Raw genomic sequence first — 57,671 nt, 5'->3', positions numbered from 1 at the left:
TGTTGTACGACCAACAGATAGCTCCGCAAGCGATTTTTGAATCGCAAGTTCCGTCTCTGTATCTAACGCAGAAGTTGCTTCATCCAATATTAAAATTGGCGGGTTTTTCAAGAACATACGAGCAATCGCTAGACGCTGCTTTTGTCCACCTGAAAGTTTCACGCCGCGCTCACCGATAACAGTATCTAAACCGTCCGGCTGTGAGTAAATTAAATCTTCTAACTGCGCACGTTTTACTGCCTGCCAAATTTCAGCTTCTGATGCTTTTAAATTTCCGTAAGCGATATTTTCACGAATTGTTCCTGAGAATAAGAACACATCTTGCTGCACAATTCCAATTTGCTTACGAAGTGAAGATAATGTCATATCTTTCGTATCAATTCCATCAATTTGAATCGATCCAGATGATTGCTCATAAAAACGTGGTAATAGGCTACATAACGTCGTTTTCCCAGCTCCTGATGGTCCAACGAACGCAACTGTTTCACCTGCATGTATTTTCAAACTAATGTCATTTAAAATCGGTTCTTTGTTTTCATATCCAAACGTAATGTTGTTATATTGAATATCACCGTGTACATGCTTCACTTCCATTGCATCTTTAGAGTCTACAATGTCAGGCTCTGTTTCAAGAAGCTCTACATATCTTTTAAAACCGGCGATTCCTTTCGGATAGCTTTCGATTACCGCGTTAATTTTTTCAATTGGGCGGAAGAAAATATTCGTTAATAGAACGAATCCGATAAATCCACCGTACGTTAATTCCCCTTGCAGAACAAACCATGTACCGCATATTAAGACAAAGAGCGTTACGAGACGCATGAGCATATAACTAATCGACGAATTTAACGCCATAATTTTATACGCCATTAATTTCGTTGTACGGAAACGAGCGTTGTTCACAGCAAATTGCTCTTTCTCAAACTTTTCATTTCCGAATGCTTGTACAACGCGAATACCACCAACGTTGTTCTCAATACATGCATTGAAATCAGCAACATCTGAGAATAAACGTCTAAATGTACCTGTCATTTTTTTATTGAAGTACAGCGCTAACCATAATAGGAATGGAATGACGAAGAACGTTAATAACGCTAACTTCCAGTTGATCATCATCATAAATGAGAATGCCCCAACTAAAGTCATTACGGCGATAAATAAATCTTCTGGTCCATGGTGAGCAATTTCTCCAATTTCCATTAAATCGTTTGTAAGGCGTGAAATTAAATGACCTGTTTTATTATTATCAAAAAATCTGAATGATAGCTTTTGAATATGATCAAATAATTTCTGCCTCATATCTGTTTCAATGTTAACACCAAGCATATGTCCCCAATATGTAACGACATATTGTAAGCCTGCATTTAACATATAAACTGCGAGTAAACCGAAACAAGCCCATAAAATAAGCGTCCAGTTTTGCCCTGGCAATAACTTATCAATAAATTGATTTACGATAAGCGGGAAGCCGAGTTCTAATAATCCTGCGACAACCGCACAAGAAAAGTCGAGTATAAATAAACCTTTATACGGTTTATAGTACGAGAAAAATTTACGCAGCATATCTTACCTCCATTTTCCAAAATTAAAAAGACTCCCTAAATGATAACCATTATCAAATAATTATTCAAGTTATCCGTCTATGAAACTGAAAATAAGCTTTGCGATAGTTGTCGTTTTTTGCTGGAAAGTCGATATATTCGAATAATCGCCGATATATTTCGAGTTGCGCTGATATATTTGCAAAATCGCCGATATAAACTTCATTTACTAACTACTCTCCCATCCCCAAAAACAAAAAAGGTACCACCACAAGGTGATACCATTCCTTCTATTACATCGCTTCCGAATCCCACTCATGCTCCTGTTCAACGAATACAATACCTAATTCGTGATGTCCACCAGCATATAATGCAGTTTGTGCAAGACGAAGCTCACCATTTGTATCTAATACTTCTAATTTACAAAATGCTCCTGTCGTCTTCGTTTGAAGCGCATCATAAAATTCCTCGGCGCTTTTTGGAATGACTCCATTTGCTTTCGTAATAATTTCTCCAGGCAGTAATTTCAGCTCTGCTCCAATTGTATTTGGAATTGTATCTAGTACAACGAGCCCATCATTGCGTGCAGCAAAATACGCTGGTCTTGTTTCATCGGCAATTTTTTCTTGCATCGAAATTGTGAAACGCCCAAGCATAGCGACTCCCATCGCGATAATTGCAAGTACGTGCCACCAGTAACTTGCGATTCCTAAAACGAGCACAAGTCCTGCTAACCCATAAACCCGTCTTCCTGTAAATAATAAAGCTTCCGTCGGCTCATAACTTTTAATATTTCTCATAAATCCAATTAAAAATGGAACGAGGAATAGAGAATATGTATTTGAACCTATTGAAACGACAGGCCACCATGAAATAAACTGCGTTACCGCATCACCCGGTACAAGAATAAAAATAGGAACGATCCATAAACGCTTTGATTCGTGTAAACCAATCTTTAATCCACGCTTCCCCTGCCTAATCCTCGGCGTCGAATATCCTACTGCGTTTTTAGAAATCAATAAGCCTTCTACAATAAGCATAACGCCTAGTAAAATAACAAGGGATACAATGGTACTCTCTTCACCTTCTCGAAGCTGTAAAAAGGAAACTGGTAGCTTAGAAGATAATAGAACACATACAATCGCAATGCTAAATGTATAAGCCGCCGATAAATATCGATACATAGCCGTTAATCCAAATAGTAACGTCCAAATTAAAATGGCCCATAAGCTTGCTTTAGAAACAACAAGTCCAAGCCCAATCGTAATAATAGATACTACTAATCCGTATCCAATCCCTGCAAATAGAGAGGTTCGCAGTTCAAACCAAATATCATAAACTTTAAAAGAAAAATCTTTTCGTTCTCTTAACATACGTAAGTATCCAACGAAGATACTACTTATTACAAATATATAGACAGCAGGGTGTAAGAAAAAACGTCCAACTGCCCGCATTATTTCAAAAATCCACGCCTCCACGAACTCATTCACCACCATTTATATCATTCTTTCTTTTTATATTATCATAACTAAACAAACGTTTGTTTAACACAAAAAAATACAGGCAGCAAACTGCCTGTATTTCTTCTTATTTTGCCATTAATTTTAATGCTGACTGTAATTGTAGATCATTTTCTCCAGAACGGATTTTTTCGATAATTTTAGTTTGAATCGCTTCAGCTGTCTTTTTATCAAGCTGTCCTGTCGCTTCCATTTCATTTGCATTTTGGAATGCTTTCAGAGCCGATTCTGTCTCTTTACTAAAGTATCCATCTTCACGACCTGGTACATAACCTAAGCTCTTAAGCATTTCTTGAGCATGTTTTACTTGTACATCATTTGAATTGTATGAAAGTGTTTTTTCAATTTGAATTGGTGTCGCATGATAATAATTTGGTTGCTTCACTTCTACTGTTGGCGCGATTCCTTTTTTATGAATCCAGTTCCCATCCGGTGTTAACCATTTAAACATCGTTAATTTAATGTTGCTGCCGTCTTTAAATGGAACAGCTTGCTGGACAGTACCTTTACCAAATGTCTTTTCACCAATTAAATCGTATCCTTCTCCTTCTTTTAGCGCACCCGCTAAAATCTCTGAAGCAGAAGCACTTCCATTATCAATTAATACTGAAATTGGATATGGTTTTCTCTCTTTCAGTTCCGTAGAGAATTTCTTCTTCTCACCATTTCGCTGCTCTACTTGTAGCATCGGCTTTTTATTCGTCATAATTTCCCCTAGTATATCTTCTACACTATTTAAGTAGCCACCAGGATTACCACGCACGTCAATAACTAAGCCTTTTATATTTTTCTTCTCTAACTCTTTTAACTGATCCTTAAATTCTTTCGCTGTATTTTCAGCAAAAGAAGTGATTTGCATATAACCGATATCTTTTCCGCTCTCTTGCTTCACAGAACTAAACACTGTAAAGATCGGAATCTTTTCACGCTTAATTTTAAATACAATCGGATCAGTTACTCCCGCACGTTTAATTTCAATTGCGACAGTCGTTCCCTTTTTACCACGAATTTTTAATACTGCTTCTTCACGTGATAAGTCTTTCACACTGTTTCCATCTACAGATAAAATTTGGTCATTCGGTTTAATTCCTATCTTTTCTGCTGGTGAACCTTTAATTGGCGATACGATAATAAGCTTACCGTCCGTCTTGTTCACCTCAGCCCCAATCCCCTCTAATTCGGGATCAAGCGATTCACTAAACTGTTTGGCTGTTTCTTTATCCATATACGTGGAATAAGGGTCCTTCAGCGTAGACAACATACCTTGTATTGCACCTTCAACTAACTTTTCATCTTTCACGTCTTCCACATAACGTGAATCAATTAGTGCATACGCCTCATTAATTTTTGCCAAATTCCCTTGCGCAGTGCTAGCATTCCCACTCGAAATTGTTTGCGTTACTTCTGATGGGTTAACCCCAAATACAGACATGCCTGCAAACATTCCGCCAGCACCAATTAAAAATGCAACAACCATTCCAATAATTGCAACTCTACGTTTCAATGCGGAATTCCCCTTTCCAAAACACACAGGTGGTGTAGCAAAAGGCATCACACATTGTGTGATGCCTTTACCTATTTCTACTATATGATAAGCTTGTACGAATTATGTTTGCAACTTTTTATACTTTTAAGAAGCGACGAATTGACATTACACTTCCCCACATACCGATTAAAGCACCGATTAACACTAGTAAACCAGCTAATTGGAATACGAATGGACTGTATGGTAGAAGCTCGAAAATTGTTCCGCCAAGTTTTTCATTAAACACACCTTGCAACGAATTATACGTAATTAGAATTAGGCCAATTGGAATAATTGATCCTAATACTCCTAAGAATAATCCCTCTAGCAAGAATGGCCAACGAATAAACCAGTTTGTTGCACCAACAAGTTTCATAATTTCAATTTCTGTACTACGAGCATAAATTGTAATTTTAATTGTATTAGAGATTAAGAACATCGCTGTGAATAAAAGACCAGCAATTAACGCAATCCCAATGTTACGACCAGTTTTTACAGTATCAAATAATCGTTCAACTTGCCCTTTTCCGTACTGAACATTACTAACAAACTGCATTTTTTCAACCTTCTTCGCGATTGTCGCTGTATCGGTTGGTTCTTTCGCTTTTACAACGAATACGTTTTTAAGTGGGTTATCTTGTTCAAATAACTCAAACGTTTTTCCACTATCACCTAAGCTTTTAATTAAACGTTTTAACTCTTCTTCTTTAGAAGAATATTTAATAGAATCTACTTTTGCAATCTTACTCATATCTTCTTCTAATTTCTTTTGATCCGCTTCTTTTGCAGCTGGATCAATGTGTACACGAATCTCTACATCTTGCTCTACTTTCGTCGCAAAATGGTTCATATTCATAATCGCTGTTAAAAAGACACCTACAAGTAATAATGTAACTGTTACTGCACTAACAGAAGCAAATGTCATCCATCCGTTACGTGATAGATTCTTTACACCTTCTCGCAAATGTCGACTAAGGGTCTTAGCCTTCATATCCGTATCCTCCCTCAATCTCATCTCGAACAATTTTTCCGCCTTCAATCGCGATTACACGATGACGGATTGTATTTACGATATCTGCATTATGCGTCGCCATAACAATCGTTGTGCCGCGCTCATTAATGCGAGTAAAAATATTCATAATATCAAGAGCTGTTTCAATATCTAAGTTACCTGTTGGCTCATCGGCAATTACAACCTTTGGTCTATTTACAATTGCTCTTGCAATAGCCACACGTTGTTGCTCCCCGCCCGAAAGCTCACTTGGAAGTGCGTCTGCACGATCTTCAAGGCCTACAAGACCTAGAACTTCTGTTACACGCTCACGAATTGCATCCGGTTCTTCTTCAATTACTTCTAAAGCAAACGAAACATTCTCATATACCGTTAATTTAGGTAGCAATTTGAAATCTTGGAAAATCACGCCTAATTGACGACGGAAATACGGAACATCTCTTTCTGCCAATGTTTCGATAGTAAGTCCATTTACATTAATAGATCCTGTAGATGGTTTCTCTTCACGATACATCATTTTAATAAATGTAGATTTTCCGGCTCCACTCGGTCCAACTACGTATACGAATTCACCTTGTTTAATGTTAACTGTAAGACCAGCAATGGCTTTCATACCATTCGGGTACTCCTTATAAACATTCGTCATTTTTATCATTATTTATCACCCAATACTTAATGATTTTTTTCGAAATACTTTTCTGTACATCTGAAAACAAAAGACATCCTTCATTTTCATTTAGTCATCCTTGTTGAAGATAGTTTACTTATGCTTTCTCATAAGCAATACCACTCTATGTAATATATTTCAGCAAAATTCTACAAACCCCATTGTAACATCAAACGGTTTCCAATTTGGATACATTTTTGTTACAGTTATGTTACATACCAGAAAAAAGGAAAACGAGTTGACTATATTATCAACTCGTCCATTTCACCTTTTTTATTTATGTTCAGCTAACCATTCAGACACTTTTTTCGCATCTTCACCTTGAATAAGTCCTGGTGACATTGAACCGCGGCCTTTTTTAATAATCTCTTCGATATCTGCAGCGTCGTACTTACCGCCTACTTTTCTTAAATCAGGTCCAGTTGCCCCTGATAAATCTGTTGCGTGACATCCCGCACAACTTCTTTGGAAAATTTGTTCTGCGCTGTCTGTACTTGCAGACTGTTTCGAAGACTTACTCTCTTCTTTATTTCCGCATGCTCCTAAAGCAAAAACAACCGATGTCCCTAGCACAATAGCCAACAATTTCTTTTTCACTTCTATCGCTCCCCATTGTTGATATTCTTTTTATTCCTAACACACTCATTTTCATTATAAGCATTATCTTTATATAGAAAAACTAAGGTGTATTTCATATTCCTCAAAAATACAGTGAGAACCTTGATAAAATAATGCTTTCATAAGTTGTTTCAATTCTGTGAACAACTTAAAAAACTCCTATAAAGCATCCTTTTTAAAAGGAAAATTAGAAAGTTCTATATAAATCTTTACCATATTACCGCTCTATTTTACTATTCTCTACTTTTTACAAAACAATATACAGCATTGTAATCTACATATAATCCCATCAAAAAGAGAAGTTGTCGTTTCCAACTTCTCTTCCTCTTTACTTCATCTATAAAAATAAAATCAAATTCTTTATATCCTCTATTGTCCTCAGCATGCGCCAACAATTTCGTTGGCTTTTTTTCGCTTATTAGATGCGAGAACGTAAGTAAGCATCAATAAATGGATCAATCTCTCCATCCATAACAGCTTGTACGTTACCAACCTCCGTATTTGTACGATGGTCTTTTACAAGAGAATACGGGTGGAATACGTAAGAACGGATTTGGCTACCCCATCCGATTTCTTTTTGCTCTCCGCGAATTTCATCTAATTCTGCTTGTTGCTCTTCTAGTTTCTTTTGATATAATTTCGCTTTTAACATTTTCATCGCATGCTCACGGTTTTTAATTTGAGAACGCTCCGACTGACATGTTACAACCGTATTTGTCGGTGTATGTGTAATACGAACTGCTGAATCTGTCGTATTTACGTGCTGTCCACCAGCTCCACTTGCTCGGTACGTATCAATTTTTAAATCTTCTGTACGTACTTCGATTTCAACTTCATCATTGAACTCTGGTACAACTTCACAAGATACGAATGATGTATGACGACGCCCTGAAGAATCGAATGGTGAAATACGTACAAGACGATGTACACCTTTCTCTGCTTTTAAGTAACCGTAAGCGTTATGACCTTTAATTAATAAAGTTACACTCTTAATACCAGCTTCATCACCTGGTAAATAGTCAACCGTTTCTACTTTGAATCCGCGTTTTTCAGCCCAGCGTGTGTACATACGTAATAGCATAGAACCCCAGTCTTGTGACTCAGTTCCACCTGCACCTGGATGTAATTCTAAAATCGCATTATTTTTATCATAAGGATCACTTAATAGTAACTGAAGCTCATACTCATTCATTTCTTGAATTAAGCCTTTTACTTCTGATTCTAATTCCTCATGTAAATCTTCATCATACTCTTCTTTTAAAAGCTCATGCGTGATTTCTAAATTTTCGAACGTCTCATCTAACTGACGGAACTTTCCAACCATATCTTTTAACGCATTCGCTTCATTAATTACAGCTTGTGCGCCTTGTTGGTCATCCCAAAATCCTGCGCCCATCATTTTCTCTTCTAATTCTGCAATTTGTTTCTCCTTAGTAGGGAGGTCAAAGAGACCCCCTAAAAGCCGCTAATCGCTTAGCCATTTTCTCTAATTCCTGTCTAATTTCTACTAATTCCATTTCCTTCACCTCTATGTAATTGCTGTTACTTTCGTATGAAAACAAGGGAAACTCTCTCCACTTATTACGGAGAGAGTTTAATCCTTCTTAATTATACATTTTTGATATAAAAGTTTGCAAAACAGCCAAAGCTATCGTCCTATATTACTGAACGATACCACAGCAGTTTTTATATTTTTTACCACTACCACATTTACATAAATCATTGCGGCCCACTTGGTCACCTTTTACAACTGGCTTTTTCTTTGCTTCTTCGCCATCGCTAGAAGGATGAACAGCTTCACCTTGAACAACTTCTTGACGTTCTAAGTTTTGTTCAATTTCAGCTTTCATAATGTAACGAGAAATTTCCTCTTCAATAGAAGCAACCATTGACTCGAACATCGCGAACCCTTCCATTTGGTACTCACGAAGTGGATCGATTTGACCGTAAGCACGTAAATGAATACCTTCACGAAGGTGATCCATCGCATCAATATGCTCTGTCCATTTCGTATCTACAACGCGGAATACAACAACCTTCTCAAACTCACGCATTTGCTCTTCTGGCATAAGCTTTTCTTTTTCATTGTATCGCTCAATTAATTTCGCAATAATTGGCTCGCTCATTTCCTCAGGAGCAAGGCGACGTAATTCTTCTTCTTTTACATCTCCGTCTTGAAGAAGGTTTGTATTTAAGTAGTCAACAAGACCTTTAATGTTCCAATCTTCTTCAATTTCCTCTTGTGTATGAAGAGCAACAGCACGTTCTACTGTAGATTTCATCATACCTTCAATAATGCCGCGTAAGTTGTCAGACTCCATTACCTCTTGACGCTGTTTGTAAATAACTTCACGTTGCTGACGAAGTACATCATCATATTGCAGTAACTGCTTACGTGCATCATAGTTATTTCCTTCAACACGTTTTTGTGCAGATTCTACCGCACGAGAAACCATTTTACTTTCAATCGGCTGAGAATCATCCATACCAAGGCGGTCCATCATTGCTTTCATATTATCTGAACCAAATCGGCGCATTAATTCATCTTCCATCGATAAGTAGAACTGCGTAACACCAGGGTCCCCTTGACGACCAGCACGACCACGTAACTGATTATCAATACGACGACTTTCGTGACGCTCTGTACCGATAACTGCTAAACCAACGTTTTTCACATCGTCTCCAAGCTTAATATCTGTACCACGACCTGCCATGTTCGTCGCGATTGTTACAGCACCTTTAATACCAGCCTCTGCAATGATATCTGCTTCACGAGCATGGTTTTTCGCATTTAAGATGTTATGACGTACACCTTTACGCGTTAACATTTTTGAAATAAGCTCTGAAGTTTCAATTGCAACTGTACCTACAAGAACAGGTTGCCCTTTTTTATGACGATTTACAATATCCTCAACAACAGCATTGAACTTACCTTCCATTGATTTAAAGATTAAATCGGCACGATCATCACGAATAATCGGTTTGTTTGTCGGAATTACAATAACGTTCATATTGTAAATGTTACGGAATTCCTCTTCCTCTGTTTTCGCTGTACCAGTCATACCAGATAATTTTTCATACATACGGAAGTAGTTCTGGAATGTAATTGTTGCAAGCGTCATGCTTTCATTTTGAATTTCTACACCTTCTTTTGCTTCAATCGCTTGGTGTAATCCTTCGCTATAACGACGACCTTTCATAAGACGACCAGTGAATTGGTCTACAATTACGATTTCGCCTTCTTGTACAACATAATCTGTATCACGATGCATAACAACGTGTGCACGAAGCCCCTGATTAATATGGTGAAGAAGTGCTACATGTTTTAAATCGAATAAGTTTTCAATATGGAAAGCTTTCTCTGCTTTCGTAATACCATCTTCTGTTAGCATTACATTTTTCGTTTTCACATCAAATGAATAATCTTTTTCATTTTCTAACGTACGAACAAATGCATTTGCAAACATGTATAGCTCTGTTGATTTTTGAGCTTGTCCTGAAATAATAAGCGGCGTACGTGCTTCATCGACTAAAATAGAATCGACTTCATCGATAATAGCAAAGTGAAGTGGACGTTGAACGCACTGCTCTTTATATAAAACCATGTTATCACGTAAGTAATCGAATCCAAGCTCATTATTTGTGCTATACGTAATATCAGCAGCATAAGCCTCTTGTTTCTCTTCGCGTGACATACTATTTAAGTTAATTCCTACCGTTAAGCCAAGGAACTCATGAAGTTGTCCCATTTCGCTCGCATCACGTTGTGCTAAATATTCATTGACTGTAACAACGTGAACACCTTTTCCTGTTAAAGCATTTAAATATACAGGTAATGTAGATGTTAACGTTTTACCTTCACCCGTTTTCATCTCAGAAATATTCCCTTCATGTAAGGCAATACCACCCATTAACTGTACGCCATATGGACGCATTCCAAGAACACGAGTTGCCGCTTCGCGAACAACTGCAAAAGCTTCAGGTAGTAAATCATCTACTGTTTCACCTTTTGTTAGACGTTCTTTAAATTCAAGCGTCTTTCCTTTTAATTGTTCATCAGTTAGTGGCTTAATAGATGACTCTAATGCATCAATTTGCTCAACTGTCTTTTGCATACGTTTAATTTGGCGTTGATTTACATCAAACACCTTTTTTAAAATACCGATCATAGGAAATACGCTCCTCTTTTTATTAAAATAAAACTTCCGATTGTTTTTCTTTTTCTCTATTACAATCAGTCGTTATAAAAATCAAATGTATGTTATGCCAATTTTTCTCCTAATTAAAAAAACTAAAATGTATATACCTAATGATAATTGTAACACTTGTCTTATAACTATGACAACAATCGGCCGATTGTCTCGTTCTAAATTAAGAAAAGTTTTTTAAAAATCTATTTTCAGCAAAAAAAGCGCAGCCTCATTCGGCTGCGCTTTCGAATTATTATTTAGTTTCGATTAAACCGTATTTCCCATCTTTACGGCCATATACAACATTAGTTTCGTTTGTATCAGCATTTGTGAAGACGAAGAAATTATGTCCTAGCATATCCATTTGTAGGATTGCCTCTTCAACGTCCATCGGTTTTAAATCGAATCGTTTTGTACGTACAAGTTCTAATTCATCTTCTTCTACCTCATCCAAAACAGCTACTGCTTCTGGAAGGATAAAGTTCGTTTTTATAGAACCTTTCTCACGTAACTTACGATTTACTTTTGTTTTATGTTTACGAATTTGTCGCTCAATTTTATCAACTACTAAATCGATAGCAGCGTACATATCGCTATTAGTTTCTTCTGCACGAAGTAATAAATCAGTAAATGGGATTGTTACCTCGACACGTTGCTTGTCAGAGTATACTTTTAAATTAACTTTAATCTCTGGGAATGTATCAAAATAACGCTCTAACTTACTTAGTTTTTTCTCTACATATTCCTTTAATGCTGGAGTTACTTCAATATTTTCACCACGAATGTTGAATTTCATAGATGAATTCCTCCTTTCAAGCCTATGTACTATAATTTCGACATTGGCTTAAAAACTCCTTCTAACTTTTTTAAAAAAATTAGTGGAATTGCGATTTTTTTATCGTTTTTTGTTGAAATGAAAAGATGCATCGTTTCTATCTTTATTTTATCCTATTAACATCGTGAATAACGAATATTTCTGTGGACAATTCGTTACAGAAAAGAAACAACTTTTTGACAACTTACCCTATAACAAAAACCCCTTGCGAAAAACAAGAGGTTCTACTACATATATATAACGTTGCCACAAACGCAGCTTTCTCTTCCCAAAACAATATACCCTACAGTTTCACAACATTAGCTGCTTGTGGTCCACGTGCTCCATCTACAATGTCAAACTCTACTTGTTGCCCTTCTTCCAATGACTTATACCCATCTTGTTGAATAGCAGAAAAATGGACAAATACATCGTCACCATCTTCACGCTCAATAAACCCAAATCCCTTTTCTGCATTGAACCATTTCACTCTTCCTTGCATGTTCATTCCATTCCCTTCACTCTAAAAATCAGGGCATTCGCCCCATATTTTGACTATAACGAATGACAACATATGAAGTCAAAGAAGACTTATCGCCTTTTTATTATCCCTTTCGACACTGTCATATTAACTTCTACAAAGTGTCAAACTAGATACTTCCCTTGCCCCTCTTTCATATAACAAACTTCCGATTTGCCTAACTGTAATCCCTGTCGTATACACGTCATCAACGAGTAAAATATGTTGCCCAGAAAACATCTCTTCTCCCTGAAAATAAAAAGGATTGCTTCCTGACACCCTTTCTTTACGTGTCTTCTTACTTTGCTTTTCTGTTTCCCTTCTTCTTAATGATGGATAAGAAATTTTGACAGGCAAACAAGTTGCTAATAACTCAGCTTGATTAAAACCACGTTCAATTTCCCTTTCCTTACTAAGCGGAACAGCGATAACAGTTGAAACATTGGCAAAACACTTTTGAAATAAACTTCGAAAAGGACGATAAAAAATGTGCACTAACTCTGCATCCCCCCGAAACTTAAACTGCGCTACTATTTCTTTCATCTCATCATCATACATATATAACGAACGGTTTTTAAAAGAACGATACTTCTCCTCTTTCATCCACCTTATACAATCTATACAAATACCGTCTTCTTGAAATGAGGCAGGAACAAATTCTAAAGGTCGCCCGCACTCCATGCAAATTTCTCCTATAATATAGGAAAGTTTCTGCTCACATCTATCACATATATATTTTCTATGACACTTTACAAAAAAAGTGTACCAACTAACCTTTTCTACAAAACACTCATCACAAAGTAAACAATGCATTAATCGATCAATCCTTGTTCTTTCGCATTTTTATTCATACCTTGAATATGTTTTTTCGCGCGCACCATCGCCTCTGTCTTGCCATAGTGAAAATAAATGACCTCTCCATATGGTGCTTCAAAGCTCCGCCCTGCTCGGCCCGCAATTTGTACGAGCGCACTTTCTGAAAATATTTCTTCTTCCGCCCCTAAAACTGCAACTTGCAAATTTTTCACCGTTACGCCTCGCTCTAAAATTGTCGTTGTAACTAATAATGGGATTTCTCCCTTTCTGAACGCTGCGACTTTCTCTTTTCTCATCGGATCTTCTGCATGTACCCCTTCAACTTTATTATGCAATGATTTCAATAACGAGCTTATTTCTTCTATATATCGTACATGGGGAACGAATAAAAAAACAGGATACTTTTTGTTTAAGTACATCTTTAACCATTGTAGTAAAACTCGAGGAATTCTTTCACGGTTGAGGCTTTTCTTCCAATTTCCGCACCAGCAAAATAGAGGAACTGGCAACGGATGACGGTGATATCGTCCAGAAACAATAACACCTTTTTGTTCACCTTTTCTAAATTTTCGCTTCCACGTTTCATCTGGAGTCGCAGTTAAATAAATACGCGCCGCTTTTTCTTTCATCGCTTGTTTTACCGCGTACTGTAACATTTGATCTGCACAATATGGAAAAGCATCTATCTCATCTACAACTATGACATGAAAGGCCCTATAATAACGTAATAATTGATGCGTGGTCGCAACGACTAGTACTGCATCTTTTTCTTTATCTACACTCCCTCCATATAAAGCCGCTACCTTTATATATGGAAATACTTCTTGTAATCTCGGTGCTAATTCCAAAACAACATCCGTTCTTGGCGTTGCGATACAAACTCTTTCTCCTTTTTGAAGCGCTTCGTTAATACCGTAAAACAACATCTCTGTTTTCCCAGCCCCGCATACAGCCCAAATAAAAAATGATTCTTTTTGCTTAATAGCCTCTATAACTCCTTGCGCCGCCAAATTCTGGCCAGTAGACAACGTCCCGTTCCACTGTAACAAATTTGAATTCTTTTCTCTCTTTCTTTCAGCAATCCCGCGAACAAGTACAGCACATTCACTTACTCTCCCCATCGCTATACACTTCCGGCAATATGTGCACACTTTACTGCACCTTTTACATAAAAACGACGCAAATAGCCACCGATCTACGTTTCCACAGCGTTGGCACATATATTTAGAATTCTTCTTTTTTACACCTTGTACACATACGATCTCTCCCTTCTTTTTCAAATCGTTTAATTCCCTCTGTAAATCTGAAGAAAGTTCTTCTAATAGCAACTGTTTCCCCGCTAGCATCAACAATCACCTCCAGCACTACTATAAACCTTTCTCATCATCTCGTAAAAACTCAAAAAAGCCGATAACCTACTTAGAAAATAGTAAGCTACCGACTTTATACACGTTTTTCATTGAATTATAATTCTATAATCTTCCGTAACCTAAGAAATGTTTTTGGTTGTAAGAGCTATTTACGCTACCATAAGTAACACCTGTTGACTCATCAGCAGCATGAATCATTTGACCGCCACCAATGTAAATTCCAACGTGAGATACGCCCGCTCTATATGTGCCTTGTAAGAAGATAAGGTCTCCTGGTTTCGCTTCAGATGGGCTAATTTTTTGTACAGAACTCCATAGACTTCTAGTATCTTGACGACCTAAACCGTAAACGTAAGAGATTAAACCACTGCAGTCAAAACCACCGTTTGAAATTGACGCACTACCCCATACGTATTTTAGACCTACTAAGCCTTTAGCTTTTTCAACAACATCTTGTCTTCCGCCACCATCATTTGTTACTACTGGTGTTGGTTTTTTCGCTTCTTCTTTTTTAGGTTCTTCTTTTTTAGACTCTTCTTTTGGAGCTTGTACAGCATTATTTGCTGGAGCTGCTGGTTGAGCTTGCGTTTGTGCTGGTTGAGCCGCCGCTGGTTGCTGTGCTGGCTGAGCTTGCGCGTCTTTAGCAGCTTGCTCTGCTTGCTTTTGAGCAGCAGCTTCTTGTGCAGCTTTTTCTTGCGCTTCTTTTTCAGCAATTTGTTGTAATTTTAATGCCTGTTGTTCAAGCTCTTTTAATTGGCTTTCCGTACTTGTCATTGTAGTTACAACTGTTTCCATTTTACCGCTTAAATCATTTACTGCAGTTTCTTTTTTCGCTTTTTCAGCGTCAAGATCTTTCTTGGCAGTTTCAATTTGAGCTTGTGCTTCTTTTAATTCTTTTTGTTTCTCTTTTACCGTTGCAACATCTTTTTTCACACTAGCTTGATCTTCTTGTTGTGTTTTCATGATATCTTCATCAGACTCAAGAATTTTAGAAACAGAAGTTAAACGATCAACTAAATCTGCAATGTTTTTAGAGTTTACAAGAACTTCTGTTACAACGTTCGTATTTGGTTGTTCTTGGAGTGCAACTAAACGCTTTCTTAATAGCTCTTCACGTTTTGCAATCTTTGTTTGTAATTCTGCAATATCTTTATTTTTCTTTTCAATTAATTGCTCAGTATCAGCAACTTTTTTCGTTGTTTCATCAAGCTTTGCAGCATTCTCTTGAACAGATTTATCTAAACCTTGAATTGTTTTGTTTAAGTCATTCATTTGTTTTTGTAATTCATCACGTTCTTGTTGTTGTTTATGTAAAGTGTCATTTTGTGTGTTAATTTGTGATTTCACGTCAGAAATTTTATCTTCTGCAAATACATTTGGTGTTAGCCCAGAAAACATTAATCCTGCAACTAATGCACAAGATGCCATTTTTAGCTTTTTCATTTTATTTTTTACACCGCTTTCTTTTTTCTTTTTCCGTATATAACCTATAAAATTTATACCATAATTCGGGATTTTTTTTGCTAATGTTACGTTTTTGTAAAACAAATGTAATATTATATGTAGCTCTAGCGCAAAATGCGCATATTTTTGTATGTATGTGTAGAAATTTATATACTTTTCTCACTTCTATAAACAAAGAAAAAACGTAAGGAATCCCTTACGTTTTATTAAATATACGAATACGAATACAAATGAAATACTACTTCATCCATTTCTCAGCCCAATTTTGGACCTCATCCATAACACTTTCTAACGCTTTTCCCTTGTCAGTTAAGCCATACTCGATTCGAACTGGTACTTCTGGATAGACATTACGAACTACAATGCCCTCGCTTTCCAATTCCTTTAAACGCTCTGACAACATACGATCGCTCATATTTGGGATAATATCTGCGATTTCTCTAAAACGTTTCGACTCTTCAAGCAAAGATTTAATAATTAAGCCAGTCCACTTCTTACTAAGCAGAGTAAAAGCTGACTCAAACTTTGGACATAAACAAGAATTATGCTCCATATGTTTCACCTCTCTTCTATTATAATATAGTTTCTTGTAAAAAGTAAGTTATAAAACTTTCCTCATTATTTTATTTTACGTACATTTTACCATTTCCAAATATTAACTTGTCAACTAAACGTAACATACCCGTAAAAAAACCCTCTTAAAAAGAGAGCTTTTTATATCTTTATTACTTCGTATACCATCCAAGACCTAATGCACCTTCACCTAAGTGTGTACCAATTACAGCTCCAAAATAACCTGTACGAATTGTGACGTGAGGATATTTTGCTTCTAATTCTTTCTTCCATTCATTCGCTTCCTCTTCACGTTGCGCATGAATGATAACTGCTTCCATAGGTACACCTTTACTTGCTTGCTCATCAAAAATTTCAATGATACGTTTTAATGCTTTTTTACGTGTACGAATCTTTTCAAACGGAATAATGATTTTATCTCTAAAATATAAAACTGGCTTCACTTGTAACAGACTGCCGATGAAAGCTTGCGCGCTATTCAATCGACCACCACGTTGTAAATGATGTAAATCATCAACTACAAAATAGGCGTCCATCGTTTTCTTCATTTCATCAAAACGAGCGATAATCTCTTTTGGGTTCTTTCCTTCACTTGCTAACTTTGCACCTTCACGCACATAAAATCCTTGTACTTCACAACTAATTTCAGAGTCATACGTGTATACATCAATACCCTCTACCATCTGTCCAGCTGTCGTTGATGTTTGATATGTACCACTAATTCCACTTGATAGGTGAATACTAATAACTGCATCATAATCTTTAGCTAGTTCTTCATATAGCTCAACAAACTTTCCGATTGCTGGTTGAGAAGTTTTTGGAAGTTCCTCTTGTTCACGTACTTTCACATAAAAATCATCTGCTGAAATTTCAGCTTCTTCTTGATAAGATTCTGTTCCAAACACAACGTTTAATGGAATCATATATATATTGAGTTCATCACGAATTTGCTTCGGTATATATGCCGTACTATCAGTAACAATAGCTATTTTCATTTTCGTACCTGCCTTATAAAAAGTTTTATTTCCTAATTTTACACGAAAACTACAAATGGTGCATCCATACATGAAAATGCCGGTTGAAATTATACCTACCATCTCGACAAATTACAACAAAAAGATAAAATACTCGCCAAAAACTTCAGCATATTTAGAAAAAATGTTTGAATATAAAAAGGCTCGCTTTTAAAATGGAAAGTACTAGTCATTTTGATAGATAGGGGCGTACACAAGTGCTATTACAATATTTAACAATCAAAGACTACGGCGAACACGAAATCGTCATTCAAAAATCAAGATTTATTTGTTATATTAGCCGAGCAACAACTGAGGAAGAGGCTCAAGAATTTATACAAAAAATAAAAAAACAACATTGGAATGCAACACATAATTGTTCCGCTTATTTAATTGGCGAACAAGATCATATTCAAAAGGCAAATGATGACGGTGAGCCTAGCGGTACAGCTGGCGTACCAATGCTGGAAGTACTTAAAAAACGTGGAATAAAAGATACCGTCGTCGTCGTAACACGCTATTTTGGTGGCATTAAACTTGGCGCAGGTGGATTAATTCGTGCATATGGAAAGTGTACAAGCGAAGGCATTAATCATGTCGGTGTTGTCCAGCGAAAACTAATGCGTGTGATGCAAACCGAGATTGATTACACATTACTTGGCAAAGTGGAAAATGAATTACGCAATTCAAAATATGCCATTAAAGATATTCATTATCTAGAAAATGTCACATTTGATACATATGTAGAAGAAGACGGCAAACAAGCATTTACAGATTGGATGATTGAATTAACAAACGGGAAATGTACAATTACAGAAGGAGATATGTTGTACTTAGAACAAGATGTTATCTAAGAATAACCCATTTATCACCTTCAAAGATTAATGTAGTGAATTACTTCCCTACAAATGAACTAACGAACTAAGGAGATTATATATGGAAGAACGTTATTATCATCTCCAAAATAGCAGAATAAAAAAGAAGCGAAGAAGGAAACTTTTCTTCTTCCTTATTTTCGCATTTTTATTTGGCAGCATAGGAGTTTATGTGTTAAATTCTTACTCTTCTCTTATGGGGATGTATAGTGGTTTTACTCGTGAAAAATCGGATTTAAGAAACCAAGATGTAGAAATTACAAAGGAACCTTTTACAATTCTCATTATGGGTATAGAAGATTATGCGACAGATGGTCAAAATGGTCGTACAGACTCATTAATGTTTGCAACAGTCAATCCAAAAACGCAAAAGATTTCACTTATGAGTATTCCTCGTGATTCTCGAGTTAAAATTGTTGGCAAAAATAAGGAAGACAAAATTAACGCTGCCCATGCTTACGGCGGAGAAGAAATGGCAATCAAAACTGTCGAAGGCTTTCTAAAAGTTCCTGTAGACCATTATCTAAAAATTGATTTCCAAGGCTTTAAAGGTATCGTTGATGCTGTTGGCGGCGTTACCGTTGACGTACCCTTCGATTTCTGGGAGCGCTCTGACGTGGATTACTACAAAAAAATTCAGTTTAAGCAAGGACAGCAAAACTTAAACGGTGAAGAAGCACTTGCTTACGTCCGTATGCGAAAGCAAGATCCAAATGGCGATTATGGTCGAGCTGCTAGACAAAGACAATTACTGGCCGCTGTTGCTCATAAACTAAACTCCACCTCTACTGTATTTAAAATTAAAGATTTAACAGCTGTCGTTGGAAAATATATAAAAACCGACATTCCTATTTCAGACGGACTTGCTCTTTACAATAAACTTTCTGGATTTGATCCTTCTACAATGCAAACGTTAAAGCTTGAAGGCGAAGACAAAAAGATAGGCGGTATTTATTACTTCCTTCCAGATCCAATCAGTGTAGAAACGGTGCGTAACGAAATTGAAAAAGAATTAGGAGAAAAAGCAAAAAATCCAACTACAAAAAACAACTCAAATCCTGATTTAAATTCAAGTTCTAACTCTAACGAACAAACAAAAAAAGAGACAAACCAAAATAAAACACCAACTGATCCGCCACCTTCTACAAATGCTCATGCAGAGTGGATTATGCGCAATCAGCCGTAAAAAAAAAGGCCCAATCTATCCGATTGGGCCCTTTTTTTTTACTTATTAAAGTGTTGTAAAATCGCTTCTACAATACGCTCTGATGCACGACCATCACCGTAAGGGTTAGATGCTTTCGCCATCTTATCATGGGCTTCTTTATCTGATAACAGCTCATCAGCAAGACCAAAGATTGTCTCTTCGTCTGTTCCTGCTAATTTCAGCGTACCTGCTTCAATACCTTCAGGGCGCTCTGTTGTATCACGAAGAACAAGAACTGGTACACCAAGTGATGGAGCTTCTTCTTGTACACCACCAGAATCCGTTAACATTAAGTATGAACGAGCTGCAACATTGTGGAAATCAATTACATCTAGCGGCTCAATTAAATGAATACGGTTATGTTCACCTAAAATTTCATTTGCTATTTCACGAACAACAGGGTTCATATGAACAGGGTACACAACTTGTACATCTTCATGTTTGTCAACAAGACGCTTAATTGCACGGAACATATTACGCATCGGTTCACCTAAGTTTTCACGGCGGTGAGCTGTCATAAGTACAAGACGATCATTTCCAAGTTTCTCTAGTACAGGATGACTATATGTTTCTTTTACAGTCGTTTGTAGCGCGTCAATCGCTGTATTTCCTGTGATGAAAATACGTGACTCATCTTTATTTTCCTTCTGTAAGTTCGTTGCTGATTTTGCTGTTGGTGAGAAATGAAGATCCGCCATTACACCTGTTAATTGACGATTCATCTCTTCTGGGTATGGAGAATACTTATCCCACGTACGAAGGCCCGCCTCAACATGACCTACTGGAATTTGATTATAAAAAGCAGCTAAGCTTGCAATAAATGTTGTTGTTGTATCACCATGTACAAGTACAATATCCGGCTTCGCTTCTTTCATTACTTTATCCAAACCTTCTAAACCACGCGTTGTAACATCAATTAAAGTTTGGCGGTCTTTCATGATATTTAAATCGAAATCTGGTGTAATTCCAAAGATACTTAATACTTGATCTAACATTTGGCGATGCTGTGCTGTTACAGTCACAATCGATTCAATTTTTTCTGGGTGTTTTTGCAACTCTAATACAAGAGGTGCCATTTTAATTGCTTCTGGACGTGTCCCGAAAATTGTCATTACTTTTAAACGTTCAGTCATGTGATTGCCTCTTTTCTTTCACTAATTACAGCTCCTATTATGACATATAAAAATATGCATGAGTACATCCCTTTTTAACGCATAACAGAAACTTTTCTATTACAAATACTTTTTCTTCCCACCGAGTAATAATCTATCTTTTGTTTCTTAACATCTTCATCAGTATAACAATTTCTCCCATCAAATAAAATAGGCTCCCTCATAAGTTGTACGTACTTTTCTAACGGATAAGTTTGAATATCTTCCCATTCTGTTACGATAAAAACCGCACTCGCATCTCTAATCGATTCATCTATACATCTACTATATTGTATAGCATCTCCAAATATATTTTTCACATATTGAATTGCTTTTGGGTCGTAAAGAACAATTTCTGCACCTATATTAAGTAATGCTTCTATTATAATAAGAGATGATGCCTCTCTAATATCATCCGTATTCGGTTTAAAGGATGCGCCAAGAACTGCAATCCGCTTTTTACTCATGTTCATAACTTTTTTCGCTTTTTCAATCAATAGCAGCTGTTGCTTATTATTTACTTCAATAACCGCTTTTAACAAACGAAAATCATGAGCAACATTTCCCGCAATTTGCACCAGCGCTTTCGTATCTTTCGGAAAACACGACCCTCCGTAGCCAATGCCCGCATTTAAAAAAGATGCACCAATTCTCTTATCCATTCCCATCCCTTTGGCAACATCTAATACATTCGCGCCTACCTTCTCACATATATTTGAAATTTCATTAATGAAACTAATCTTTGTAGCTAAAAAGGCATTCGACGCGTATTTAATCATCTCTGCACTTTTAATATCTGTAACATACGTTTCTAAACATAATTCACTATACAAACTCTCTACTCTTCTTGCTACTTCCTCACTATCCGCTCCAATTACAATACGATCTCCATGAAAGAAATCATAAATACCTGAACCTTCACGCAAAAACTCTGGATTCGATACGATATGTACTGTATGCCTCCCTTTTAACTTCTCCTCAATCCATCCCTTCATTACATCATTTGTACCTACTGGAACTGTACTTTTCGTAACAACAATAATATCGTTCGTCGCATATAATCCAATATCGTTACAAGCACTCTGAATATACGTTAAATCTGCCGTCCCATCTAATAAAGGTGGTGTTCCAACTGCAATAAATATAAACTCTACATCATCAAATGCCTCTTCTTTATTTGATGTAAAAATTAAAGCATTATTCTCATATGCATAATTTATTAATTCATGTAATCTAACCTCATAAATAGGTAAATCCCCTTGTTTTATCCGTTCAATTTTTTCATTATCTATATCAAAACATATAACTGAATGCCCCAATTTTGCCAATCCTACTCCTGTAATCAACCCAACATATCCAGTACCTACTATCGTAATTTTCATTTCTTTTTCGCACAGGAATTTACAATAGAAAAGATATGAAAATTAGAATTCTCCCTGCGCTTCCCCCTCTCACGTTAAAAATGAGAAAACCCTTTTCCTTTTTCATTATATGAATTACTTCTCTTATTTTTTTTAAAGTTTTTGTAAAATTAAATGCACTATAAAGTAAAACTTAATCAGTAAGAATGGGGCTGCCAGTTTACGCGTAATAAATTCCCACATTTTAACACGAGACTTACTCATTTCTACGTGCAACACTTATAATACTGAAATAAAAGTATTCACTATCGAAGAAAAAGAGAAAATGTCACATTCCGAAGTCCAGTACGATTAACCTTCTTATATGATTCAACATTCTATATACAATTGTCATATATTTTATTCGCTTCCATTAACCGTAAAAAGAAAAAAAGATTGAATTCTAATCTTTTTGTGATACCATATGTTATGAGCCTGTAAACAAACATCATAATTTTCAGATAAATATATTTTCAAAAAAAAAATTACGTTAGACTATAAAGGGTGGGGTATTAATGGACTCACAAGTGATTTATGCCATTTTGGCATCTTTCATCACTGTACTTGTCGTTACTCCTTTAGTTATTAAATTAGCTTTTAAAATAGGAGCGACAGATAAGCCAAACGCACGTAAAGTGCACCAAAAGATTATGCCACGTCTTGGCGGGTTAGCAATATTTATTGGTGTAGCTGTAGGATTTGTTGTCGGCGGCTTATATGAGCAAAGAATGTTATCGATAACGCTAGGTGCAATTATCATTGTAATCATCGGAATTTTAGATGATATGTACGAGTTATCTGCGAGAGTAAAATTCGGTGGACAACTGTTAGTTGCCATTATGATTGTAAAAAGTGGATTATTAGTGCAAGTATTATATATCCCATTCTTTGGGGATACTGAACTTGGATGGCTTGCTTATCCAATTACAGTATTTTGGCTTGTAGGTATTACGAATGCAATCAACTTAATTGACGGCTTAGATGGATTATCTGCTGGAATTTCATCTATCGTACTTGCAACGCTAGCATATATGGCCTTCACTAGCCCATGGGGTACTGGAACAGCTATTATATTGCCACTTGCATTAATTATATTAGCAAGTACAATTGGATTTTTATTCTACAACTTCCATCCAGCAAAAATTTTCATGGGAGATACAGGAGCACTATTTTTAGGATACTGTATTTCTGTTATATCGTTACTTGGATTATACAAAAGTGTAACGTTATTCAGTTTTATCGTTCCAATTATCATTTTAGGTGTACCTATATTTGATACGATATTTGCAATCATCCGTCGTATCGTAAATAAAAAACCTATTTCAGCACCAGATAAATCGCATTTACATCACCGCTTACTTGCAATGGGATTCTCTCATCGCAAAACGGTACTAATTATATACGCATTCGGTATTTTCTTTAGTGTAAATGCCATTATTTTTACTACTGCAACGTTATGGTTATCCATTATTCTTCTTTTCGCTTTGATTTTCTTCACAGAAATCATCGCTGAAATAATCGGGCTTGTACATGAACGCTACAAACCAATCATTTCCTTTTATAAAAAAGTGAAAAAACGAGAAGACTAATTGTAGTATAGCCTTTTCAATTATGAAATATTCAAATAGCATCCTCTTTCTTATAAGAGGATGCTATTTTTTATTCTTATTTTATATTTCCAAAATATAGATTGTTTGAGAGTTCCTCTATTGGAGAAAGATATACATAATAAGAAAAGTATCAAGTTTTCTTTTTTACATCTTGATTGTCAAACTGAGGGTGAATGTTATGATCAAGCGAGTATTTCAATGTATTATTTTATTTTTAACGATTACTATGTACGTATCATCTAATACTGAAGCAACAACTGTTATTCCTGCTGAATATCATCCAAATACTGAAACAACTTCTCCTACACAAAAAATTGCGTACTTAACATTTGATGACGGGCCAAACAAATATACTACACAAATTTTAAACATCTTAAAAGAAAAGAACGGAAAAGCAACTTTCTTTGTTATTGGTGGAAAAGTACCACATTATAAAAAGACAATGCAACGATTAATTAAAGACGGACATTATATCGGACTTCACAGTATGTCACACGATGTAAAACGCCTTTACACTGGTGACCCTTCCACTTTAATTGCAGAAATGGAGCAAACACAAAGCATTGTCCAGCAAGTTACGAAATTAAATACACATCTCGTTCGCGTTCCATATGGTAGTATGCCTTACTTAAAAAAGAATTACCGTGACGCACTTGTATCGGCCCAGTATAAAATGTGGGATTGGACGATCGATACATACGACTGGAAAAGCTATGACAATCCTTCTGCCATACTCGAAAGAGTACGTAATCAAAGTGATGAACAAGTCGAAGTCATTTTAATGCATGATTCGAGTGTAACCGTACAAATACTGCCAAAAGTAATTGATTATTTACAGTCACAAGGATATAAACTTCTTCCCTATAATCCTTCTTCTCATCTCAAGGTAAATTTTTGGAAAGACACAAGATTGTAACAGCTTTAGTGCCTATGTGCTAAAGCTGTTTTATTTTTCTCTTCCCACCCTTCCCATTTTTGTGTAAAATTTTAAATAGTGATGAAGTTTCGAGGTGAATAGAAATGAAACGAATAGATCTCATTTTTAACGCAATACAAAAAGGCAATTATACAGAAGGTGTAACCGCATCAGAACTCGCTACATTTCTGCAACTAGATCGCGCCAATGTAAGTAGCGATTTAAACAAACTTGTAAAAGATAAACGTTTATTAAAAACAAATACGCGACCTGTTCGTTTTTACATAGAAACGAACACTTCGTTGGAAACGCATTCAAAAGACATAACTTCATTGGATACATTTGCAATTGAAAATACGAGCCTTAAAATTGCAATTGAAAAAGCGAAAGCTTCTATTCTCTATCCTCCAAACGGTATGCATACTTTACTACTGGGAGAAACAGGGGTCGGAAAGTCTATGTTTGCTTCTTTAATGCACGAATATGCAATTGAAGTTGAACAGCTTCCCAAAGATGCACCATTTATCGTCTTTAACTGTGCTGATTATGCAAATAATCCACAGTTACTACTCGGGCAATTATTTGGGATTAAAAAAGGAGCTTATACAGGAGCAAGTGATCAAAAAGGGTTAATTGAAAAAGCACATGAAGGAATTCTTTTCTTAGATGAAGTACATCGCCTGCCTCCAGAGGGACAAGAAATGCTTTTCACCTTTATTGACCGCGGAGTATACCGCCGCCTTGGAGAAACAGAGAACGAACGTAAAGCACAAGTATTAATCATTACTGCAACAACAGAAGAACCAAATTCATTTTTATTAAAAACATTTACAAGACGTATACCGATGACTGTTACGCTGCCACCACTTCGTGAGCGTACACATAAAGAGCGCTTTGCTTTACTACAGCTATTTTTCACAAATGAAGCAATTCGTCTGCGAAAAGACATTCACGTTAGCCCAAATGCAATGCGTGCTTTCGTCTTTTACAATTGTCCCAATAACATCGGTCAATTAAAAACAGATGTTCAAATTGCCTGTGCGAAAGCCTATTCTGATTTGGTCACAAAGAAACGTGAGTCTGTCTATGTTTCAAGTACAGATTTACCTTGGTATATGAAAGAAGGGTTGTTCATTGAAAGGAAGAGCCGTCACTTATACCAAATACCAAATGAAACATTTGTATTTACAGGTGAGGAAGGTTGGAGTAATCATAAAACAGAAGATGAAAAACGCTCTTCTATTTACGATTATATTGACTATAAATACGAAGAACTTCAAGCACGTGGCATTGAAGAGGAAGAATTAGAATTACTAATAGAAAATGATGTTCAAAGCTTTTTCGTACAATATTTTAACCAAATATCCAAAAAAACAAGCCATGAAAATGTTTTTAAAATTGTGGATCGTAATATCGTTTCCGTATGTGAAAAAATAGCGGAACTTGCTGAAAAGCATTTATCTAAGACGTTTGATGAAAAAGTATTTCTTGCTTTAAGTTTACATGTACAGACAACTCTACAACGTTTACAAAGCGGAAAACAAATACATCACCCACAATTAAATCAAATTCGTACGAAATATAAAGAAGCTTTTTCCGTAGCTATGCAATGCATTCAACTACTGGAGGAAGAATTACAAATAACAATGCCTATTGATGAAGCTGGCTTTTTAACAATGTTCTTCGTTGTTGATCCAATTCCTGCCTCACAAACAGAAGTAAAAGTATTAATATTAGCACACGGTAATGGTATCGCAACTGAAATGGCAAACGTTGCAAACGAACTTCTCGGCATTGAGGAAGTAACCGGTATTGATATGCCGTTACACGAATCACCGAAAGATTTCTTGGAACGTGTGAAAGTGTATATGAAAACACTACAAAATGTAAATGGGCTTCTCTTACTTGTCGATATGGGGTCACTTGCTTATATCGGTGACATATTAGAAACGGAGTTCAAAATCCCTGTACGTGTTCTCTCGATGACGAGCACACCACATGCACTAGAAGCAGCTCGAAAAGCTCAGCTCGGTTATTCATTAGATGCGCTGTATGAAACAGTAAAAAATTTAACACCGTTTTACTTAAACGTACAAGAAGAAAAGAAAAAACCTCTCTCTCCAATGAAATCTGTTATTTTAACAGCTTGTTTAACTGGTGAAGGAAGTGCTTTAGCTATTCAAAAAATGTTAGAGAACTATTTACGATTTGATAAAGACTTAATTGAAATTATTCCGATTAGTATCGTCCATGAAAAAGATTTAACGAAAATGATCGAGAACATAAAAAAAGAGCGTAATATCATTTGTATCGTCACGAATTTCGATGTGCAAGTGCCGTGCTTAACATATCATTTCCAAGACATCGTAAACTACACAGCGATTCAGCCCATTCAAGAATTAATTACGTATGAAGAAACATATGCAAAAATGGCGGATATTCTTGAACAACAAATGCAGCGTAACGATGGGGCATTACTTATTAAAACAATTCGTTACGCATTAAATACAATTCAAGAATTAATTTCCTTACAGCTAACTCCTGATAGCTTAATGGGGGTTATTCTGCATATGAGCTGTATGGTTGACCGTCTTCAAAAAGGAGAAAGCCTTCTTCCTCACCCTGATAAAGAGAAAAGAAGACAAGATGAATACTGGATGTATATGAAAGTAAAAAAAGCATTGCAACCGATTGAAAATACATTTGAAATACAAATACCTGATGACGAAGTATTTTACGTTATGGACTTCTTTATTAAAAATCAGCCTGTTAAAAATTAATTGAGGCCGTTTTTAAAAATATCGACCGTAACGTGAGTTATATCGGCGATTTTCAAAACATATCGATTTACCGACAATAATCGCTAAAACTAGCACCTTATATAATGAGAAAAGGCTGTTCCAACATATGGACAGCCTTTTCATCTACTTCTTTACTTTTCTAACTCGCCCTCTTATTTCTCCTCTTTTTTGTGATTTCGTATGGACATTAACATATACATTTGCTTGAATAATTTCTTGAAGTAAATGTACAAATGATTTCCCTTGTAAAGGTCCCTCAAAATCCTCTACATTCACTACACCAGTAATACTTCCCTCGTTCAAACTAATCCCTTGCTCCAGTGGACCATACAAATATAAAACAACAGGACCAATTTGAGTAGACTTCCCTAAATGAATTTGACACGATGTAACCTTTTCTATATTTTTTAGTATTACTCTGTAATGCAATTTCGTTAAATCATCACTAAAAATAAACTCTGCTACCCCAAAAGCTTCTGTATTTACAGGAGGTACTTCCCTCTTACCTGTTAACCTGGCAAAGAAATGTGTTGTCATAAGGCATTCTCCTTATATAAATTTCCCAGCACTACTTCTACTACTTTATGGTTTAGACATAATCATTTATGACTTTTTCAATTTTAATTACAAAGAAAAGATTCACAAAATCTTTACATTAAAATCGTTCCTGTAGATTGAAAGTCTCTTGTATAATGCACATAGAAAAACATTATAGGAGGTTATTTTGAAAAAAAACAAACACATCTTTCACACATTATTAGAGATTTTTCTCGTCTCATTTAAATTAGGACTTACTTCATTCGGCGGTCCTGTCGCTCATCTCGGCTATTTTCACCACGAATACGTGCAAAAAAGAAAATGGATGGATGAACGAAGCTATGGAGATTTAGTAGCGCTATGTCAATTCCTTCCTGGTCCTGCCAGCAGTCAAGTCGGTATGGGGGTTGGATTATTAAGAGGCGGACTATTAGGAGCTATTATTTCATGGATTGGATTCACTTTACCGTCTGTACTTGTTTTGGTTTTCTTCGCCTCATTCCTTAATCAGTTCGACCTTGGAAGTGCCGGCTCGATTCATGGACTAAAACTTGTAGCAGTAGCTATTGTCGCTCATGCCATATGGGGAATGGCCCGAAAGTTAACTCCAGATCGCAACCGTGCGACGATTGCGATTGTAACTGCCGCAATTGCCTTATTATGGCCAAGTAGTTGGACACAAGTCATCCTTATTATAATATGTGGCTTTATCGGCTGGTTTTTATATCGCAACCAACCAATTAGCCAATCACAAAATATAAAAGTACCTATTTCAAAAAAGATAGCAGTTTCTTGTCTCGTCTTATTCTTTGGACTATTACTGCTGCTACCGATATTAAGACCGTTTTCTTATTACATCGCTTTATTTGATAGTTTCTATCGTTCTGGCGCACTTGTATTTGGAGGAGGACACGTCGTGCTGCCCCTTCTTGAAGGTGAGTTCGTACAAAACGGAATGATGACGAAAGAACAGTTCCTAGCTGGATACGGATTAACACAAGCAGTACCAGGACCACTATTTACATTCGCCTCTTATATAGGAGCAGTATTAAACGGGACGCTTGGGGCAACACTCGCAACAATTGCGATTTTCCTCCCTGCTTTCTTACTCGTTATTGGTGTTTTACCATTTTGGAACAGTGTGAGAAAAATATCATTCATACAAGGCGCACTACTTGGTGTTAACGCCGCAGTTGTTGGTATTTTAATTGCCGCTTTTTACGATCCTATTTGGACGAGTACAGTTATAAATGCTTCAGATTTCGTTTTCGCTTCGCTTCTTTTTTGCTTACTAGCTTTTTGGAAAACACCACCTTGGGTTATCGTTATACTGGGAGCCTTTGGCGGATATATTCTGTCCATTTTATAAATAAAAAACGACGGCATGATGTAGACGTCGTTTTTTCTATTAAAACTTCACAAGCTCTATGCCTTCTGGCAACTCACTCTCTGTTAAAATACGCAATTCCTTCACACGATCCATTACGTAAGAAGAACGCTTCACAAGCTCTGGATCAATATATGCTGGATGAACCATAATTTCTACCGTTTGTTCACCTTGTACTCTTTCTTTTAACTTCACAAAGTAATCTTCCGTCACACCATCCGCATAAAAGTCACTGTAAAACACATCAGAAAATGGATGCACCGCTCTATCTTCCTCACAACGACGAATCGGAACATTATATTTAGCCGCTAATCTCTCAAGAACATCATGTAAAATCGGTAAACTATGCACATGATGATGACTATCTAAATGAGTTGGTGTTAATCCGTAAGATAAAAACTTCTCAATTTGAGCAGTCCATTCTCTCTCAACTTCTTCTGGATTTATATTCCCTTTCCTTACAACACTTTGTTTATGAAACGATCCGTTTTCCCCTACGAGTGACGGTACATCCTTTAACAGTGGTTCTCCTGCCGTTAATACAAGGTGTACGCCTACTCCGAGTAGGTTGTACTCTTTCGCTAAGCGTACCGCATGCTCTGTTCCTGGCATATTCATCATCATCGTCGTTGAATTGACAAGTCCATTTATATGCCCATCAATAATGCCGTAATTTGTACCTTCTGTAAAACCGAAATCATCTGCATTTACAATTAACTTAATCATCATAATACCTCCTAATAGAATAAAAAAAGCGGGCTAAATAGCGCCGCTTTTACTTCTCTACCTTTTTAAAGAACTGTGGAAGATACTCTTTATGTGCTTCCAACATTTCATCTAAAATTTGTTTTGCAACTTTATCTGATGGTACAAGTGGATTGATTGTCATAGCAAGCAGCGCCTTATGATAATCCCCTGTAACAGCAGCTTCAATTGTTGTGCGCTCGAATGATTTAATTTGTTGTACTAAACCGCGAACTGGTACTGGAAGGTCTCCAACTGCAATTGGTTTTGGGCCTTCTTTCGTAATAATACAGTTCACTTCAACAGCTGAATCATGTGGTAAGCTTGCAATTGTTCCGTTGTTTCGTGTATTAACAGGCTGGATATCACCTTTATTATTGTAAATAGACGTAATTAAGCTACATGCTGCATCACTATAATAAGCTCCGCCACGTTTTTCTAATTGTGGTGGTTTAATATCTAAGTTCGGGTCTTTATATAACTCAAATAAATCATTTTCTAATTGTTTTACTACTTCTGCACGTGTACCTTTTTCAACAGAAGCTTCTTTCTCTTCTTCTAACATTTCACGTGTTTTGTAGTAATAACGATGGTATGGACATGGAATCGCACGAAGTCCTCGAATAAAGTCTGGCTCCCAGTTAAGCGCTGCGATATTTTCCATCGTAATTTGTTTTTCTGGATCTGTCACAAGCTCTAACACACGGTCCATTACACTTACGCCATCTAAGTATACATCTAGTCCGTATACCATATGATTTAAACCTGCGAAATCAACGTGAACACGACTCGCATCTACTTCAAGTAATCTTGCAAGACCCATACGAATTCCGATTGGAACGTTACATAGACCAACTACTCTTTGAATATTTGTATAACGAAGAACAGCTTCTGTTACCATACCAGCTGGATTTGCAAAGTTAATTAACCATGCATTCGGACAGAGCTCCTCCATATCTTTACAAATATCTAAAATAACAGGAATCGTTCTCAACGCTTTGAATAAACCACCAGGACCATTCGTTTCCTGACCGATTACATCATATTTTAATGGGATTGCTTCATCTTTTGCACGTGCTTCTAATAAACCAACGCGAAGTTGTGTTGTTACGAAGTCAGCATCTTTTAATGCCTCGCGACGATCAAGTGTTAAATGTACCTCGATCGGTAAACCTGATTTTTTCACCATACGTTTCGCTAAGTTACCAACGATTTCTAACTTTTCTTTTCCTGCCTCAATATCTACTAACCAAATTTCACGAACAGGCAGTTCATCATAACGCTTAATAAATCCTTCAATTAACTCTGGTGTATAACTAGATCCACCGCCGATTGTAGCAATTTTAATTCCAGTCATGCTTTATTCCCCTTTCGCTTCAAGCTTTTTATAAAGATCGATAAACTCTGCTGCTAATTCTTTCACTGTAATCGCATTCATTAAATGATCTTGTGCGTGAATTAAAAGAACACTAACCTCTGTTTTTTCTCCTCTTGCTTCTGATTGTATGAGCTCTGTTTGGAAATGATGCGCTTCATTAATCGCTTCTTTTGCCTTTACCATCGCTTCATCTGCTTCTACCATTTTCCCCTGTTTGGCAAATTGAAGTGCCTCCATCGCAAAGCTTCGTGCGTTACCACTATTTAAAATCAATTGGAATGGAATTTGTTCTGCTGTAGTCATCATAATTACCGCCCTCTCTATAAGGTTCAACCGATTTAAATACCCCTTCAGTTTGAACATGTCTATTAAAGTATGAATTTATTAATGATAGTTTAGTGTTCATATAGATGTTTTTCATCTTTTTGAACATGATATAAAGGTAATTATTCTGACGAGCTATAGGAACTCGCCAGAATAATATTTTTTAAAGTGATACTGAATTGTCGCTTCCTTTTGTTTCAGCTTTTGCAGCCTGTACATAAGTACGGTCACACATTAATACGAATGGATAGTAAATTACTACCGCGATTGCAAAGTTCACCACTTGTAGTGCTGCACCAGCGATGCTTCCGCCCGATACAAGATAACCACTAAAGATTGGTGGCATTGTCCATGGAACTAACGCAACTGTTTTTGGTACCCATCCTAAAGTGATTGCTGTATAAGAAGTAATAACTAATACAACCGGTGTAAGTACGAATGGGATAATTAACGTTGGGTTTAATACAATTGGCGTACCAAAAATAACTGGTTCGTTAATATTAAAGAAACCAGGACCGATAGATACACGGCCTACACCGCGAAGCTGCGCACTTTTCGCTACAAGCATTACTGCCACTAAGAACGCTAACGTTGCACCCGATCCCCCGATATATACGTATACATCAAAGAATGGTTTTGTGAAGATATGCGGTACGTCATATGCAGACATACCATCATTAAATAATTTCATATTTTTCTCTAATGCTGGTAAATAGATTGGGTCAATAATCCCCCCAATAATATTTGGACCATGTAATCCGAAGAACCATAATACGTGAATAAGTAACGCGATAATAATTGCACTTGGTAATGTACCCGCTAAACCTTGTAATGGTAATTGAATTGTTTCAAATACCATTTTATGAATGCTTGTTCCCGCAAGTTTCACAGCTAATTGAATACCTGCTGTTACAATCAAAATAACGAATGCTGGAACTAACGCTGCGAATGATTTCATTACTGCCGGTGGAACACCATCTGGCATTTTAATTGTAATATCCCTTTGAACAAAGAATCTAAACACTTCTGTTACAAGAAGAGCCACTATAATGGAAACGAATAGACCTTGTGCCCCTGTCCACGCTAAATCAATACCGCCTTCTTTTGGCGTTGTCGGAGAAATAATAATTAATGCACCGAATGTAATGATTGCTGCTGACAACGCATCGACGCCGTAAGATTTCGCTAAATTGTAACTTATCCCAACTGCGACTATGAGGGCGAGTATAGCAAAGGAACCAGTCCACATACCGCCACCGACATCTTTCCAAGCGTCACCAAATGTGCCCTTCATAAAGTTTTGGAAAGCATCAATTGGTAAGTTATTTATAAGTACTGCAAATGATCCAACTAAAATAAGAGGCATAACTGCGATAAATCCGTCACGGATTGCAACTAAGTGGCGCTGCGATCCAATTCTACCTGCGACTGGAACTAAATATTTCTCCATAAATGCAATAAATTTTTGCATTTCGCTTCCCCCCTAATTATTTTTTAAGTGTTAATGCATGATCTAAAACTGCTTCTCCATTCATCATGCCGTAGTGCATTGGATTGATAACGTCGATTCCAACGTTTTTCTCATCAGCAAGCGTTTTCATTGAAGAAAGCATGTAACGAACTTGTGGTCCTAATAATAATACATCTGCTTGATCGATATTTGTTTTTACTGCATCCCCAGATACAGCCCAAATCTTTCCTTCTAGACCGCGAGCTTTTGCAGCCGCTTCCATTTTTGTAACTAGTAAACTTGTAGACATCCCCGCTGAGCAACATAATAAAATATTCATTTGAAAATCCCCCTTGTGTAGTATAAAAAATTTATGTTTTATTTATTTTTCTTTACGCTCTTTATTAATGCAATTAGCGTGCCAACTTTTTAAAACCACTAAAATCAGTGCTTTTTCGACTGTTTTCTTTGTGTGTTAACGCTTTCAATTAGTGTGTCGTTCAAAAAACACACAGTGTGTTATAAAACAACACGCTTTTAACACATAACTGTATGAAAATAGATTAGTGTTTAGTTGTCTAGTTGTGTTTAATATGAAAAAACACTAAAAAAACTTTTTTATCGTAGGAATCTAGTAAAAAACAACATTTTCTTGGGCTCAGTCTTCTATCTATTCTATTGTCCAAGCAAACTCTACTAGATTACATAAAATAAAATAGAATAAAATAACACAATTCGAAAGGGGATTCCTATGCCAAAACATAGAAAACAAAGCAAAATAAAGATTTATAGAATAACAAGCTATAAAAAAGACAAGCGTTCTGAATTAGACTCTGACAAATTTGAACTAGAACAGCAGGACAAGCATGATATACAAGAAAAACAAGATAAACAGGACAAACAGGATGAGCAGAATAAGCAAGATAAGCAAGTACAATCGGAAAATGTAATTATAGTACCTACAGATTCACACAGCTTAGATGTGTGGGATGAAATTTCTCTAAAGGAAATACAAGCTGGTGAACATACGAACCTATTTGAAGAAAAAAGTAATTATCAAAATATTAATTTAGTCCAAGTAAACGATGTTCGCTTATACTTGGACAAGCAACTACAATTTAGTTCCGTTGATGAGCAAATTTATCATGAAGCACTTGTACATCCAATTATGTCAAAAGTAATCGATCCAAAACGTGTTCTCATATTAGGTGGTGGTGATGGTCTTGCCTTACGAGAAGTTTTGAAATATGAAACTGTGCTACATGTAGACCTTGTTGATTTAGACGAGGCGATGATTAATATGGCACGTAATGTTCCAGAAATAGTATCTTTAAACAAAAATGCTTTTTTTGATAATCGAGTGAACGTGCACGTATGCGATGCAAAAGAATTTCTAAATTCACCTTCATCTTTATACGATGTAATCATTATTGATTTTCCAGACCCAGCGACAGAGTTGTTAAGTACTTTATATACAAGCGAACTATTTGCTCGTATAGCTACATTCTTAACAGAAGATGGTGCTTTCGTCTGTCAATCTAATTCACCTGCTGATGCACCTCTAGTATATTGGAGTATCGGTAATACAATTGAACACGCTGGATTAACTGTAAAAAGCTATCATACAATCGTTCCTTCTTTCGGAACTGACTGGGGATTTCATCTTGCTACTAATTCTGCACATGTACTCGATCAAATTGAACAATTATATGTAGTACCAACTCCTCGAACATTGCCTGCTCTTCTTTTTCCTTTATTTCAATTTAAAGAAGAACATCTAGAACAACGTAACCTCGCTCTTTTAAATTCAGAATCAAATCTTATCTTACATCAATGCTACAAACAGGAAATGAAGTTTTGACGATATTATAGTAAGGAGTGCTGCCCTATGGAATATTCTACTTTTGGCAAGCATATAATAGTAGATTTGTGGGGAGTGGACTTTTCCCTATTAGATGATATGCACTTTTTAGAATATCATCTAGTTACAGCTGCAGATTACTCTGGTGCCCATGTTTTAAACGTAAGTAAAAAAGAGTTCCAGCCATATGGTGTTACTGTATTAGTGTTATTATCAGAAAGCCATCTTTCCATTCACACTTACCCGGAACAAAATTTTGCAGCTATTGACTGTTATACTTGCGATACAACCGTTGAACCACAAATATCGATTGATTATATCGTAAATATATTAAAACCGGAACGGATGCATATAAAAAGATTAATTCGTGGTATAGGAGAAATTGTTACTGCCGATTAATTATAACTCTTACTCATCCGAAAAAAGGAGGATTGTAAAATACCATCAGTGGGATGAACATTCCACTGATGGTACAGGCACATACATAAAATGAAATTTTAATTAGTGGGAGTTTTACTGCCCGTTAATTCGAGATAAAAAAACCTTGCATAAGCAAGGTTCATTCATCCACCGACATCTTCCTATATAACTCTACAAACTCACTCGCTAATTCTTTCACCGTAATTGCATTCATTAAATGGTCTTGTGCGTGTACCATTAAAAGAGTAACTTCGGTCTTTTCACCACCAGCTTCTTTCTGGATAAGCTCCGTTTGTACACGGTGCGCCTCTTTTAATTCCTCTAGTGCTTCTTGTAATTTAGCTTCAGCTTCTGTAAACTCCCCACGCTTCGCACAATCAATTGCTTCCATTGAACAACTTCTCGCGTTTCCCCCATGCAAGATTAAATGAAAAGCTTTCGTCTCTATCGTATCCATTTTAGTTCTTTACTCCCCCTTTTCTTCCGCCAGTTTTTGTTTATCCCATATTTTTAAGAACGGTAAATAAATGAAGAATGCTAGCGCAAAGTTAACAAGTTGTAAAATAACACCTGAAATTTTCCCGCCCGATCCTAAATATCCACTAAAAAGAATAGGTGTCGTCCAAGGTACAGCGGCCCCACTCGGACGTGCGACCCATCCCCATTCCATTGCAAAATACGAAACAATTGTTAACACAACTGGAACTAATATGAATGGAATTAGTAAAAGTGGGTTCATCACAATCGGCATACCAAAAGTTACCATCTCATTAATATTAAATATACCAGGTGCAATTGACAATCTCCCTAAACTTTTTAATTGTTGACTTCGTGCAAATAGTAACATTCCAACAACTAGAGCAAGCGTTGCACCAGAACCGCCCATATAAATCCATAAGTCAAAAAACTGTGCCGTAATCGTATTTGGTACATCTTGCCCAGCTTGAAAAGCAACTCGGTTTTGATCCATTAACGACAACCAAACAGGGCTCATTACACCACCAACAATAGTAGCACCATGAATTCCACACGACCAAAGAACATGAACGAGAATAACTGCTATTATTGCGCCCCAAAGACTAGCACCAAGTACACTAAGTGGTTCCTGTAAAATTCGTCCCACAATATTATGGATACTGCCAAAAGAAGTATTTTCTATAATTAAGCGTAAAATCCAAATAACTGTTACAACAATAAATCCTGGAACAAGTGCTGCAAATGAACGCGTGACAGCTGGTGGAACTGTCTCTGGCATCTTTATAATTATCTTTTTTTGTACAATAAATCGATACAGTTCAGTAGATATAAGTGCAATAATCATTGCTACAAATAACCCTTGGCTTCCCATTAATGCAGCTGGGATAGCGCCTTCTACAAGTACACTTTCTTTTGTACTTGGTATAATATATGCAACTTGAAATGGCGTCGCAAGTAAAAACGTCACAAGCGACAATGCCCCGGATGCTAAAGCATCCACTTTATAATACTCTCCAAGCCTGTAAGCGATTCCAAAAACAGCTATTAAAGCCATTATATTAAAAGTTGCACTAACTGGATACCCTAAAGCTCTCTGCCAATTCTCACCAAACAAACCTGCCATAAACTCGTTATATCCGGGTATTGGCAGTGCACTAATAATGAGGAAAAACGATCCAATAATTAAGAAAGGCATCGTTAAAATAATTCCATCTCGAATTGCTTGTAAATGCCTCTGCTCTGCAACCTTCCCTGCTACTGGCATCACGTACTTCTCTAAAAACCGTATCATCTATCCCACTCTCCTCATGGTTTCATTGACAAAGCTGCTTGCAAGATAGCTTCTCCATTACAAAGTCCGTAATGAACGGATTGAATGACATCAACAGGTATCCCTTTATCCTTACATAATTCTTTCATTTTCGGTAATAAATAACGTACTTGCGGTCCAAGTAAAAGGATATCAGCTTTATCAATATGACTATTCACTTCAGAACCTGATACTGCCCAGATTTTCACTTCTATCCCTCTTGCCTCTGCTGCTTTTTCCATCTTTGTAACAATCAAACTGGAAGACATTCCCGCTGCACAGCAAAGTAAAATATTCATTCTGCTTCCCTCCCCTTTTTTCTCTACCTAAATTATGGTGCACTCCTTGCCACCACTAGGTTACAAATATATATGTCTAGATTTCCTGCTGTATGCCGAGCTTAAAAACAAAAATTTCTTGGTTTTCGCGCTATTCCATCTATCCGTATTCTCCTAGTAAAGAGAACTCTAACTCGCTATAATGATTCAGTATGACTTTTTTTAATTGATAGGAGGATATATTTATGAAGGCATATCGCTTTCCACTTATTTTATTATCTTCTATCCTAATTGGTGGTTTCATTGGTTATTTCATGGGTGCCGATGCAGTTGCTTTAAAGCCGCTTGGTGACATTTTCTTAAACTTAATGTTTACGATTGTTGTACCTCTAGTGTTCTTTAGCATCGCATCGTCTATTGCTAATATGGATGGATTAAAACGTTTCGGTAAAATTATGTCTAGTATGGCTGGGACTTTCTTATTTACAAGTATTTTAGCTGCTATTTTTATGATTATTGTCGTGAAAGTATTCCCGCCAGCACAAGGTGTTGTACTAGAACTAACACAACCTGACAAAGCCGGCAAAGCTGTTAGTGTTGCAGATCAAATCGTCGGTATTTTAACAGTATCTGACTTCTCGAAGTTACTATCTCGTGAAAATATGTTAGCTCTTATTTTCTTCTCTATCTTAATGGGGATTGCAACTTCAGCAGTTGGCGAAAAAGGAAAGCCATTCGCTACATTCCTACAAGCTGGTGCAGAGATTTCAATGAAGGTTGTATCTTTCATTATGTACTACGCTCCAATCGGACTTGCTGCTTACTTCGCAGCATTAGTTGGCGAATTCGGACCACAACTTCTTGGAACTTACTTCCGAGCAGCAATGGTATACTATCCAGCTTCTCTTATCTACTTCTTTGTATTCTTCACGTTCTATGCATACCTTGCAGGTCGCAAACAAGGTGTACAAGTATTTTGGAAGAACATGGTCTCTCCTACAGTCACATCACTTGCAACTTGTAGTAGTGCCGCAAGTATTCCAGCGAACTTAGAAGCAACGAAGAAAATGGGTATTTCTTCAGACGTTCGTGAAACAGTTGTCCTTCTTGGTTCTACACTTCATAAAGACGGCTCTGTTTTAGGTGGCGTATTAAAAATTGCTTTCTTATTCGGTATTTTCAACATGGAATTCGAAGGACCGAAAACATTAGCAATCGCACTTGTTGTTTCTCTATTAGTAGGAACAGTAATGGGTGCTATTCCAGGCGGTGGTATGATCGGTGAAATGTTAATCGTATCTCTATACGGTTTCCCGCCAGAAGCACTGCCAATTATCGCAGCAATTAGTACAATCATTGATCCACCTGCAACGATGTTAAACGTAACAGCAGATAACGCTTGTGCCGTAATGACAGCTCGCCTTGTAGAAGGTAAGAATTGGATCAAAAACAAATTTGCTTAATAGAAAGAAAGAGGATGCTCCAAACGAGCATCCTCTTTCTTTCGTTATTTATTGATAGGTTGATATCTCCTCTCGCCACAAATTTGTTAAAATCTTCACAAATATTCCACATCCATTATCCATTCTCCGTACTATAATCATGTATGGAAAAGGAGATGGAAACGATGACACAAAGCGCACCTGAATTTAAAGTTTTGCAAAGCATTGCATTTCTCGCTGTCGTTTTGCAAAGTTCCTTATTATATACAATGAATCAAGGAAATGTCTTACTTGAGCAATCCCTCATTATGGGCATGCTATTTAATCTTGCAAAATTCTCAGCACCAGCATTCATATTTATCGTTGGATTTCACTTAATTCGTCACTATACGAAGCAATTAGTATATAAAGAATATATTTCTGAAAAAGCGACACACTTACTCATTCCTTATTTCTTTTGGTCTATTCTTTACTTATTAACAACAAATGATCTTATTACATTACAAGGCGGAATAAAAAGTTTATTACTCGGAACAGCCGCGCCCCATCTTTGGTACGTTATTATGATGTTCCAAATTCACTTATTGTTCCCTTTACTATGCACACTTTTTTATTGGTTTCAAAAACGAACAGAAAATAAAAAAGACATATATAAATATATGACCTTTTTCGCTTGCCTATATTTTCTATTAATGTGGTTCTCTTCTCACTATATTTTTAATGGAGAAAAATTAACAAGTTCAACAATTTTACATTATACAGATCGATCATTTCTATTCTACTCATTCTATTTCGTTATGGGTGGCATTGCCGCTGTAGCACTAAAAACTTGGCGTCTATTCGTCATGAAACATATCCCGCTTATAACAATATTATTTTTCATCTTATTTTTATTCATCAATTATGAGTTGTTTAGTTTTTACGGAGCAAACTCTATTCATTTAACTGTTTCTACCTATTTAAAGCCATCTATGTTTTTATATATCGTATGCGAAATTATCATACTGTATGTGTTATCTATTATGATAGTACAGCGTCGTGGTTTCTTATATAAAACGTTACGTTTCATTGGAAATTACACGTATGGTGCTTATTTAGCTCATTTATTCTTCTTGCAACTATGCACAAAACTTCTTTCCTTATTCACGCTGCAAGAAAATACTATATTATATACCCTATTACTATTTGTGTTAACGGCCATTATCTCTATTTCAACAATGGTCATTTGTAGCACAATACCATTTCATACTTGGATTACAGGACCTTCTCCTACAACAAAGATGAAATGGACGAAGGTTGTATTCCGAAAAAATCATAAAAAACTATTCAAGCCATATATTTGATATAATAATACGCATATAAAAAGAAAGCGAGAGACACCTATGATTAATCAAGTTGGACAAATTATGCTATATGTAAATAACCAAGACGAAACAGTACAATTTTGGACAGAAAAAGTAGGGTTCCAAATCATTGCGGAAGAAAATAACGGAAACGGATTCCGCTGGATTGAAATTGCACCGGCGAAAGAAGCAGGAACAAGCATCGTCCTTCACGATAAAGCGTTAATCGCGAAGATGCAACCTGAACTAAACCTAAATACACCTTCACTTATGTTCTTCTCAGATGACTTAGACCGTCTATATAAAGATCTTTCTGAGAAAAATGTCACAGTTGGACAGGTTGTAGATTTACCTACTGGTAGAGCATTCAACTTTGCTGATAATGAAAATAATTACTTTGCAGTAATGGAACGTAAATAAAAAATAAGCTATCCGAAAAAATCGGATAGCTTATTTCATCTTAAGAAACTTGTTCTACATTCGTTTCTCTATGCTGTATATGACTCGTGATCCAAGCAATTCCACCGGCAACAACGAGATAACATAACAATATTAAAATTTGCATTTGTAATTGCGACCAATCTCCTAAAGAGATAACATCTTGTAATCCTCTAAGAGAATGAGACATTGGGAGAAACTGTCCAATTTTGCTAAGAACAGCTATGTTTAATTCTCCTGGGAAAGTACCTCCGCTCGTCGCTAATTGCAGGACAAGAAGGGTTACCGCTAAGAACTTTCCAACAAGACCAAATACTGTTACTAACATAAGAATAAATGTCATGAACGTAAAGGAAATAACAATACTTGATAAAACAAAGAGTGGCACACTTGCGACTTCTAATTTCATAACACCTAGCACAACTACATCTACGAGTAGCGCTTGAATAAGTCCAATTAAATATACCAATCCTAGTTTATTAATAAAATGTACCGTTCCGCTTACCTTCATATTTTGTCTGCGGCCAAGAGGTAAAATATTCGATGCCATAATTCCGCCAACATAAAATGCAAGTGATAAGAAATATGGCGCAATGCCTGAACCGTAGTTAGGCACGTCAGAAACTGTTGACTTCACTAACTGAACTGGCTCTGAGAACATCGTATTGCGTGCATCATCATTACGAATATCCGCTATCTTCTCTGCGCCCTCTCCCAATTTCGTAGAAAGTTCTTTCGCACCATCATCAAGTTTAACAAGTCCATTTGTTAATTTACCAGCACCGTTATTCAGCTCCGTTCCACCACTCGCAAGCTGGTTTACACCTTCTTGCAATGATGTAAATCCATTTCCCCACTTCGTAAATCCATCAGCCAAATTCGATGCACCATCTGCTATCTTTTGCGTTCCAGCAGTAGCTTCATTTAACTTAACTCCGAATGTATTTATGCCTTCTTCAATCTTATGTTGACCGTCAGTAAGCTTCTTCGCACCTTGTGTCAATTGTTGTTGGCTATTATTTAAAGTACTTGTTGCTTTAGCTAGTCCATTAGACGTAGCAACAATTTTTTGAAAAGCGGGATCTTGCTGCACTTCTGGATGATTTTTCAAGTACTCTTCTAATTGTTGTTTTACACTATTTGCCGCATTGTCCGCTTTCGCTTGCCCTTCAGCAAGTTTTTCATTTCCATTCACCCATTCATTTGTACCAGCACTTAATTCACTAATTCCTGATTGTAACGTTTTTTCACCTTGTGCTAATAACTCCATACCACTATGAAGTGATGTCGCTCCTTGACTCAGCTCATTTGCTCCCCCGGTTAAAGCAGATTGACTGGATGCAAGCTTTTCAGTTCCTTCTTTCAATTTCGATGTCCCATCACTTAAACGATCAATACCATCCGCAAGCTGATTCGCTCCATTTTTTGCATCGGTCGTTCCTTCATGTAACTTCCCAGCACCATTACTTGCATCACTCAACCCTTGTGCTAAGTCTTGAAACTTTGAAAACACACCTTCTGTATAAGATTTCGTAATACTATTTGAAATTTTTGTTTTCATATTTTCAACAGCTGTCGTTCCAATTTGCGCTGCTACAAAGTTTTTACCCGGATTTACTTTGTACTGCAATTGTGCTGGTTCTGGTTTCTCATCCATAAGTGTACTTACCTTTTTAGAGAAATCAGCTGGAATCGTAACAACCATATAGTACTTATCTTCTTTTAGCCCTTCATCAGCATTTTTTTCTGATACGAAATGAAAAGCCAGTTCTTTATTCTCCTTTAAATTTTTTACAAAATCGTCTCCTGCATGAATTGTTTTCTCATCCATCGCAGCACCTTTATCTAAATTCACAACCGCAACAGGTAATTTATCTAATTTTCCGTACGGATCCCAATATCCGGCTAAAAAGAATCCTGAATAAATTAACGGAACGATTAATAAAAAAATTAAAGCGATACGTCCATGTTTATGGTGCCACATCGCTTTCCAATCTTTAAATACAAGTTGAATTCCCTTCATGAAACATACTCCTTCTCCGAATTTAACACCATTAGAATGGTTTAACAGATTTACTATACACGTCACTTTCCATACTGTATAATACATCTTTAATTATTAATTCATTCCTTTTGGTCTATAGAAAGGAGACTCGAAATGGAACTGCTCCAGTTAAAATACTTTCAGACAGTGGCACGACTAGAACATATGACAAAGGCAGCTGAAGAATTGCATATCGCACAACCTTCACTCAGCAAAACAATCGCTAGACTCGAAAAGGATTTAGGCGTCCCTTTATTTGATCGCCAAGGTCGACAGATTACTTTAAATTCTTTCGGAAAAGTATTTTTGAAACGAGTAGAGCGTATTTTTCATGAATTAAGCGAAGGGGAACGAGAAATTAAAGATTTAGCCGAATTACAACAAAGCTCTATTACACTAGCCGTTTCTATTCCGAGAATATTGCCAGAACTACTTGGCTCTTTTTTACTAGAACATCCTAACGTTCGGTTCCAACAATTTCTGGCATCCACTCCTTCTATGAAACGACAACTAGATAATATAGAAATTGACTTTTGTATCTCCTCTGTGCCAATTGAAGGAGAAGAAATTGTTTGGGAACCACTTATTACAGAAGAAATTTTCTTAGTCGTCCCTTCAGGCCATCGTTTATCAGGCCGAGAAAATATCCACCTCCATGAAGTAAAGGACGAACCGTTCATTAGTATGAACACTGGCTATGGATTTCGGCACTTAACAGATGAATTTTGTAAAGAAGCTGGTTTCACTCCGCATATTGCTTTTGAAGTCGATGAACCGACCGTAATTAGCGACCTCATTAAGCAAGGTCTCGGCATCGCTTTTGTTCCAAGTTTAACTTTATTAAAAAACTCTACTTTAGCATCAAGCAAGTTGCGTATTATTGAACCCACTTGTCAGCGAACCATCGGATTAAGTTGGTCAAAAAAACGCTACTTATCAAAAACAGCTCAGCAATTCCGTGAATTCGTGATTGACTACTTCTCTAATATTAGGACATAAAATTATATGAACAAATAAAAGGTGCCACCCTCATATGGTGGCACCTTTTATTGTTCACTCTTTTTTAATTCCATTTCAGCTAAAAGCGGCAATACGTTATCAAAAATATGCGTATTATTATTTTCACCTGTTACATATCCACCGTAATATCTACTAAATACATTGTCATTTCGGAATGTGGCCATATGATCATACAATTCCTTCGCAAACTTTGTATCACCTGTTTGTAGTACGTACAAAATCGTTAGTCCGTACGCGGCCGGCGATTCATAATTCACAGTTTGTTTTCCCGTTTCTAAATTGTAACGACCGTATAGCTTTCCATCCTCCTGGAACTTCTTCTTTATAAATTCCAAATAAGCGGCTGATGAAAGACCACCTAAACTTCGATGATATGCAACGTATGATTGGTCAATAAGATTCACTTCTTTATCGTACGTAAATGTACCATCTTCTTTATACTCTTTTGGGAATGCCCAGCCATGCCTTGGATAATCTGCTAAAAATTGAACGACTTCCTGATATTGCTGAGCAGAAACTTTGCCGTACTTCTTCATATAGGAGAATGCACGCGGATTTATGTATGATGTTGTTACAAAATTATTTTGTTTTCCTGCATCTGCATCATAATAATCAACATAATAATTATCTTTTTTATTATAACGAAGTACAGCATCACTTAATTGATCGGCAAGGTTTTTATAACGCTCTTCCTTATACATTTCATAAGCACGATATAATTGTTCTATAATACGAAGATCATCTATAAGTGCATTTGTAGCTGACTGCCTCTCTCCCTTTTCAGAGAGTTTCCATAAAACGATATGATTCTTATATATGAAATTATCTTGAATAACCTTTACTTGCTCATCAAATAACGCCTGATCATCTTTATCAAGTGTATACTGTAACCATAATCCCGCCGATTCTGATAAAGCTTCACGTCCCTTAGCTTCACCCGTACCTGCCTTAGTATCTACTAAACGATACGTGGCAAGTGTTCCATTGTCATTCACCATATGTCTTAAAATAAAATTTTCTGTACGGTTTCCTTGTAAAGCTGACCAAAATACAATTCCACCTAAAGCGATTAAGAAGATAACTCCAATCCCTATATATAAACGTTTCCGCAATCTTTTCACCTCCCTAGTAAGGCTAACCTTAATTTTATCAGAACATACATAAATTTAAAAAAGACAATCTATTAGATTGTCTCCCGCATTTCTATCCCCCGCAAACCTCTTTAGAAGGTTTATATAGCGATTGTACAAGTCGATCATATTCACGACGTGTAATTTCTTTATTATATAGCTTCAATAATAAATCTCTATGCTCTTTTGAAAATGCCATCTTTTTAATGACTTCAGGATACATAAAACACCCTCTCCATTTCACATAAACTTCTTGATTCCGAAAAACAGAACTTATGTTCGCATAAAAGATTATAAAGACTCCTGAGCAAAAAACAAACAAAACATGACCAACTATTTATTTCTTTCTATTCAAAATATTACAACATTATATTATCATATTCACTTTTTAAATACATATATATTTTTGGTAGTTTTTTTGAATAAATCTTCCAATTCAATCAGAAAATAATGGCAAAAAAGAAGAGGAGTTTACATATGGATACGGTAACATTAGCAAGAGCATTTTTTGGTTCTTCATTAGCATTCCACATTATCTTTGCAACACTTGGGGTCGGTCTTTCATTGATGATTTTTATAAGCGAAATACTCTATCACTGGAAGAAAGACTCCGACTATGCCATTATGGCGAAAAGATGGACAAAGGCGTTTGCTATTCTTCTCGGTGTAGCAATTCCAACTGGAACAATTGTTGGTGTGCAAATCTCACTTCTTTGGCCTGGTTTCGCCAAAATTGTTGGGCAAGTTATTTCTGTTCCCTTCCAAATTGAGATTTTTGCCTTCTTTTTGGAGGCTTTATTCATGTCGATTTACGTATATGCAGCCGATAAACTTCCTCCATTTATGAGATTAATCTCGCTATTTTTCGTCATGCTTGGTGCCACGGCATCCGCCGTGCTCATTACATCAGCAAATACATGGATGAATACACCAGCAGGCTTTTCAATGAATCCAGATGGATCTGTTTTTAACGTTGATCCTTGGAAAGCTTTCTTTAATCCGAGTTTTGGCACAAGTGCATTCCATGTCGTTATTACGGCTTATGCAACTGGTGCGGCTGTCATTGCTTCTATCGCTGGATTTAAATTATTGAAGAAAAATTTAAGTACACGTGAAATTGCTTATCATAAAAAGGGGCTACTATTAGGGCTTGTCGTGACATTTATTACAGGCGCTACGATGTGGCTTTCAGGGCACGAATCGGCAATCGCCCTACATAAACACTCACCTGAAAAACTTGCATCTGCTGAAGCTTTATTTGAAACGACATCACACGCACCGCTATCCATTGGCGGGGTTGTGGATCCTAATACACTTGAACTAAACTATGCACTTGAAATCCCAAACATGCTTAGCTTATTAGTGGGACTAGACCCTAGCACTGTCGTAAAAGGTCTAAATGAATTCCCACAAGAAACATGGCCACCATTTTATACACATACACTATTCAACTTAATGGTCGGCACCGCTGCGTTTACCTTTGCAGTTGCAGCAATTGCACTCTTATATTGGTACTTCGTTTACCGAAAAAAGGGAACAGAACTACCGAAGTGGCTACTTTGGGGGGCTGCCGCATGCGGACCAATTATGATGCTCGGTATTGAATTCGGATGGATTTTCAGTTGTAGCGGTCGTCAACCATGGACAATTTATGGTATGCAACGTACCGTCGATGCATCTACACGCGCCGATTTCGTCGGTCCTTTATTTGTTTTGTTCATCATTTTATATATTGGACTCGCTATTTTAACAGTCATTGTTCTACGGACATTCTTTAGAAGACATCCATTAAAGAATGATTTACAACACCAAGGAGGCGATTCTCATGCATGAGGAAAGTATTGCAATCATCATCTTATGGGCCCTTATTTTCGTATACAGTATATTAGGGTCCATCGATTTTGGAGCTGGTTTTTGGGGCATGGTATACGCCAAACATCCAACTCTCGCTGCCAAACTTGCGAATCGGTACTTATCACCCACTTGGGAAGTAACAAATACGTTTCTTGTTTTCGTCGTTGTCGCATTTCTCGGCTTCTTTCCGAAAGCGGCCTTTACTCTTGCGACAGTAATGTTCGTACCAGTTATGTTAATTTTAGTGCTCGTTGCAGTACGTAGTACGTTTATGGTATTTGCTTACTCCTTACCCAAATATCAGTACCTTCTTCGGGTTATTTCAGGTATTACTGGTCTCTTAATTCCAGCACTATTAATTACCGTTTTACCCGTTACAGAGGGAGCCTATATTACAATGTCTGAAGGAAAAGAAGTACTCCTGTATGGAAAACTTCTTTCTAGCCCGGTTATCTACTGTTATATGCTCTTCGGACTAACGTCTGAACTGTTTCTCTCCTCTCTCTTTCTCGCTGATTTTGCGAGAGAACAAAGTTCAGAAGATACGTATAGAATTTATAGAAGAAATGCCATCATCCTTGGTCCTGCAACACTCGTTACAGCGATCATCGCTCTCGTTGTAATGGATCCAGAAACACATTGGCTTATGCAAGGATTAATAAAGCAATTCCCGTGGTTTACAGTTTCTATTATTTTATTCGTTATCGGATACTCGTCCCTTTGGTGGACAAACAAAAAATACAATACACTAGGATACCCTCGCATTGCCGTTTTAGCTGTCGTCGCTCAATATGCATTTGCAAGCTACGCTTACGGCGTCGCGCATTTACCTTATATTATTTATCCTGACGTAACTGTATTTACAAGCTTCACAACGACAGAAACATTCTATGCACTGCTCATTCTATACGCAATTGGGATTGCAATTTTATTACCAGGATTTATTTTCTTCTGGAATTTATTCTTGAAGGATCGTACTTTTTTGAAGGAAAAATAATATAGTCTTGGAGTCTGTCCCAAAAGGCATTTTGGAATAGACTCCTTTTGTCATGTTTTGTTGATAAGTCGATATATTTTAAAAATCGCCAATATATTTCAATAATCGCTGATATATTTTAACTTGCGCCAATATATCTCAATAATCGCCCATATAAATTTCATTTACTATCTTACTGCCCAATAATTTATAGACTCCTCTCATAATAGTTATTTCACTATTCGTGACACTTGTCCTTTAGCATGAAAAACACATATTCGGTTCATCTCGTTATACGTCTAGTTCTTCTTATTTTTTGCTGAATATACTACCAATATAAACTTGAGACAAGCTACATCTGTTCAAGGGAAAATAGAAAGGTAGGCAAAATATGAGCATTGAAATATGGATTACTATTATTGTATTTTTCTTAACGATGATCGTTATCTTTTGGCGACCTCGCGGCTTAAATGAGGCATGGCCAGCAGCAATCGGAGCTGGTATCATCATAATTACTGGACTTGTATCAAAACCAGACATCATGGATATTATAAGTAAAATTGGCGGTGCTTCCATAACAATATTAGCAACTATTGTTATGGCAGTTATATTAGAAAGCTTCGGCTTCTTCCATTGGTCCGCAGCGAAACTGGCAAATCTAGCGAAAGGTTCTGGACGCCGTCTATACTGGTATATTCAATTATTATGTTTTCTTATGACTCTTTTATTTAATAACGACGGTAGTATTTTAATTACAACTCCCATTTTAATTCTTCTTCTAAAAAACCTTCAATTAAAACCACATCAACAAATTCCTTATTTATTAAGTGGTGCTTTAATCGCTACGGCATCTAGTGCACCAATTGGTGTAAGTAATATCGTAAACTTAATTGCATTAAATATCGTTAATATGACTCTTTATATGCATACTGCTATGATGTTTGTACCTGCAACATTAGGCTTATTATTTATGTCATGGCTCATGTATACAGTTTTGAAGAAAAAACTTCCGAAAAAATTACCTGTTTCTTCATATGATATTGAAGAAATTTTCTTCACGAAAAACTTCCATCCACTAAAAGGAAATAATTCTGTTGATACGAAACAAAAACGGACAAGATTCATGTTAAAAGTATTAGGTTTCGTCTTCCTGATGCGCTGTCTTCTATTCGTTGCATCCTTCTTATCCATCCCAATTGAAATCGTTGCAGTACTTGGTTCACTCGTTCTTCTCATTTGGAGATGGTACTACTTACGAACAAATCCTGTCGACATTTTGAAAAAGACACCGTGGCACATTTTAATTTTCGCCTTCTCTATGTACGTCATTATTTACGGACTCCACAACGCAGGATTAACAGCTGCACTTGTACAATGGCTCGAGCCAATTGTGAATCAGCATCTACTCTATGCTAGCTTTGCAATGGGCGGACTTGTATCCATCCTCTCTAACGTCTTCAATAACCATCCTGCCCTTATGATTGGTACAATCACATTAACAGAAATGGGACTAGATCCAGTCACATTAAAAACAATCTATCTTGCAAACATCATTGGTAGTGACATCGGTTCACTATTACTACCAATTGGTACACTAGCTTCACTCATTTGGATGTATATTCTGAAACAAAACAAAATTAAAGTAAAATGGAAAGACTATTTAAGTGTATCCCTTATCGTTATCCCGCTCACAACAGTCGTCACACTATTCCTCTTATTCTACTGGGTACATCTCTTCTTTGCCTTATAAACAACAGAATCCCCATTTGCTACCGTCTTAGCAAATGGGGATTCTTCTATAATAAAGTTAGGTACTACAGTGTGATCAATCAAGTAAAGAGGTGTAACGTGTTATTGATATAAATGACTACCAGCTTCTTTAAATTCTTCTGCTTTCTCTTTCATTCCTTTTTCAATTGCTTCTGTCGTTTCTAAATCATTTTCTTTTGCATATTCACGAATATCATGTGAAATTCTCATACTACAAAACTTCGGTCCACACATTGAACAGAAGTGAGCTGTCTTTGCCCCTTCTGCAGGCAATGTTTCATCATGATATTCCATCGCACGTTCAGGATCTAAAGATAAATTAAATTGATCGCGCCAACGGAATTCGAAGCGTGCTTTTGAAAGTGCATCATCACGCTGATGAGCCGTTTTATGTCCTTTCGCAAGATCAGCCGCATGCGCTGCAATTTTATACGTAATAACACCCGTGCGTACATCATCTTTGTTTGGCAAACCTAAATGTTCTTTCGGCGTTACATAACAAAGCATCGCTGTTCCAAACCAGCCAATCATAGCAGCTCCAATCGCCGATGTAATATGGTCATAACCTGGTGCAATATCTGTCGTTAGCGGCCCAAGTGTGTAAAACGGCGCGCCCTGACAAATATCAAGCTCTTTCTCCATATTTTCTTTAATTAAATGCATCGGTACATGCCCAGGCCCTTCAATCATAACTTGCACATCATGTTTCCAAGCAATTTTCGTTAATTCACCAAGTGTTTCAAGCTCAGAGAATTGTGCTTCGTCATTTGCATCTGCAATCGATCCTGGACGTAATCCATCTCCAAGAGAGAACGAAACATCGTACTGCTTCATAATTTCACAAATCTCTTCAAAATGAGTATATAGGAAGTTTTCTTTATGATGGAATAAACACCACTGCGCCATAATCGAACCACCACGCGAAACGATACCTGTCGTACGCTTTGCAGTAATTGGAATGTAACGAAGCAATACACCAGCGTGAATCGTAAAGTAATCAACGCCTTGCTCCGCTTGCTCAATTAACGTATCACGGTACACTTCCCATGTTAAATCTTCTGCAATTCCATTTACCTTTTCAAGCGCTTGATAAATCGGCACAGTTCCAACTGGTACAGGCGCATTACGAATAATCCACTCACGCGTCGTATGAATGTTTTTACCTGTAGATAAATCCATAATCGTATCTGCACCCCAGCGCGTTGCCCACGTCATCTTCTCTACTTCTTCTGCAATAGAAGAAGATACAGCAGAGTTTCCTATATTTGCATTTACCTTCACGTGGAAATTACGCCCGATAATCATCGGTTCTGCTTCTGGATGATTAATATTCGCTGGTAAAATAGCGCGGCCTTCTGCGATTTCCTTACGAACAAACTCCGGCTCTACTCCTTCACGAATTGCAACGTATTCCATCTCAGACGTAATAATGCCATTACGCGCATAATGCATTTGCGTAACATTTGCACCTTGCTTCGCTCTAAGCGGCTGGCGATCCATTTGCGGGAAAACAGGTGTATGTTTCGAAGCCACTTTCACACCATCATCCTCTGGTTTCACCTCGCGCCCTTCATATGCCTCTACATCCCCGCGCTCCATGATCCAAGAATGACGCGGCGTTGGAATTCCCTTTTCCAGCTCCACTTTATACGCCGGATCCGTATAAGGACCGCTCGTATCATACACACGGACTGGAGGATTTGGGATGCCGTTCGTTTCGCTTTGTTCAATCTCACGCATCGGCACTTTCATGCCTGCGCGTGGTCCATCCACATATACTTTCTTACTCCCTGGTAAACTCGATTTCAATTCAATTTGCTCAGCTGAAACAGACTGTTTCATAACCTTTGTTGCCTCCCCTGTTCGTGACAAGGACGAGATATGGCCAGCGCATGCCAAAATAAAAAGAGCCAGGTCCATAAAAAAATAAGGACCTGGCTCATAAAAGACATCATTATGTAAAGCCGTTAACTTCCCTACGCTGGTACGAGCCAGATCAGGTCCAAAGGGTTAAGAAGATCACGCGCTTCTCTCTCAGCCTACGCATACGTTAGGCACCCCTAGTTTATCACTGATTTAATTTTCAATACTTTCCCATCATACACGATAATCTGAAAAATGCAAAGGTTATTTCTTTTTCTCTTTATGGAATCATCCACGTTAAATAATATGCTTGAACATACGTTATAATACCAACAATAATTACGAAGAACACCCTATTGTAAAAATAGTTTATGATTTAAAATGGGAGTTTAAAAACATCTTCACCACAAAGAGTGTTGAGAATCTCAACCATTGTATTAAGAAAATTAAGAATACTAATATACAAGAGTTTAAGAGCTTTACGAATGGATTAGCCCGGGATATTGAAGCTGTCAGAAATGCGGTAACTTATGAGAATAATAATGGTCTTGCCGAAGGGAGCATAAACAAGTTAAAGCTTATTAAAAGAATCATGTATGGTCGATGCAAATTCTCCACATTGCGGACAAAGATTCTACTTTTGGAGAGAATGAGACTTTTCAACTAACTCCGGGAAGAACCATTTTTTACTTGCCAAATACATTCATCAGTCCCGTTTGCCAAAGAGCCTTTGTCTCTGCTGTATTTCGCTACAACTGCTACTGTTACCTGCCATACAACCTGCAATAGAGATAGGTAACAATTTACTATACAAGGAACAAAATTGACCTGCTCCTCCATTTAGTGATTTAACTATCTTTATTATTCAGAGCTAAAACTCAAAGAAAAATCTCTTACATTTATTGTAACGTAATTCCCTTAATATGTTAATTATTTTTTTGTTGTCTTGTTAGTTAAAGGGGTACTTAGTACAAAAAATAACCGTAGATAGTAGCACGAACACTGTTCTTGTTATAATTTTTTTTCAGAACGTCTATAATCCTCTTTTAAAAAATATATGTAAATATAATAAAAAACGAATGATTAATAGAAATATTCTACACCACTCGTTTTTTATCGGACTTCTTTTTACTGTACTTTTATTTTCTTTATGAGTTATTAGAAAAATAATTGTCTATATAAGTCTTTATTTTTTCAAAATTCTTTTCCATAAATAAGATTGCTGGTACTTCAATTATTGGAAGATTATTTTCATTATCAAAAGCTGGACACGGTTTGGGAACTACCAAATAGTCAACTGAGTTTTTATCCCTAATATAATTAATTGAAACATCATAATAATTAGAAAAATATTCCTTCAAATCATCCTGATTCCTTAAAAATGGTAGAGAAAATATTGAACCATAATTTATACCAGCGTCGACAATTAATACAAAGCATATTTTTTTCATGATACACCCTCCTCGTATAATAAGTTTTAAGTTAATAACTGTTCCTTGAAAATTAAATAGTTTTTATCTTCAAGAGCTACATCAAAAAAATGATGTATGGGTAAAATTTAGTCTTGGATACTGGGGGATTTCCCCAGATAATGGAAGTGTGGAAATGGATCCATCGGGAATATGCTTACTCCTCCTGTAGTTCGACCACGTTAAAAGACTGTGACCCAGACCAAAATGCACTGCATACGCACAAGCTGTATCGGTTTCCTTCACTTACCTCTCATAATGGTGGGAGGGGCAGCTTAGATGAAGGCAATCATTGAATACTCATACGCGAGGTTGTGGCTATGTTTTTGACTCTAGGGAGATCCCACAGTATCCAAGCTCATTCCAAATACTATTCAAAGAAAGGAGGTCCTTTCTTTGAGATTATTCGTAGCTATTGATGTAAGCTTTGAAAAACTTGATGTATGTTTTCTTGACAGTCATGACACTGTTTTGAAAGAAATTTGTCTTTCAAACGATGTGAATGGTGCCAATGCCATTAAGGAGGATGTTCTCCATTTTCATCAGTTGTACAACTATAAAAAAATTGTCATTGGTATGGAATCTACTTCCGTCTATAGTTTCCGTCCTTCCATGTTCCTAACGGAAGATAAGGATTTGAGGGCTTTAGACGTGGAAGTGGTCGTACAAAATCCAAAAGCCATCCATCGGTATAAAAAACTCTTTGAAGAAGATAAGACCGATAAAATAGATGCTTTCCGTATTGCCGATTTTTTACGAATCGGACGGTATAATAAGTTTCTTATCAAGGAGGAAAAATACGTTGCCCTTCAACGTTTAACACGATCTAGATATCAACTCGTTCACCAGCAAACAGAATGTAAGCAACACTTTCTGAAGAACCTTTACTACAAATGTAATACGTTATCGAAAGAGTTAAATACCTCTGTTTTTGGTGCGACGATGATGGAAATACTCTCAGATTCCCTTTCGTTGGATGAAATCGCAGAAATGGATCTAGAAGCACTCGCTACTCTTCTTCAGAAAAAGGGGAAAGGACGCTTTAGCGATCCGGAAGATTTAGCGAAAACCATCAAGAAAGCCATACGTGACTCCTACCGACTAGGTAAGGTCGTTCAAGACTCTGTGGACGTTGTATTAGCCACTTATGCACGATTGATTCAAACATTGAAAAAACAAATCAAAGAGATAGAAAAAAGCATTACTGCTTTATTCTAAGCCATTCCAGAAGCGAGATATTTAACAAGTGTTCCAGGCATTGGAGTCGTATACGCCACGGGAATCATTGCGGAAGTTGGACAAATTGAACGCTTTGAGAACGAAGAACAATTGGCCAAATACACCGGTCTTTACTAGAAAAAATCGCAATCTGGAAACTTTGAATCGGAACGAACACCCATGACACGAACGGGAAACCAGTATCTTCGTTATTACATGGTTGAAGCTACCAACTCTGTACAATTTCGTGAAGCTACTTACCGTGCTTATTATTTAAAGAAATATGATGAAGTTCCGAAATACAAACATAAAAGAGCCCTTGTCTAAAGCCGTAACTAGATTCGCTAAATTGTTTTTCAAATATTGAACCAAGCACTTGACTGATTGCTTGTTGAACAACCCTATCCACTACTGTCGGTATTCCCAATTTGCGCATCTTCCATAAAAAGAGCCAGGTCCATAAAAAAATAAGGACCTGGCTCATAAAGACATCATTATGTAAAGCCGTTAACTTCCCTACGCTGGTACGAGCCAGATTAGGTCCAAAGGGTTAAGAAGTTCACGCGCTTCTCTCTCAGCCTACGCATACGTTAGGCACCCCTAGTTTATCACTGATTTAATTTTCAATACTTTTCTATCATACACCATAATTTGGAAAATTAAAAGTTTATTTCTTTTGTTGTTTATGGAATCATCCACGTTAAATAATAAGCCTGAACATAAGTCATAATACCAACAATAATTACGAAGAACAAACTATGCTTCACTGTAAAACGGAACAAATCCGATTCTTTTCCAGCAAGACCAACCGCTGCACAAGCGATCGCAATCGACTGCGGGGAAATCATTTTACCTGTTACACCGCCTGTTGTATTTGCTGCAACGAGAAGCACTTCAGATACGCCGACTTGCTGCGCTGTAATGGCTTGTAAATTTGAGAACAGTGCATTCGCAGACGTATCAGACCCTGTTAGGAATACGCCAATCCAGCCTAAGAATGGTGAGAAGAACGGGAATAGTCCGCCAGTTCCAGCTAATGCTAACGCTAACGTGGAAGATAGACCAGAATAGTTTGCGATAAATGCAAACCCTAGTACGAATCCGATAGATAGAATTGGCATTTTTAATTCGCTTAACGTTTCTTTAAATGTCACTACTGCATCTTTTACATTCATTTTCAAAATAAACATGGAAATGATACAAGCAATTAAAATCGCTGTTCCGGTTGCCGATAATACATCAAACTTCAGAATTGCCTCGTAAGGCGTTGGTTTATTTACAATTGGCTCTGCTTTCATTACTAGATTATGCAGACCTGGAATTTCAAACTTAAATACAAGACTTTCTAAAGCCCCTCCTGGAGTGAATAATGCCTTAAAGAAACTTTGGCTCCAAATGACTACCATAACCGTTAATACGATAAATGGGGACCATGCCTTCACTACTTTTCCAAACGTTAATTTCGGCATCGATGCCGCTGTCGTTGTTGCTGCTACTTCACTATTTGCTTGCCCAGATTGATAAATTTCTTTCGGCTGCCAAACTTTTAAGAACAGCGCTAAACTAATTAAACTTACAAGTGCCGATGTAATATCCGGAAGTTCTGGTCCTAAAAATGTCGCTGTAATGAACTGCGTAATCGCAAATGAACTACCCGCTACAAATAACGCAGGCCACGTTTGTCGTATCCCCTTAAATCCATCCATTAAAAATACGATAAAGAATGGCACAAATAATGATAGGAACGGTAATTGATGCCCAGCCATTTGTCCAATTTTATGTGGATCAATACCTGTTACTTGTCCAGCAACTGTAATCGGAATTCCCATCGCTCCGAACGCCACTGGTGCAGTATTTGCAATCAAACAAAGACCTGCTGCGTATAAAGGATTTAACCCAAGCCCCGCAAGAAGTGCTGCTGTAATCGCTACTGGTGCCCCAAATCCTGCCGCTCCTTCTAAAAATGCTCCAAATGAAAATCCAATTAAAATAACGAGTAGACGATGATCGCTCGTAATCGATAATACCGATGCACGAATCACATCGAATTGACCTGTTTTCACAGAAATTTTATATAAAAATACCGACATAATGATAATCCAAGCAATTGGCCATAATCCGTATAAGAAACCATATCCGGTCGCTGCCATTGCCATCGTGAACGGCATTTTATAAGCGAATAACGCTACTAAAACTGTAAGTACAACTGTAATAAATCCTGCCACATACCCTTTCATGCGGAAAACTGCTAAAGCTAAGAAAAAAAAGATAATCGGAATAAGTGCTACCGCTGCCGAAATCCAAATGTTTCCGAATGGATCATAAACTTGTGTCCATGTGTTCATTGTTCTCTCCCCCTAAAGAATCCCCTTTTAAATAGAATAACCTCATCAATAGACTATCAGGTCATCATACCTTTAAGTCTAAAATAAAAAAACGTTTAAGAAAACGTTTTCAACAACTTTCATTTATACTGTACCATAACAATTTCCATTAAAAAAGATTTTTTTGAAAATTTTATCATTTAACGAAAAAATCTTACAAAATCGTCATGTTCCTGTAATGTTCATCGATAGAAAGCTTGCAAAATTTATTGCATAATAATAGTATAACAACGGACATTATTTATGAGGTGATATATATGAATGGAAACAAAATATTAGCTGCTTTATCGTACTTTAGTGTACTATTTGCCCCTATCTTATTCCCAATTATCGTTTGGATTGTGGGGGACGCTGAAACAAAGCCACATGCAAAACGTGCTCTATGGACACACATCATTCCAAGTATTGCTACATTTATCGGCGTAGCCATTTTAGGAATTATGGGCATGGGATCTGACCAAGCAGATGTAACACTTGGAATTGGATCAATGATTGTCTTAGCTATTTGCGGAATCATCAGCTTATACTACTTCATCTGGAACATTGTAAAAGGAATTAAAGTGCTGAAAGCTTAATTTTAAACAAACGTTTGTTTAAAAAAGGACCCTTGCAAATTGCAAGGGTCCTTTTCCTAATTCGTTCACTTTATCTTCTGCGTTTCTTCTTTTTTCTCATCATTTTCTTTCGGCGCGTATTCACTTTATCCGCTATAATGTGAAGCGTACTTGCCACAACAATTCCCATTAAGAACGTTACAATTTCAACCTCATGTTTCTTCGCAATTTCTATTAAATTACCATCCAGTGCGATTACATTTAATAGAAATAAAAATGGAGAAAAGACGATTAACATGTACGCAATACGAATCACATCACCAAGTATAATCGTATGCGTAAAGAAAGATCGATGCGGCATTACTTTTTTATAAGGATACCAAAATATACGTAAGAAA

General features: G+C 36.8%; 52 protein-coding genes, 2 pseudogenes and 2 riboswitches (2 of these 56 only partly in view). Of the genes and pseudogenes, 19 read left to right on the top strand and 35 right to left on the bottom strand.

What is annotated here, in order from left to right:
- From MR112_RS10795 to MR112_RS10725, 15 genes are all read right to left on the bottom strand, one after another.
- Positions 1–1,563: the 5' portion of an ABC transporter ATP-binding protein gene (locus tag MR112_RS10795; RefSeq protein WP_000944620.1), read on the bottom strand. Its footprint begins 153 nt before the window's first position; 1,563 of the gene's 1,716 nt are visible here — the first part of the coding sequence; its start codon is at positions 1,561–1,563; the stop codon falls past the left edge of the window.
- Between the two features lie 271 nt (positions 1,564–1,834).
- A complete protein-coding gene (locus MR112_RS10790) occupies positions 1,835–3,037 on the bottom strand; it encodes a PDZ domain-containing protein (protein WP_134266182.1) in 1,203 nt (400 codons plus the stop codon).
- Between the two features lie 91 nt (positions 3,038–3,128).
- Complete coding sequence (locus MR112_RS10785; RefSeq protein WP_000830313.1) at positions 3,129–4,565, bottom strand: S41 family peptidase; 1,437 nt, start codon at positions 4,563–4,565, stop codon at positions 3,129–3,131.
- 118 nt (positions 4,566–4,683) lie between these two features.
- Positions 4,684–5,577: a permease-like cell division protein FtsX gene (ftsX, locus tag MR112_RS10780; RefSeq protein ID WP_000645027.1), complete on the bottom strand. Its 894-nt coding sequence runs from the start codon at positions 5,575–5,577 to the stop codon at positions 4,684–4,686.
- Positions 5,567–6,253, bottom strand: a complete 687-nt coding sequence (ftsE, locus tag MR112_RS10775; RefSeq protein ID WP_000594321.1) for a cell division ATP-binding protein FtsE — start codon at positions 6,251–6,253, stop codon at positions 5,567–5,569. The genes ftsX and ftsE overlap by 11 nt, the downstream gene beginning before the upstream one ends.
- 285 nt (positions 6,254–6,538) lie before the next feature.
- The gene (gene cccB / locus MR112_RS10770; RefSeq protein WP_242244946.1) at positions 6,539–6,862 is read right to left on the bottom strand and encodes a cytochrome c551; all 324 of its coding nucleotides are present in this window, start codon (positions 6,860–6,862) and stop codon (positions 6,539–6,541) included.
- 439 nt (positions 6,863–7,301) lie between these two features.
- Positions 7,302–8,400, bottom strand: a protein-coding gene (prfB, locus tag MR112_RS10765; RefSeq protein WP_096001716.1) for a peptide chain release factor 2 whose coding sequence is annotated in 2 segments (ribosomal slippage) — positions 7,302–8,327 and positions 8,329–8,400 — 1,098 coding nt in all. Because the reading frame shifts where the segments join, the coding sequence is not laid out codon by codon here.
- Between the two features lie 144 nt (positions 8,401–8,544).
- On the bottom strand, positions 8,545–11,052 hold the full coding sequence (gene secA / locus MR112_RS10760) for a preprotein translocase subunit SecA (RefSeq protein WP_000579385.1): 2,508 nt from the start codon (positions 11,050–11,052) through the stop codon (positions 8,545–8,547).
- Positions 11,053–11,326: 274 nt separating this feature from the next.
- Positions 11,327–11,869 (bottom strand): ribosome hibernation-promoting factor, HPF/YfiA family, encoded by a 543-nt coding sequence (gene hpf, locus MR112_RS10755; RefSeq protein ID WP_000671185.1) that lies wholly within the window; start codon positions 11,867–11,869, stop codon positions 11,327–11,329.
- A gap of 322 nt (positions 11,870–12,191) precedes the next feature.
- A complete protein-coding gene (gene cspC / locus MR112_RS10750; protein WP_001990088.1) occupies positions 12,192–12,389 on the bottom strand; it encodes a cold shock protein CspC in 198 nt (65 codons plus the stop codon).
- 126 nt (positions 12,390–12,515) lie between these two features.
- Entirely contained in the window at positions 12,516–13,220 is a 705-nt protein-coding gene (locus MR112_RS10745; protein ID WP_013142274.1) for a ComF family protein, read from the bottom strand.
- Positions 13,220–14,569, bottom strand: coding sequence for an ATP-dependent helicase ComFA (gene comFA / locus MR112_RS10740; RefSeq protein ID WP_242244945.1), 1,350 nt, complete (start codon positions 14,567–14,569; stop codon positions 13,220–13,222). Before comFA ends, MR112_RS10745 begins: the two co-directional genes overlap by 1 nt.
- 126 nt (positions 14,570–14,695) lie before the next feature.
- Entirely contained in the window at positions 14,696–16,141 is a 1,446-nt protein-coding gene (locus MR112_RS10735) for a C40 family peptidase (protein WP_000499477.1), read from the bottom strand.
- A gap of 154 nt (positions 16,142–16,295) precedes the next feature.
- Positions 16,296–16,610 (bottom strand): winged helix-turn-helix transcriptional regulator, encoded by a 315-nt coding sequence (locus MR112_RS10730; protein WP_000400857.1) that lies wholly within the window; start codon positions 16,608–16,610, stop codon positions 16,296–16,298.
- 172 nt (positions 16,611–16,782) lie between these two features.
- Entirely contained in the window at positions 16,783–17,625 is an 843-nt protein-coding gene (locus tag MR112_RS10725) for a DegV family protein (protein ID WP_000684725.1), read from the bottom strand.
- Between the two features lie 236 nt (positions 17,626–17,861).
- Between MR112_RS10725 and MR112_RS10720 the strand changes: the two genes are divergently transcribed.
- Together MR112_RS10720 and MR112_RS10715 are read left to right on the top strand one after the other, a co-directional pair.
- Entirely contained in the window at positions 17,862–18,497 is a 636-nt protein-coding gene (locus tag MR112_RS10720) for a YigZ family protein (protein WP_025686691.1), read from the top strand.
- Between the two features lie 82 nt (positions 18,498–18,579).
- Positions 18,580–19,704, top strand: coding sequence for an LCP family protein (locus MR112_RS10715; protein ID WP_000392807.1), 1,125 nt, complete (start codon positions 18,580–18,582; stop codon positions 19,702–19,704).
- Between the two features lie 38 nt (positions 19,705–19,742).
- Here the strand turns inward: MR112_RS10715 and wecB are convergent, their stop codons facing one another.
- The gene (gene wecB / locus MR112_RS10710) at positions 19,743–20,858 is read right to left on the bottom strand and encodes a non-hydrolyzing UDP-N-acetylglucosamine 2-epimerase (RefSeq protein WP_000140145.1); all 1,116 of its coding nucleotides are present in this window, start codon (positions 20,856–20,858) and stop codon (positions 19,743–19,745) included.
- Between the two features lie 74 nt (positions 20,859–20,932).
- The gene (locus tag MR112_RS10705) at positions 20,933–22,258 is read right to left on the bottom strand and encodes a UDP-glucose dehydrogenase family protein (RefSeq protein WP_017656392.1); all 1,326 of its coding nucleotides are present in this window, start codon (positions 22,256–22,258) and stop codon (positions 20,933–20,935) included.
- 533 nt (positions 22,259–22,791) lie between these two features.
- On the opposite strand from MR112_RS10705, the gene MR112_RS10700 reads away from it, so the two are divergent.
- The 3 genes from MR112_RS10700 to MR112_RS10690 all read left to right on the top strand — a co-directional run bounded on the left by MR112_RS10700 (position 22,792) and on the right by MR112_RS10690 (position 27,582).
- A complete protein-coding gene (locus tag MR112_RS10700) occupies positions 22,792–23,865 on the top strand; it encodes a glycosyltransferase family 4 protein (RefSeq protein WP_006917642.1) in 1,074 nt (357 codons plus the stop codon).
- A gap of 199 nt (positions 23,866–24,064) precedes the next feature.
- Positions 24,065–24,802, top strand: a complete 738-nt coding sequence (locus MR112_RS10695; protein WP_000597149.1) for a polysaccharide deacetylase family protein — start codon at positions 24,065–24,067, stop codon at positions 24,800–24,802.
- A 104-nt stretch (positions 24,803–24,906) separates the two neighbouring features.
- Positions 24,907–27,582: a sigma-54-dependent transcriptional regulator gene (locus MR112_RS10690; protein ID WP_242244944.1), complete on the top strand. Its 2,676-nt coding sequence runs from the start codon at positions 24,907–24,909 to the stop codon at positions 27,580–27,582.
- A 144-nt stretch (positions 27,583–27,726) separates the two neighbouring features.
- Here MR112_RS10690 and exsM read toward each other — a convergent pair whose 3' ends face one another.
- Complete coding sequence (gene exsM, locus MR112_RS10685; RefSeq protein ID WP_000207046.1) at positions 27,727–28,140, bottom strand: exosporium regulatory protein ExsM; 414 nt, start codon at positions 28,138–28,140, stop codon at positions 27,727–27,729.
- Between the two features lie 187 nt (positions 28,141–28,327).
- Between exsM and MR112_RS10680 the strand changes: the two genes are divergently transcribed.
- Positions 28,328–29,509, top strand: coding sequence for a chromate transporter (locus MR112_RS10680; RefSeq protein WP_226368825.1), 1,182 nt, complete (start codon positions 28,328–28,330; stop codon positions 29,507–29,509).
- 39 nt (positions 29,510–29,548) lie between these two features.
- Here MR112_RS10680 and chbG read toward each other — a convergent pair whose 3' ends face one another.
- The 5 genes from chbG to MR112_RS10655 all read right to left on the bottom strand — a co-directional run bounded on the left by chbG (position 29,549) and on the right by MR112_RS10655 (position 33,763).
- Entirely contained in the window at positions 29,549–30,253 is a 705-nt protein-coding gene (gene chbG / locus MR112_RS10675; RefSeq protein WP_242244943.1) for a chitin disaccharide deacetylase, read from the bottom strand.
- 49 nt (positions 30,254–30,302) lie between these two features.
- Positions 30,303–31,628, bottom strand: a complete 1,326-nt coding sequence (gene celF, locus MR112_RS10670; protein ID WP_000145762.1) for a 6-phospho-beta-glucosidase — start codon at positions 31,626–31,628, stop codon at positions 30,303–30,305.
- Between the two features lie 3 nt (positions 31,629–31,631).
- On the bottom strand, positions 31,632–31,955 hold the full coding sequence (locus MR112_RS10665) for a PTS lactose/cellobiose transporter subunit IIA (RefSeq protein ID WP_000989059.1): 324 nt from the start codon (positions 31,953–31,955) through the stop codon (positions 31,632–31,634).
- Between the two features lie 181 nt (positions 31,956–32,136).
- Complete coding sequence (celB, locus tag MR112_RS10660) at positions 32,137–33,444, bottom strand: PTS cellobiose transporter subunit IIC (RefSeq protein WP_001168848.1); 1,308 nt, start codon at positions 33,442–33,444, stop codon at positions 32,137–32,139.
- Positions 33,445–33,460: 16 nt separating this feature from the next.
- Positions 33,461–33,763 (bottom strand): PTS sugar transporter subunit IIB, encoded by a 303-nt coding sequence (locus MR112_RS10655; protein ID WP_001023567.1) that lies wholly within the window; start codon positions 33,761–33,763, stop codon positions 33,461–33,463.
- 411 nt (positions 33,764–34,174) lie between these two features.
- On the opposite strand from MR112_RS10655, the gene MR112_RS10650 reads away from it, so the two are divergent.
- Entirely contained in the window at positions 34,175–35,284 is a 1,110-nt protein-coding gene (locus MR112_RS10650) for a polyamine aminopropyltransferase (RefSeq protein ID WP_074553750.1), read from the top strand.
- Between the two features lie 27 nt (positions 35,285–35,311).
- Positions 35,312–35,683, top strand: a complete 372-nt coding sequence (gene speD / locus MR112_RS10645; protein ID WP_242244941.1) for an adenosylmethionine decarboxylase — start codon at positions 35,312–35,314, stop codon at positions 35,681–35,683.
- 160 nt (positions 35,684–35,843) lie between these two features.
- Here the strand turns inward: speD and MR112_RS10640 are convergent, their stop codons facing one another.
- From MR112_RS10640 to MR112_RS10630, 3 genes are read right to left on the bottom strand one after another with little or no spacing between them, the layout of a single operon-like run.
- A complete protein-coding gene (locus MR112_RS10640; RefSeq protein WP_000379645.1) occupies positions 35,844–36,161 on the bottom strand; it encodes a PTS sugar transporter subunit IIA in 318 nt (105 codons plus the stop codon).
- Positions 36,162–36,170: 9 nt separating this feature from the next.
- Positions 36,171–37,472 (bottom strand): PTS cellobiose transporter subunit IIC, encoded by a 1,302-nt coding sequence (gene celB, locus MR112_RS10635; protein ID WP_242244939.1) that lies wholly within the window; start codon positions 37,470–37,472, stop codon positions 36,171–36,173.
- 14 nt (positions 37,473–37,486) lie between these two features.
- A complete protein-coding gene (locus MR112_RS10630; protein WP_227899672.1) occupies positions 37,487–37,789 on the bottom strand; it encodes a PTS sugar transporter subunit IIB in 303 nt (100 codons plus the stop codon).
- 224 nt (positions 37,790–38,013) lie between these two features.
- On the opposite strand from MR112_RS10630, the gene MR112_RS10625 reads away from it, so the two are divergent.
- From MR112_RS10625 to MR112_RS10615, 3 genes are all read left to right on the top strand, one after another.
- On the top strand, positions 38,014–39,231 hold the full coding sequence (locus tag MR112_RS10625) for a dicarboxylate/amino acid:cation symporter (RefSeq protein WP_000649376.1): 1,218 nt from the start codon (positions 38,014–38,016) through the stop codon (positions 39,229–39,231).
- 164 nt (positions 39,232–39,395) lie between these two features.
- On the top strand, positions 39,396–40,553 hold the full coding sequence (locus MR112_RS10620) for an acyltransferase (RefSeq protein ID WP_000194334.1): 1,158 nt from the start codon (positions 39,396–39,398) through the stop codon (positions 40,551–40,553).
- A 39-nt stretch (positions 40,554–40,592) separates the two neighbouring features.
- Positions 40,593–40,973: a VOC family protein gene (locus MR112_RS10615; protein ID WP_000610160.1), complete on the top strand. Its 381-nt coding sequence runs from the start codon at positions 40,593–40,595 to the stop codon at positions 40,971–40,973.
- Between the two features lie 40 nt (positions 40,974–41,013).
- Here MR112_RS10615 and MR112_RS10610 read toward each other — a convergent pair whose 3' ends face one another.
- On the bottom strand, positions 41,014–43,014 hold the full coding sequence (locus MR112_RS10610; RefSeq protein ID WP_242244938.1) for a YhgE/Pip family protein: 2,001 nt from the start codon (positions 43,012–43,014) through the stop codon (positions 41,014–41,016).
- 135 nt (positions 43,015–43,149) lie between these two features.
- Here MR112_RS10610 and MR112_RS10605 point away from each other — a divergent pair, with 135 nt between their 5' ends.
- Entirely contained in the window at positions 43,150–44,034 is an 885-nt protein-coding gene (locus MR112_RS10605; protein WP_000421926.1) for a LysR family transcriptional regulator, read from the top strand.
- Between the two features lie 47 nt (positions 44,035–44,081).
- Here the strand turns inward: MR112_RS10605 and MR112_RS10600 are convergent, their stop codons facing one another.
- Entirely contained in the window at positions 44,082–45,167 is a 1,086-nt protein-coding gene (locus MR112_RS10600) for a hypothetical protein (protein ID WP_001231662.1), read from the bottom strand.
- Between the two features lie 91 nt (positions 45,168–45,258).
- Positions 45,259–45,408, bottom strand: a complete 150-nt coding sequence (locus MR112_RS10595) for a hypothetical protein (protein ID WP_000283180.1) — start codon at positions 45,406–45,408, stop codon at positions 45,259–45,261.
- A 254-nt stretch (positions 45,409–45,662) separates the two neighbouring features.
- Here MR112_RS10595 and cydA point away from each other — a divergent pair, with 254 nt between their 5' ends.
- The 3 genes from cydA (at position 45,663) to MR112_RS10580 (ending at position 49,765) form a co-directional block, all read left to right on the top strand.
- A complete protein-coding gene (cydA, locus tag MR112_RS10590; protein ID WP_000381985.1) occupies positions 45,663–47,018 on the top strand; it encodes a cytochrome ubiquinol oxidase subunit I in 1,356 nt (451 codons plus the stop codon).
- The gene (locus MR112_RS10585; protein WP_059304238.1) at positions 47,011–48,036 is read left to right on the top strand and encodes a cytochrome d ubiquinol oxidase subunit II; all 1,026 of its coding nucleotides are present in this window, start codon (positions 47,011–47,013) and stop codon (positions 48,034–48,036) included. Before cydA ends, MR112_RS10585 begins: the two co-directional genes overlap by 8 nt.
- Positions 48,037–48,406: 370 nt before the next feature.
- The gene (locus MR112_RS10580) at positions 48,407–49,765 is read left to right on the top strand and encodes an arsenic transporter (protein WP_078400886.1); all 1,359 of its coding nucleotides are present in this window, start codon (positions 48,407–48,409) and stop codon (positions 49,763–49,765) included.
- Positions 49,766–49,866: 101 nt separating this feature from the next.
- Here the strand turns inward: MR112_RS10580 and thiC are convergent, their stop codons facing one another.
- Complete coding sequence (thiC, locus tag MR112_RS10575; protein ID WP_000814450.1) at positions 49,867–51,627, bottom strand: phosphomethylpyrimidine synthase ThiC; 1,761 nt, start codon at positions 51,625–51,627, stop codon at positions 49,867–49,869.
- Positions 51,628–51,741: 114 nt separating this feature from the next.
- Positions 51,742–51,857, bottom strand: a riboswitch (TPP riboswitch).
- A 71-nt stretch (positions 51,858–51,928) separates the two neighbouring features.
- Positions 51,929–52,000, bottom strand: a pseudogene (locus tag MR112_RS28890) (L-lactate permease); the annotation flags it as partial.
- 3 nt (positions 52,001–52,003) lie between these two features.
- Here MR112_RS28890 and MR112_RS10570 point away from each other — a divergent pair.
- Entirely contained in the window at positions 52,004–52,315 is a 312-nt protein-coding gene (locus tag MR112_RS10570; protein ID WP_370658478.1) for a transposase, read from the top strand.
- Positions 52,316–52,796: 481 nt separating this feature from the next.
- Here MR112_RS10570 and MR112_RS10565 read toward each other — a convergent pair whose 3' ends face one another.
- Entirely contained in the window at positions 52,797–53,099 is a 303-nt protein-coding gene (locus MR112_RS10565; protein ID WP_095689990.1) for a hypothetical protein, read from the bottom strand.
- A 414-nt stretch (positions 53,100–53,513) separates the two neighbouring features.
- Here MR112_RS10565 and MR112_RS10560 point away from each other — a divergent pair, with 414 nt between their 5' ends.
- A complete protein-coding gene (locus MR112_RS10560; protein WP_370658486.1) occupies positions 53,514–54,335 on the top strand; it encodes an IS110 family transposase in 822 nt (273 codons plus the stop codon).
- A 3-nt stretch (positions 54,336–54,338) separates the two neighbouring features.
- A pseudogene (locus MR112_RS28885) lies at positions 54,339–54,662 on the top strand (transposase).
- On the opposite strand, the gene MR112_RS29050 reads toward MR112_RS28885, so the two are convergent.
- Together MR112_RS29050 and lldP are read right to left on the bottom strand one after the other, a co-directional pair.
- Positions 54,589–54,762 (bottom strand): hypothetical protein, encoded by a 174-nt coding sequence (locus MR112_RS29050; RefSeq protein ID WP_006925833.1) that lies wholly within the window; start codon positions 54,760–54,762, stop codon positions 54,589–54,591. The pseudogene MR112_RS28885 and the gene MR112_RS29050 sit on opposite strands and share 74 nt — an antisense overlap.
- A gap of 69 nt (positions 54,763–54,831) precedes the next feature.
- Positions 54,832–54,947: riboswitch (TPP riboswitch) on the bottom strand.
- 71 nt (positions 54,948–55,018) lie between these two features.
- Positions 55,019–56,680 carry an L-lactate permease gene (lldP, locus tag MR112_RS10550; RefSeq protein WP_071740933.1) on the bottom strand — a complete coding sequence of 554 codons (1,662 nt, stop codon included), beginning with the start codon at positions 56,678–56,680 and terminating at the stop codon, positions 55,019–55,021.
- A 296-nt stretch (positions 56,681–56,976) separates the two neighbouring features.
- Between lldP and MR112_RS10545 the strand changes: the two genes are divergently transcribed.
- Positions 56,977–57,294, top strand: a complete 318-nt coding sequence (locus tag MR112_RS10545; RefSeq protein ID WP_001014096.1) for a magnetosome magnetite crystal formation protein family — start codon at positions 56,977–56,979, stop codon at positions 57,292–57,294.
- Between the two features lie 70 nt (positions 57,295–57,364).
- On the opposite strand, the gene MR112_RS10540 is transcribed toward MR112_RS10545, so the two are convergent.
- A protein-coding gene (locus MR112_RS10540; protein WP_001139056.1) for a metal-binding protein crosses the window boundary here: on the bottom strand, positions 57,365–57,671 show its 3' portion. 185 nt of this gene lie beyond the right edge of the window; 307 of the gene's 492 nt are visible here — the last part of the coding sequence; its start codon lies beyond the right edge, outside the window — the gene reads right to left on this strand; the stop codon is at positions 57,365–57,367.

This window comes from Bacillus cereus group sp. BfR-BA-01330, from assembly GCF_022663885.1.
GTDB classification, from domain to species: Bacteria; Bacillota; Bacilli; order Bacillales; family Bacillaceae_G; genus Bacillus_A; species Bacillus_A cereus.
Note: the sequence above shows the minus strand (reverse complement) of the source record. Positions and strands in the feature narration are given on the sequence as shown.

Bases quoted from the DNA above. Each gene is read 5' to 3' on its own strand.
- MR112_RS10790 (WP_134266182.1), bottom strand. From the start codon at position 3,037: ATGGTGGTGAATGAGTTCGTGGAGGCGTGGATTTTTGAAATAATGCGG.
- ftsX (WP_000645027.1), bottom strand. From the start codon at position 5,577: ATGAAGGCTAAGACCCTTAGTCGACATTTGCGAGAAGGTGTAAAGAAT.
- ftsE (WP_000594321.1), bottom strand. From the start codon at position 6,253: ATGATAAAAATGACGAATGTTTATAAGGAGTACCCGAATGGTATGAAA.
- secA (WP_000579385.1), bottom strand. From the start codon at position 11,052: ATGATCGGTATTTTAAAAAAGGTGTTTGATGTAAATCAACGCCAAATT.
- hpf (WP_000671185.1), bottom strand. From the start codon at position 11,869: ATGAAATTCAACATTCGTGGTGAAAATATTGAAGTAACTCCAGCATTA.
- cspC (WP_001990088.1), bottom strand. From the start codon at position 12,389: ATGCAAGGAAGAGTGAAATGGTTCAATGCAGAAAAGGGATTTGGGTTT.
- MR112_RS10745 (WP_013142274.1), bottom strand. From the start codon at position 13,220: ATGCATTGTTTACTTTGTGATGAGTGTTTTGTAGAAAAGGTTAGTTGG.
- comFA (WP_242244945.1), bottom strand. From the start codon at position 14,569: ATGCTAGCGGGGAAACAGTTGCTATTAGAAGAACTTTCTTCAGATTTA.
- MR112_RS10730 (WP_000400857.1), bottom strand. From the start codon at position 16,610: ATGGAGCATAATTCTTGTTTATGTCCAAAGTTTGAGTCAGCTTTTACT.
- MR112_RS10725 (WP_000684725.1), bottom strand. From the start codon at position 17,625: ATGAAAATAGCTATTGTTACTGATAGTACGGCATATATACCGAAGCAA.
- MR112_RS10715 (WP_000392807.1), top strand. From the start codon at position 18,580: ATGGAAGAACGTTATTATCATCTCCAAAATAGCAGAATAAAAAAGAAG.
- wecB (WP_000140145.1), bottom strand. From the start codon at position 20,858: ATGACTGAACGTTTAAAAGTAATGACAATTTTCGGGACACGTCCAGAA.
- MR112_RS10705 (WP_017656392.1), bottom strand. From the start codon at position 22,258: ATGAAAATTACGATAGTAGGTACTGGATATGTTGGGTTGATTACAGGA.
- MR112_RS10700 (WP_006917642.1), top strand. From the start codon at position 22,792: ATGGACTCACAAGTGATTTATGCCATTTTGGCATCTTTCATCACTGTA.
- MR112_RS10695 (WP_000597149.1), top strand. From the start codon at position 24,065: ATGATCAAGCGAGTATTTCAATGTATTATTTTATTTTTAACGATTACT.
- MR112_RS10690 (WP_242244944.1), top strand. From the start codon at position 24,907: ATGAAACGAATAGATCTCATTTTTAACGCAATACAAAAAGGCAATTAT.
- exsM (WP_000207046.1), bottom strand. From the start codon at position 28,140: ATGACAACACATTTCTTTGCCAGGTTAACAGGTAAGAGGGAAGTACCT.
- chbG (WP_242244943.1), bottom strand. From the start codon at position 30,253: ATGATTAAGTTAATTGTAAATGCAGATGATTTCGGTTTTACAGAAGGT.
- celF (WP_000145762.1), bottom strand. From the start codon at position 31,628: ATGACTGGAATTAAAATTGCTACAATCGGCGGTGGATCTAGTTATACA.
- MR112_RS10665 (WP_000989059.1), bottom strand. From the start codon at position 31,955: ATGATGACTACAGCAGAACAAATTCCATTCCAATTGATTTTAAATAGT.
- celB (WP_001168848.1), bottom strand. From the start codon at position 33,444: ATGCAAAAATTTATTGCATTTATGGAGAAATATTTAGTTCCAGTCGCA.
- MR112_RS10655 (WP_001023567.1), bottom strand. From the start codon at position 33,763: ATGAATATTTTATTATGTTGCTCAGCGGGGATGTCTACAAGTTTACTA.
- MR112_RS10650 (WP_074553750.1), top strand. From the start codon at position 34,175: ATGCCAAAACATAGAAAACAAAGCAAAATAAAGATTTATAGAATAACA.
- speD (WP_242244941.1), top strand. From the start codon at position 35,312: ATGGAATATTCTACTTTTGGCAAGCATATAATAGTAGATTTGTGGGGA.
- MR112_RS10640 (WP_000379645.1), bottom strand. From the start codon at position 36,161: ATGGATACGATAGAGACGAAAGCTTTTCATTTAATCTTGCATGGGGGA.
- celB (WP_242244939.1), bottom strand. From the start codon at position 37,472: ATGATACGGTTTTTAGAGAAGTACGTGATGCCAGTAGCAGGGAAGGTT.
- MR112_RS10630 (WP_227899672.1), bottom strand. From the start codon at position 37,789: ATGAATATTTTACTTTGCTGTGCAGCGGGAATGTCTTCCAGTTTGATT.
- MR112_RS10625 (WP_000649376.1), top strand. From the start codon at position 38,014: ATGAAGGCATATCGCTTTCCACTTATTTTATTATCTTCTATCCTAATT.
- MR112_RS10620 (WP_000194334.1), top strand. From the start codon at position 39,396: ATGACACAAAGCGCACCTGAATTTAAAGTTTTGCAAAGCATTGCATTT.
- MR112_RS10615 (WP_000610160.1), top strand. From the start codon at position 40,593: ATGATTAATCAAGTTGGACAAATTATGCTATATGTAAATAACCAAGAC.
- MR112_RS10610 (WP_242244938.1), bottom strand. From the start codon at position 43,014: ATGAAGGGAATTCAACTTGTATTTAAAGATTGGAAAGCGATGTGGCAC.
- MR112_RS10605 (WP_000421926.1), top strand. From the start codon at position 43,150: ATGGAACTGCTCCAGTTAAAATACTTTCAGACAGTGGCACGACTAGAA.
- MR112_RS10595 (WP_000283180.1), bottom strand. From the start codon at position 45,408: ATGTATCCTGAAGTCATTAAAAAGATGGCATTTTCAAAAGAGCATAGA.
- cydA (WP_000381985.1), top strand. From the start codon at position 45,663: ATGGATACGGTAACATTAGCAAGAGCATTTTTTGGTTCTTCATTAGCA.
- MR112_RS10585 (WP_059304238.1), top strand. From the start codon at position 47,011: ATGCATGAGGAAAGTATTGCAATCATCATCTTATGGGCCCTTATTTTC.
- MR112_RS10580 (WP_078400886.1), top strand. From the start codon at position 48,407: ATGAGCATTGAAATATGGATTACTATTATTGTATTTTTCTTAACGATG.
- thiC (WP_000814450.1), bottom strand. From the start codon at position 51,627: ATGAAACAGTCTGTTTCAGCTGAGCAAATTGAATTGAAATCGAGTTTA.
- MR112_RS10565 (WP_095689990.1), bottom strand. From the start codon at position 53,099: ATGAAAAAAATATGCTTTGTATTAATTGTCGACGCTGGTATAAATTAT.
- lldP (WP_071740933.1), bottom strand. From the start codon at position 56,680: ATGAACACATGGACACAAGTTTATGATCCATTCGGAAACATTTGGATT.
- MR112_RS10545 (WP_001014096.1), top strand. From the start codon at position 56,977: ATGAATGGAAACAAAATATTAGCTGCTTTATCGTACTTTAGTGTACTA.